This is a genomic window from Acinetobacter sp. CS-2, assembly GCF_016599715.1.
Lineage (GTDB): Bacteria > Pseudomonadota > Gammaproteobacteria > Pseudomonadales > Moraxellaceae > Acinetobacter.
In genome coordinates, this window is record NZ_CP067019.1 from 1,150,040 (window position 1) to 1,203,766 (window position 53,727).

The following is a 53,727-nucleotide window of genomic DNA, read 5'->3' on the forward strand; positions in this document are numbered from 1 at the left end:
CATGGGCGTATTTTTCACGCGCAGTGGCACGTGAAATTGGAAACAGAATATCGGGCTGATATTCTGTTGGATAATTGGTGTCTTTACCTAAGAGAGAATGTTCTACACTCATTATTCACGCATTCCTGAACCACGAGAAAGTAAATAGTAAGCTATGCCATAAAGCGCAACACAACATAAGGTAATGACGCTCAATGAAACTGAAACATTGACATCACTATGACCTAAAATGCCGAAACGGAAGGCATTGACCATATATACGATCGGGTTAATTAAAGAGAGATTTTGCCAAAATGGACTTAAAGCACTAATGGCATAGAATACACCACCTAAATAGGTGAGTGGAGTCAGTACAAAGGTTGGAATAATTGAAATATCGTCAAAAGATTTTGCATAAACCGCATTAATCAGCCCACCGAGTGAAAATAATAATGAGGTAATTAAAACAGTATATATAGTCACAAACCAGTTGGTGATATAGAGGTCAGTAAAGAACAGGCTCATTGCAGTCACAATAATGCCAACCAACACACCTCGACAGACGCCACCAATCACATAACCCCAAAGAATCATATGCAGTGGCACAGGACTCATGATCAATTCTTCAATGCTTTTTTGAAATTTTGCACTAAAGAAACTGGAAGATACGTTGGCATAGCTATTGGTAATCACCGCCATCATAATCAGGCCAGGTACAATAAATTGCATGTAGCTAAAGCCGCCCATTGTGCCAATTCGTGAACCGACCAGATTACCAAATATCACGAAATACAAACTCATGGTAATCGCAGGGGGTAACAGGGTTTGTGGCCAAATGCGCATAAAACGACGCACTTCTTTATGCACAAGGGTATACAGCGCAACACTGAGTTGATTAAAGTTCATTGCGCAGCTCCGTCAAGATTTTTTTCAACCATTTTCACAAACAGTTCTTCTAAGCGATTCGATTTATTACGCATACTGTGCACTTGAATGCCTTGTGCTTCCAGCAGTTGGAACAGTTCATTCAAGGTATGCGCCTTGTCCATGGTCACTTCTAAGGTCACTGGATCAATTAAATTAAAACGAACGCCGATAATTTCAAGATGCAGCGGTTGAATCGGTTCGACCAGATCAAAAATAAAGGATTCTTCACTGAGCTGATTCAAGAAAGATTTCATGCTGGTATCTTCTTTAATTACACCGCGGTCGATAATGGCGATGCGACGACACAGCATTTCAGCTTCTTCTAGATAATGCGTAGTCAGAATAATTGACGTACCTTTTTCATTCATTTCGGTGAGAAAATCCCACATTGAACGGCGTAATTCAATATCTACACCGGCAGTCGGTTCATCTAAAATGAGCAGCCGAGGTTGATGCATCATGGCACGGGCGATCATCAAACGGCGTTTCATTCCGCCAGAAAGCATGCGTGCCTGTATGCCACGTTTTTCCCATAAGCCTAATTTTTCTAAATATTCTTCAGCCCGGCTTTCTGCAATTTTTTTAGGAATACCGTAATAGCCGGCTTGAGTCACCAAAATATCAAAGGTTTTTTCAAACTGACCAAAGTTGAATTCTTGCGGTACGACACCTAGGCATTGTTTGGCTTCTGAAGGGTGGGTATCCAGATTATGGCCAAAAATTTCCACTGTACCGGAGGTTTTTTGGGTCAGTGAGCTAATGATGCTGATGGTGGTTGATTTACCCGCACCATTTGGACCAAGGAGGGCATAAAACTCACCTTCAGGTACCGTTAGGTTGATTCCTTTTAGTGCTTGAAAACCGTTACGATAGGTTTTGGATACGTCCCTCAAGGTCAATGCATCAGTCATGAAATTCTCACCTGGTGAATAGTATGAGTATTGTGAGTGATCTTGCTGAATAAACCAAGTAAATAAGCAGGAATTGTCTGTTGCAATAATGGAACATTGCTCAAAGTATAAGCACAAAAATTGATGACTTATATATAGTTGCTTTACCTTACGGTTTTTTTTGTTATGATGTGCATCGCGCGCTCATAGCTCAACTGGATAGAGTACAGGTCTCCGAAGCCTGTGGCGTGGGTTCGAGTCCCGCTGAGCGCACCAATTACTATATAAAAAGCTGTATAAACTTGTATAAAGTTGTTGTAAACATTAGACATTATAAAAAAAACCTGTATAAACTTGTATGAAGTTTTTAAAGTTGTAACGTGTTTATGCATTACAGGATGCGTTACAAACTATTTTGTACTCCATGGTGTAACGCAAAAACATGCCAAAACAAGTCGTAGCCCTTACAGACAGCAAGATTAAAGCATTCATAAAAGACATTAAAAATAGTCATCCGAACGGTTTGACTACCGATATTCGCTTAAGTGATGGTGCTGGATTAAATTTATTATTTAGAAAAAATGGCACGATCATGTGGCGTTTCGACTATACACGTCCGGTAACAAAAAAAAGAAACACCATGACCATTGGTAATTATCCACAAATGTCATTGGCTAGGGCTCGTGAGTACAGAGAGCAATTCAGAGCTTTAATTGCGGAAGGCAAAGATCCACAAAATGAACGCCAAGGTGCTCAAGAAAAAGAGCGTGCAAAACAAGAATCAACATTTAAGGCTGTTTCTGAGCTGTATAAAAGTAAACAACTTTTAGCACCAGCAACGATTAAAAGAAATGAGCGAATTTTCCAAAAGCTATATCGTGAAATTGGAAATATGCCTATTGCTGAAATAACACCAAGAGATTTAGCAAAAGCAATTGAGCGTGACGAAAATCAAGGTCATATTGAAACTGCTATGCGTATCCGTTCAAAAGCATCACAAGTATTTCGTTTTGCTGTAAAGATGGGTTTCTGTGAACGAGATATTGCTCACGATTTGTCTGGCACCATTACACAAAAAGAAAAACAGCACTATCCAGCATTAACAGATCCATTCGACTTTGCTGAGCTTTTATTTAATATTGATAATTATGAATCTCAAGTTCCATATTTAAAGTATGCAGTACAGCTGGCACCATTGGTGTTCGTACGAATCGGTGAATTAAGAAATGCGAAATGGTCTGATATTGATTTTGAAAATGCAGTTTGGTCATATACTCCACCAAAAACAGCATCAAAAACAGGGTTAGATCACATAGTTCCGTTATCAAAACAAGCTGTGGCCATACTTGAAGAAGTTTATAAATTTACAAATAATTCAGAGTTTGTATTCCCATCAAGATCAGATAAACATCGTCCAATATCAGATATGTCTATTAATATGGCTTTGCGCCGTATGGGATATTCTAAAGGTGATATGACTGGCCATGGATTCAGAGCGATTGCACGTACATTGCTTGATGAGGTTCTGGAATTCCCGCTGAATATTATTGAACAGCAGCTGGCGCACCAGGTGCGTGACATGCATGGCAGGGCATATAACCGTACCAAGCATTTAGATAAACGCCGTGTAATGATGCAACGATGGTCTGATTATTGTGATGAACTAAAATCACAATTGATTTCATCAAAACAATTACGATTTGAAGAAAATAAGCCCTCATGATGCGAGGGCTTGTTTTTTATTGAAATTGTAATAAATAGTGGATTTCCACCAATACTTATATCCACTATCACTTACCCAATCCGGTTCTGGAAATTGTTTTGTATTTACTAACTTCAAGATTGTGGATCTAGTTATTCCCAACATTTCGACAACTTCACTTGTTTTTAGCATGCGATCTTCTTCACCGTGTAATGATTCTTTTTGCATCTTAATAAAATCACTCATCTTCATACACTCCACATTTACGACAAACCCAATCGATTTCACCACTATTTGCATCACGCTCGTATTCCCAAGCATGAAAGCAGAATAGGCGTTTCAAAAAATTAAATATCAAGACACCTCCCTTAAACTCTGCAAAACCTCAAAAGGCAACTTCACATCAACACTGGCTTCATCATTTCGCATCCAAAAATCAACAGCGATATGATAAAGCGCAGATACCTGTTCAGCTGTAAGTGTTTTGACTGTGCCGGTTTTACTAATTACATGCGGAGCCAAGTCTTCAGCAAAGTCTTTTGCAATTTCTAGAATTTCATTCATTGTTTTAATCCTTGCTTAATGCGACTGCCTGCCTTAATTTCTTCATCAGTGGCATGGTCTTTAAGTTGAATAACAACAGGCCCATTTCTAAAATCAGGGGAAATTAACTTTCCGTCGAGCTGATTGCGCTCCCTGGGTGTTAAGTTGCGCCATTTCGCGATACACCAACTGCCTTTAAGAATCCCAATTGGCATATCCATGCACATTGATCCATAGCTATAACCATGATCTTGTAACCATTTTCTAGCAGCATTCACAGCACTAAAATCACCGGTTTGATTGAATTCGATTTCAGTCATTGGCTGGCTCCACGCTTACAACAACACCATCAAAATCAGGGTATTCTTCATGGAAATATCCCAAAGCCAATTCTTTTGCATGTTCTTCACTTGCAGCTGTTGATATGGTTACGTGATAAGAGCCAGTGGCACTAATTTCAATCTGATATTCAGTCATTGACTGGCTCCAAATCAGGGTATTTGATTAAATCCATCAAGTACGCATCAGTTTTACAAGTTGGACAACCATCGTGGATTTCACCTGTATCTTGATCAACAAGGTTCTGCTCAAGATCATAATCACTTTCAAATTCAAGTCCGCAGTTGGTGCAACGAATTGTATTTTCAGTCATTGGCTGGCTCCTGTGCTTCGATCATGGCTTCCAGTTTATTCGCAACATCTTGCCAAGCTAATTTTTCGCTATCAGGTCTTGCTTCTGAATACGTCATAAGATCGACTCTTGACACTGCTATAGCCAACTTTGCAATATCAAAGGTTTTAACCAAAACAAACCCCTCAGGCACCGCTTGGGCTTTGGCTGCTTGCTCGATAGCATTTGCAAAGTCATAAACATAAGCGTTTAAATCCATGTTTCCACTTGCTTGTTCTTTTAACTTGAAGCCATTTGCTAAGGCCAATTCTTTAATTTTTTGAATATCCATCACGCCACCTTTCTACTATCAAGCCATTCTTTAAACTCAGAACGAGTTAACACATTAGGGTTGCCAAGCAGTTGCTCTACACTGAGATGAGCAGGGCGCAGGCAATTGCGATACACATCATCCCGATAAACAACCCCATCACAACCTAAGTAATAAAAACGAGCCGTGGATAAGCTAACGTGTGAGAAAAATCCGCTTGATTTGACTTTCTTGGTACGCTTAACACGCTGTTTATTTGTTAATCCCATCACGCCACCTCAACTTTCAAAACGTACTTTTTACCGCCACTGGTAAACTCAACCGATTCACCTTTTCCAAGTAGGTAATGCCCAATGGCTTCCAAATTTTTAAGACTCAAGCCTGTTTTGGCTCTTGCTCTGCGGCGGTCACATTCAAGACAGATATTTGATTTCACAGATCGCTCGGAAGTACCACATGATCTGCATGGGGCAACCGGTTTATAGCTTTTTAAACCTTGCTTTTCAGCACGTGTACGCAAAATGTGGTTTTGGTGACTGTTAGGACGCTCAGCACTTTGCAAAACAGTATCTGCATTGCAGTAATTAAACTCAGCTTTATTGGTATTTACAGCCGGCTTAATCTGGCCACCATTCGCTACAAATTTTGCAACAGCTTCCTGGTAATCGGGTTTGATTTGAGTTCCAATCATCACGCCGCCACCTTCAATATTTTTGGTGCCTGAGCACGCAAAGACTCAATCAACGATTTACCCACTTTCAAATACTGTTTAAGAAAAATCGCATAGCGTTTCTGTGCTGCAGCATTCATCTTCCCGGTACCATCAATTTCCAGCGTTTCTTTATTGGGCATGCTGTAGCGTACGCATGGGACATGTCTAATAAACTTAGTCTGATAGCCGCCGTTTAAAAGCCACGTTTCAAATGGTCCTGCCAGTTGGAAGTGAATATGTTTGGTGCCTTCTGGCTCAATTGCCAGATACTTCATTTGAATTTCCATCACCAGCCACCTCGATTATTGAGCATGCCGTACATGTCCAATTTTTTGCGCAGGGTGCCGCGGTTTAATCCAAGGATTTCGGCAGCTTTGGTTTGATTGCCATGACACTTGATCATGGTTGCTTTGAGCAATGGCTTTTCAAATTGAGCCAAGGCTGTTTGATACGCCGTACCTTTATTGGCATCAAAGAATTCAGCAGGGAAAAGAGTTGTCATTGTTGATTCGCTCCTTTGTATTCAGCCTGGCGCGCCAAAGACTGTTCAGTTTGATATTGCACTTCACGTTCAGAGCTGCGCAGGTACATGTAAGACAAGGCCAGAACAGTGATTAGGATTAAAAGGAATGAGCAAACGTTTGCAAAAATGTTCACAGGCTTGCCGTACATTTCTTCGTACGTTGGCTCCTGGTGAAGGATTGCAGTCGTTTGACTTTTGTTAGTGTCAAACGCAGGTGTTTGACTGTGGGATGGGTGGTGGGTCATAATCGCCTCGTAAGCTTGCAAGTGTTTACATAAAGCCCTGATCCCGTCGGTCGAATGTCAGGGACTTTTTTGTTATCTGGTGAGATGTAATTTAGTATTTACTAAATATTTAGTCAATAGTTTTGCTAAATAAATTTAGTAAAATATTTAGTAAATGATAATATAGACAAAATAAAACCCACCGCTGGGGTGGGTTGGATGGAGTCTATTATGCTAACTCACGAAGAAAAACTTAACCTTGTATTGAGTCTAATTGCCACAGGATGTACTGATCCAGATGCAATTATTCATTGTATCAACAAAATTGATGGCGATTTATTCAAGAAGGATCATCCTCCAAAATCGCCTTAATATCCACACCAGACCAGCTCACAACTTTGTGGCACTGATTGTAGAGTTTTAGATAGTACTCTCGAGGGTTATTTTTCTTACCCTCATCTTTTCCTTTTAATTTCTCTACTTCCGCGATTCTAGACATTAAATCAAAAGCAACTCTCTCAACAGAATTATCTTTAATTTCAATAGGTCTGGTTACTGTAATACTATCACTCATTATTATCTCCACCCGATCTGTTCTAAAAGACTGCGTCGGGTTCGCAGCATAGTGGCACACTATTGCGTATTATTTATTTATGTTTTACACTGTTATACATGGACCGGGGATTCCCAGTCGGCAGAAGGCTCTAGCGTTATGTTAGGGCCTTTTGTTTATCTAGAGTTTGGAAAAACCTTCAATCCATAACCGTGATAGCCTGTCCCTGCGCCATTTCGCCCATTAGAACTATAGAATTTAGCTTTTAATACATCAAAAGCCCTGTTAGGCTGATCAGGCTTTAAAACATGGTTTCCAATTGGTCTAGCCACTAAATCTGCGATTTGAAGACCTGAAGAATTTACTTTCTTGGAAGCCATCTTTATTTCAAATGGAAGGCAAATTTTCCCATAATTATTACCATCACAAACTCTTCTGAATTCAAGCTCTAAGTCTTTATCTTCTTGCAATCCACGCTGTTCAAACACAATGAATGTTTTCTTATCTTGCTGGCCTTTTTCTACTAAAAACTTATAAATTCTTTCTAAGCCAAACTCTAGAGCAATAAAATATGGATTTTTAGGGGTTGCATATCGCTTGATCAAGGAGTCTTTCCGAACAACGCATGAAATGAGAATAAAATGTGTCTCTTGCATCAATTCAGTAAGGTCATTTAGCAGAGCTTCTTTTTGCTCTTTTGATGAGTAATTTTTAAAATCTCCTGTCCCCTTAAGAATGTCTCGTTCATGCATAACAATGATGTCATGCCCGAAATGCTTGAACTTAAGCTGTTCTAATTTCTTAATTACAGTTTCTGTGTAATATCTTTTATGAAAAATACAAAAAGCTAAAACGAAAACAGGATATTTAGAGTTATACCCATTAAGAGTGTGGTCACCACTCTCATCGACATACACAATGTAATCGCTAAAATCCATACACCCTCAGTTCAATAAAAAATTATTGATTGCTTGCAATCGGTTTGCTTTTAAATATCTTCTATAATCCAAAAATTAATAACCAGATCGGCTGTAGGTTGATCTGGTTCACAACTTTAATCTTGCTTATTCACTATTGGCTGCCCAAGCTTTCCTTCTTTACACAGCTGGACGATCTGCTCATTAGTCAACACTGGCACGAAGTGAAGATCACCAATCTCTTCAGCAAGGATTTTGACTTCTTCAGCATCTAATACCAGAGGTTGATTGGCAGCCGCCGCCTCATTAATTCGGTCGACGATTTGATTCATGATTTGTTTCGGGTGCATATCAATCCTTTAGGTAATCAAGGCTTAACTAAAGCCAACTCTAAGCGCCCAACAAAGTTGATTTCATTAAGCTGCTCATTATTAATAAATTCATCTGGGTATCGTTTTTTATCAGGGTTATCACTGGTCAATTTCACAGTATTCGAGCCATAGCTGACAAAAATACGTTTCATTCTTAATTCATGATTATGTGTAAATACATACACATTCCCATTTTTTAAAGCGTTTGGATCTTTATCTGAAATATCTACAAATAACGGACTTTCTGGGGCAACAGTAGGGTACATGCTGTATTCAGCAGAATAGATTATTCGCAAGTTTTCTGGTTTGGTTTGTATACCCATAATTTTTAAGATGTATGGATCTATGTCGAGATACTCACTCACATCTTCTAAAAAATTTTCTATGCCAGCGCCACATGAAGCCTTGATGTCTTTATAAATAGGAATTCTTACATTGGTTGGCTTTCTTTCACCACTTCTAAACTCGATGGGCGCTATATGGATTCCTCCAGTTTGACACGAATGTGGAGTTGATCCATCCGCTGAATAATCTTCATTGTCAAGCAATCCACTATCCCAGCCTATCTTTTTCTCAAGATTTCTTGCTGCACGCTCACCAAAACTCCCATGCCCATTAATGAGTTGTGAAATATGACTGGCATTTAAATCGTAATGCTCACAAAAAGCTACGTCCGATTTAAACCCTAATTTCTTGTTGGCAGCATCAATGGCTGTGCGCAAATTTCTGCGTCTTAAAGCGATTTTATCCATATTTAGTATTTCATATAGTTTTTAGTAAAAAGTAAATTCGTAATCACTAAAGATTTATTGACATGGTTGCTAATAAAAATTAGTATTTACTAAATATATTTATTAAGGAGATACGTATGTCTTCCTCAAATACCGAGCAATTAAAAAGTTACCTTTTAAGCCTGACGCCTGAAGGGCGAAAAAATTTCGCAAAAGAATGCCTAACAACAGTCGGCAACCTCCAGCAAATCATCTATGTAAATAAAAAGTGCGGGGCACCATTGGCTATTCGCATAGATAAAGCAAGCAAAGGTCAAGTTTCCTGCGACTCATTGTGTCCAGAAGCGGATTTTGATTATTTGCGCAATCAAACACTTACCGCATAGGTGAATTTATGAGTCTTGAAAAGAAATCTACACATGTCCGCTTATCTCCGGAAATCCATGAGCGAGCTAAAACACTCGCTGAAATTAAGGGTAAAGACCTTGCCCAATACCTGGCGTTTCTTCTTGAAAAAGAAATCGTCGGTGAGTGGCATGTACTTAATTTACAAGCAAAATCCTTTGAGCGCTTGGGATTAAAAGCTTTAGTGCGGGATATCTCTACTGAGGTGAGCTTCGGAGAGGGATTGGAAGGGATTAACGGAAATTTAGGCAAAGAAAAAGCCTGATCTTGGGGATCAGGCTTTCGTGTGCCGCAGCAAGCGGCGTAAGAGATGAGGGTATGGCCCCTCGCTATCGGCTTGCAGGAGCAGGTAGCAAACCACCATAAGCGGCTTGGATCAAAAGTCCCGGTCGTGAGCGTTATGGAAAAGGCATCGTAGAGATGTCAGGTAAGAATTAGGAAGGCGAACAACAGTGAACTGCCGTTCAAGTGTCGAAAGTACTCAAATGACATCAAAACCGGGGATGGAAGTTACCCCGCGATTAGTTTGGCCGTTACCTGCTTACGGGCCATTCGGTGTCCGGCGTAGAGGCAGCGCGATCCTAATTCAGGCTCTTACGTTGAACTGCGGGAACCTTCGGTGGCGATGTCAAGCGAAAGGCACAAGCTCAAAAGGCAAGGCTGATAATAGCAATGCGTCACCAAGGGGCGGAGCAACTCGTAGTAGTGTTGAAGTTACTGTAATGGTAATGGAGCGAAGGGGTTGCATTATCCAGGTCTACGGATTTGTCAACTGTGCAAGCAGGAGGAGCAAAACTTTATGACCAAACCATTTAACATTCCTAAAGCGTTAATCTGGGAGGCATTTAAAAAAGTCAAAGAGAATGGTGGCGCTCCAGGCGTTGATCATGAATCTATTGAGCAATTCGAAAAGCATTTAAAGAACAACCTATACAAACTATGGAATCGACTTTGTTCTGGCAGTTATTTTCCACCGCCAGTTAAGGCTGTTCCGATTCCAAAGAAGTCAGGTGGCGTGCGTATACTAGGTATTCCAACAGTTGCAGATCGAGTCGCGCAAACAGCAGTTAAGCTCTTATTAGAGCCGAAAATTGATCCATTATTTCATCCAAACTCATATGGATATCGTCCGGGGCGTTCTGCCCATGATGCAATTGCGATAGTGAGGAGACGAAGTTGGGATTATGACTGGGTTGTGGAATTTGATATCAAAGGTCTCTTTGATAACATCGACCATGATTTACTCATGCGTGCACTCAAGAAACACTGTGAAATTCCATGGATTCTTTTATATGTGCAACGTTGGTTAAAAGCACCAATGCAACACATAAATGGCCATCTTTTAGAAAGGAATCGCGGCACACCACAAGGTGGTGTTGTGAGTCCTTTATTGGCGAATTTATTTATGCATTATGCTTTTGATATGTGGATTACGAAACATCTTCAAAGTGTACGGTTCTGCCGTTATGCAGATGATGGCGTAATTCATTGTCGGAGTTTATCTCAAGCCAAACTTGTTTTACAAAAGATCGATGCACGATTTCGTGAATGTGGTCTCGAATTGCATCCAGACAAGACAAAGATTGTTTATTGCCAAGATATTAATCGTCGTAAAGCATATCCCGATGTTCAATTTACTTTTCTCGGGTACACGTTTAGGCCCCGTAAGGCTGTGGACAAGTATAAAAGAGTTTATGTAAATTTCTCTCCTGCAGTCAGTCGTGATGCACTTAAAGCAATGCGACAGACTATTCGGAAATGGCATCTACATCTGATGTGTAATCGCGAATTAAGTGATTTATCTGCAATATTCAATCCAATTCTTCAAGGTTGGCAGCAATACTATGGTCGATTCCATGGTTCAGCAATGTCAGCGATCTGGCAACACATGAATGCTTATCTTATACGCTGGATGAGGCGTAAGTATAAAAACTTGGCCCGTCATAAAAGACGGGCTAGATATGCCTTAGGGCGACTTGCGCGTGATTTTCCAAATGCCTTTGTGCACTGGAAAATGGGATGTTTACCATCGGTTGGATAATGGGAGCCGGATGAGCTGAGAGGTTCATGTCCGGTTCTGCGAGGGGCTAAGGGTGAAATTCCCTTGGTCTACTCACCCTAATTCAAAACACTTGCGGGGTTTCAAATATGAAAACAAATTTAGCACATAAGCAGGGGATAGACAACGAAATATCGTTACACCCATCCACTGTTAAAAAATTAGAGCGACAAGCTATGTCGAAGAAAGATGAGGGGTACTCGCCTTTACCTAATTTCATCTGTGATGATGGGTATTTAGCCGTACTAAACGGTGATGCAATTAAATGTATCGTGCTCTTGAATAGACACATTAAGGGATTTCACCTTGAGCAAAAAGCGATGGGTGAGGTTTTAATAATGAAGATCACCGGAATTAAGGATAAAAGAACCGTACGCAAATGCATGGCTGAATTGGCTAAATTCCAGCTAATCAGCATCACCAAATCAAGGGGCAAAAGTAGCACCTACACTTTAACTTTAGATGATCGAATTTCTATTGAAGATGTAGCATCAAATGTAACTACTTCTAATGCATGTACATTAAATGCAGTTACATCTCATGTCACCACACCAGTGACATCAAATGCTACTACACCAGTAGCATCAAATGTAACCACCACCAGTGACATCAAATGTCACTCTGTAAAAGAAATAGATTTAAAAGAAAATATTAAAGAAAACTTTAAAGAGAGTAACGCGCAAGAAAATTCAGTCGATGCAGTTTTAAATCTCTGGACACCAGATCTCCACTCTTTGAATTCTTGGTTGCAAAGATCAGGCGAAATGCCAATGACTCAAGAACTGGCAAACCAAGTTTTACTTGAAATCAATGCTCATTACGAACCACGTTTGAAATCAGGTCAACTTACTGACAGCCAGATGTATGCCAACTTTGTGAAGTGGGTGAAACGTGGTTACAAGCCTAAAGCTCAATCAAAAACAAATCTGAACGTCAACGATGCATGGGAAGGCATTCCTCAATTCCAAGGCCATGTTGAGCCAGTTGAAATACCGGAGGATTTTGTATGAACGCCATGATCTCAATGAAATTTCAACAGGTACAGGCTTACTGCGCTGAACACAAAATTCAAAAAGTTCAAGCCGGACCTAATCAAATCTGTCCTGAGTGTGCAAAGAACCTGGTGAACAAGAACAACCAGGAGCATCAGGAATCTGTAAACAAGATGGTCCGTGAGTTGCACTTTGCAGGTGCCATGATTCCAGAGCGTCACAAGGATTCAGGCTTTAGAAATTACAACACGAATTTTGCTGGACAATCGAATGCCCTGAACAACTGTGTTGAGTTCTCAAGAGTCATGATTGCTGGTCAAAAGCGCAATTTCATCATGTCTGGTAAGACAGGTACAGGTAAAACCCATTTGAGCTGTGCGATAGCCAGAACGCTTTTGAACAAGGGAATTTATGTTCGCTATATCACTTCGGAAGATATGGCTAATGATATTGCCAATGCATGGAAGAGAGAGGCAAATGACAGTGAATCAAACGCAATCTACCGGTTCACTGAGTATGACTTGCTGATCCTGGATGAATACGGCCTTCATGATCGTCATGAGAATCGCCTGCAACTGATCCACAAGGTTTTATATTCACGCTATGACGCGGGTAAACCGACCATGCTGATTTCAAATCTTACATTGGCTGAATTGCAGAAGGATTTAGGGGATCGTCTTTGGTCTCGTTTTCAACATGATGGATTAACACTGGTTGAGTGTAATTGGGTGGATCAGCGTTTAGGGAAAAGCGCAGGGGGTGGGGTGTGAGTTTTAAAGTTCCTGAAAAATTCAGAATAACTACTGGTCCATTGGGTAGCAATGAGAGTTTTGGAAACAATGGTGCTTTTTGGGTGAAGACCAAGAAATGCGTTTTCACTGTTATTGCTAGCGATCAGATGGGTTGGGAGCATGTCAGTGTTTCACTTCCAGTACGTTGCCCAACTTGGGAAGAGATGTGCTTCATCAAGTCACTATTTTGGGGTGAGACTGATTGTGTAATCCAGTACCACCCGCCTAAAAGTGACTACGTGAACAATCACCCATATTGCTTGCACATGTGGCGACCAACCGAGCAATCATTACCAATGCCACCAAGTTTTATGGTTGGTAAGGCAGGTGCAGCATGACCAGACTCCAATACTTATCACAATTCAGCAATGCGGTGCTTAGTCCTGAATTGAATACGTGTGCGATGCCACTCCCAAAGCATGGGTCAGCGTGGGCCACAGTTTTCGATCACAACCAGGGCGAAGTGAAATTAGATGAGATTGCATTTCGTAAAGCCTGGTGTGAACAGCAAATTGCTTTGATTGGTGAATTTGGTGCTGTGATGGGGTAATGAAACATGAATGAACGAGAAACTGAATACGGCAAGGCTGCGGTTTTGGATCGGGGCATTGATGTGTTGCTTGCAATCAAAAATACAAAGGTTGCTACTTCTGCGGAAATTCAAGCTCAAGCATTGCCAAATCTCTCGAAACGAGCAGTACAACGATATTTGAAAAGCTTAGTTGTAATGGGGTTGGTTTATACCGTTGGAAACAATAACAGCGAGTACCGGTATTACCTAAGTGGAAAGGCAAAACAATTATTTGGGATGGTTGCATGACAGACCTAAATTTAGAAGAAGAGTTATTGTTGGAACAGGGATGGGAAGCGAATGAAGATTGGTGAATTGAATGACCAAGATTAGATGTGGAAAGTGTATTGCATGCACAAAGTTTAACGGTAGTCACGGGAATGGGTATCAGCCTTGCCATAATCCTAAAATACCTGTACCACCACAAATTCCTGCACCTCCAATACGGATTATAGGTTGTGATGATAGATCGACAAATAGCTCGGATTCATATGATTGGTTATTTGGGTTGTTTTGTGTGTATATCGGTATAGCGATTGGTATTTGGTTAGTAAAGATTATTTAAATTTAAGGTGAGATTGGAGGTGTGTGGTGATTAATGAATACTTGGTTTTAGATGATGCTGAATGTGGGAAGTGTCGAACACATGATGATGTAGTTATTGATGAGGATGGGGATTTAATTTGTACAGATTGCCTATTTGAAAGGACTTGTGACGAAATGTTTTCTGATGAATATGATGGGGACGATGAATGAAAATCCTCATTGGCATAGATACAGGAGTAAACACCGGTTTCGCCGTTGCTATTGATAGTGGCAACGGTGGAGACCTGCAAAAAGTTGAATGTTTATCCATTACTCAAGCTATGGCCAATATTAATGACTTAGTAACTGAGCATGGAAAAGAAAACATAAAACTTTATATCGAAGATGCACGTTTACGAACTTGGTTTACAGGTGGGCGAGAAAAGGCGCAAGGGGTTGGATCTGTTAAGCGTGATGCTCAAATTTGGGAATCTTGGTGTAAAGAACAAGATTTGAATTACATCATGATCCATCCAAAAGCAAACGCAACTAAAACAAAAGCAGATGTATTTAAAAAAAGAACAGGCTGGTCAGGTCGCACCAACGAGCATGCTCGTGATGCAGCAATGTTGGTTTTTCGCCGTTTCTATAAACCATCCATTGAAAAGTCAGAATTATTTTAGAGGGCAGTATGCAGGACGATATTTCAGATTTGAAAGGTGATTTACACGCAATTGCTGAAGTATTGGGCAGACAAAAGGCATTGTATTTGGTGAGTAAGTGTCCGCGCTACAAGGTCGAAAAACGACAGGGTGCAGGACAGTTATTGTTATATGTACCAAAGCTGAAAAACTTTGATCTGAAACATAATCTGGTGCAAATGCTGGGTTATGAGGATGCGTATAAACTTAGCCAACATTTTGGCGGTGAGCTATTAACACTTTCCCAGTGCAAACAGATTATCCTGAAAAATCGCAATCTAGGCATTAAGGCCATGCTGCAGCAGGGGTTTAAAAAAGAGCAGATTGCAGAGTTCTTTGATTTAACGCCGCGTGCGGTTTGTATGGTTGCTTCTGGCACTAATTAACTATTAGGTGATATATTAATCAATAAGTAAAACTTTAGAACCAAAGAAAAGAGATAAATATGTCATTTATTAATGGGTTGTTTGCAATACTAACTTTAGTTTTGTTCATTTTGTTAATTATCGGGTTAATTAAACCAAGCGTTGTTAAAATGAAGACCAGAGGGAAAGCATTTTTAGTATTTTTTGTAGGCATGATTATTTCATCTTTAATTTTTGATGCAACCATGTCGGATGAAGAGAAGGCTCAAGCACAAGCAGCAGCCGTAAAAGATGCTGAGAAAGAAAAAGCAGTAGAGGTTCAAGAGGAAGTGAGTGAAGTCCTAACTCAAGCCGAAACTAAGCAAGAAGAGCTACCAGCAGAGCCAGTGGGGGAAAGCCTAACCAGACCGCAACTGAATGCAGTTAGATCAGCAGAGAATTATCTGAGCTTTACTGGATTCTCACGTGATGGACTTATACAGCAACTGTCATCCAGTGCTGGTGATGGTTATGATGTTGCTGATGCTACTGTTGCAGTTGATAGTTTGAATGTTGACTGGAATGAGCAGGCAGTCAGATCTGCAAAGCAATATCTTGAGCTCACAGGATTCTCTTGCAGTGGCCTTGTTGAGCAGCTCTCATCGAGTGCGGGTAGTAAGTACACTGTGGATCAGGCTAGATATGGAGCACAACAAGCTGGCGCTTGTTCATAACCTGATTAAAAATGATCCATGCATAAGTTAATATAACCAAAGCCCTTCAATGTGAGGGGCTTTTTTATTACCTGGTGAAAAACTACATAATGAATAAAAACATGGAATAAAGTGAAATTGTCAAAAATGAATCCAAGAGACTTGCAAAATAATGAACTTGCATGATTTGTACGCAGCTTTAATGAAGATTTTAGGGGATTTTCAGTATTTCATTGCTGGTGCAATAGGAGCCGCAATTGTGACTAGATACCATAAAGACCAACTCAAAAACCCTGCTGATTATGCTGTTTTTATTCTGTCTGGTGCGTTTATGGCGCATTACTTAACGCAGTTAGTTGTTCTCATTTCCGGCAAGTTCGGATGGGCTATTGATGTAGCTAGTGCTGGGGCAGTTGGATTTTTACTTGGTTCGTTCGGTGGTTTGATTTTTCAGGAAATTATTAGCTACATCAAGTCTGGCGCATGGAAGGAAATGTCCTTGCGTCAGTATTTTGTCGAACTGTTTAAGGCTTGGATAGGTAAGGGGAAATAGTAATGTCAGACTTTGAACAGCAAATTACCCGTTTATTACGTGCTGAGGAAGGCGAGGTCTTAACCGAGTACAAGGACCATCTCGGCTACTCAACCATCGGTGTGGGGCGCCTGATCGACAAGCGCAACGGCGGTGGAATCACGGCGGAAGAGTCAGCTTTCTTATTGAAGAACGATATTCAAAAGCGCATTACTGCACTAGAAGCAAAATTACCCTGGATTAAAACACTTGATGATGCACGCCGTGGCGTATTGCTATCAATGGCTTTTCAGATGGGTGTCGATGGTCTACTCGGTTTTAAGAACACATTAGCCATGATCCAGGCAGGAAAATACACAGAGGCCGCTAATGGCATGATGAATTCAAAATGGGCCAAGCAAACGCCGTCACGTGCTCAGCGCCATGCAGAACAGATGCGCACAGGCAAATGGGTCATTAAGGCAGGATTCTAATGAATATCAGATTAATTATCGGATTGTTGTGTGTTGCATTCATTTCTTATGTGTCCTGGTGCAGTTATGATTATGGCTATAAGAAAGCACGAACAGAACAAATCGATAGTTATGAGAGCATGATTCAGCAACTGAAGGCTGATGTAGGCAAGGCGCTCCAACGTGAGCGTATTGCTTATGCTAAACAAGAGCAAATTGAATCCAACTATCTTGCCAAACACAAGGAAATCGAGCACAATGCGAATAGCACTATTGATGAGTATCGCACTAACAATGTTAGGTTGCGTGAGTCACTCAAAGCCAAACAATGTCCCGATGTGTCCTCAGTTGCCAGCAGCACCAGCGGCAATCATGCAGAAACAACAGGCGGACTTCTCGACACAGATGTCGAGTTTCTTATTCGTCAAGCCGCAAGGGCAGACCAAGTCGCAGAGCAACTAGCAGCTGCGCAGCAACTCCTAGAGCAAGATCGGGAGGTGTGTAATGGTCAGACGTGATGTAACTCATTGTTTAAAAATAATAGTTTCTCAAGGTACTTCCCAGGGGGCACCCCAAGCGGGGGCAAAGACCTCGCGTGGTTCAACATCTGCGTCAATTTTCAAACCGGTTTAAACATCTATATCTCAACCATATTTGAGCTGGAACTTGTGCTTTTATGTCAGTCACACAAAAGGGTCGAATCGTAAACAGGACGGGGCTTTCAGAGGTTTTTGGAGTCGCGCTCAATACGATCGATTCTTGGGTTCGCCAAGGTTGTCCAGTTGTTCAAAAGGGTGGTGGAAAAGGGCAGGAATGGCAGTTCAATACAGCTCATGTTTCAAAATGGTTGCGTGATCGAGATGTGGAAGAAGCTACTGGCGGCATTCCAGATGACATTGAGATGCTGCGGATCCGTAAGCAGAAAGCAGAAACGGAATTAGCAGAGCTGGAACTGGCCACAAAAAAAGGTGAAGTGGCATTAATTGCGGAATTTGAACGGATTCAAGCCATGGCCTTTGCTGCGATTCGTGCCAATGTCATGAACGTTCCTCAACGTGCGGTTCTGCAGTTACTGGGTGAAACGGATGAACGAGTATTCAAGGAAAAATTGAAAACTGAATTAGTCCTGGCTTTGGAAACTTCAGCTGAATCTGACTTTGAGGATGATGAAGATGACTGATTTATCCACTTTCAGTAATTTTGGTTCTGTTCTGGATGCTGTTAGACGTTCAATGCAGCACCTGATCCCGCCACCAGACATCAAGCCAAGCGAATGGGCTGAAAAGAATATTAAAATTCCGGTGGGGAATGCCATACCTGGTCCAATCAATTTTGACAATGCACCGTACCAGCGTGGCATGATCGATGCCATTAAAGAATATGGTGTGCGCCGTATTACTTACATGACTGGTGCACAGCTGGGGAAAACCACCATTCAGCAATGTGCCACCGGTTATTTCATTGCGCATGAACCTAAATCACAAATCTTTGTCCAACCTACGCAGGGTGACGTTCAGACCTTTCTCGAAACCAAATTACGGCCGATGATCGAGGCGAATAAATCCATTTCAGAAAAAATGGCAAAGCCGCGTAGCCGCGATGGTGTGAATAACAGCCGCATGATTTCGTATGTCGGTGGATGGCTGATGTTCAGCTGGGCAGGTTCACCAAAAACCTTGCGTTCACGTTCAGCACCGATTACGCACGCGGACGAGATCGACGGGATGGAGGCTACAGCCGAGGGCGATCCGGTCGAGTTGCTTTCACAGCGTTCAGCCACGTTTGGCGACCAGTCGCTTAGAACTGAGTCCAGTACGCCTACGGTGAAAGGTGTCAGCCGTGTTGAAACGGCATTTTTAAATGGTGACCGTCGCCGTTATTACGTGCCATGTCCACATTGTAGTGAAGCCCAGTTTTTAAAATGGGAAAATGTCACCTGGGAAGGGCGTAAATCCAGCAATATTCAGGATGCGCGTGAAGATTTAGACCAGGAACATCATCCGGAAACCGCCGGTTATCGCTGTGAGTGTTGCGGTCAGGTCTGGACCGATGGCGAACGGATTGCCGCCATTCGTAATGCGGAAAAACTGGGACATGGTTGGAAGGCAGAAAAACCGTTCCATGGTCATATCAGTTTTCATGCACCGGAAATGCTGTCCACATTCCGTAAAATGCGCGATATCGTGCAGTCTTATCTGGACAAGCTGGCACTGGATGATTTGCAGGTATTCGTCAACGTATCACTGGGTGAAACCTACGAGGAAAAAGGTGATAAAGCCGATCCGGAAACCTTGCAAAACCGGGCTGAAGAGTACAAATCCACGGTGCCCAATGGTGGTGTGTATCTCACCTGCGGCATCGATATGCAGATGGACCGTTTAGAACTGGAAATTGTCGCTTGGGGAGCAGGTGAGGAAAGCTGGTCGATTGATTACCGTGTGCTATGGGGTGATCCACTGGGTGAAGAAGTCTGGGAAGATTTAGACGATATTCTGGAAAGTACCTATCTGCATGAATCCGGTGCTCAGCTATCGATTTCAGCATCGTGTCTGGATACCGGTGGTACAGCTGGCTATACACAACGGGCCTATGAATACGTGAAAAGCCGCCGCAACCGTAAACTGTTTGCTATTAAAGGCCGTGGTGGTTGGGGTATGCCAATTGTGCAAAGCCCACAGCGTAAACAGTCGGGTAAAGACAAACGTAAAATTGACCTGTTCATTGTCGGCACGGATGAAGCCAAACTGGTAGTGATGCGTCGTTTGGATCTGGACAAACAAGGGCCGGGCTATTGTCATTTCCCGATTGAACGGGAAACAGAATGGTATCGGCAATTAACGGCTGAAAAATTGGTGACGCGCTACATTAAAGGCCAGCCGATCCGCGAATGGCACAAGCCAGACCGGGCACGTAACGAGGGCTTGGACTGTCGTGTGTATGCGTTGGCCGCTTTGAAAATCATGCAGCCAAATTTAAAACGCATTGCGGAACGTGTGGCGATGGGTGGCGATCATATTCGTACTGTTCAATCTGATGAACCAGTGAAATCATCATCTACCATCATTCGCAAGAAAGCGAAAGTTGCTGAAAATAACGTGGATGCAGTGCAGCCGGCTACGATCATTAAAAAGCGTAAGGTGTTCGGGAACAAGAAATGAGTGCGAATCTTTATTGTTAAAAAAGCACCTTATTGGGGTCAGATCATTATGGTGCTTTTTCTTCATCTATTGCTAATACTCTTCTTATTTCAGATCTAAAGTCATCTCTCAGTGTACGGAATTCAGCATCTTTTTGAATACCCTCTTCACTAAGTTTGTTTGCGGTATCAATATCACCTTGGATAGCTTTTACCTCAGCCTGTTTGAATTTATCCAGCGTATAGCTAGAAAAACCGAATCCAATTATATGCAATATTTTCTCCTCGAGTTTCTTAGGTATAAATATTGCGTTCTCATAAAAAGCCGTTTTAAAGTCATCTAAGACTGTACTTGGATTAATTTGTTGTTGATCAAGCCTAGATGGGTTCCGTCTTTGATGAATAGAAGATTCATAATCTAATAATAATGAATAGAGCTTCTTTAAAGCGTCAACTTGTTCCTGGTAAACGCCTGAATATGCGATATGTAACCTGGAATTTTGATGACTTAATTGACTTTTTAACAATTCTACGTCTGTGTTTAGTTTTGCTTGTAAATTAAGCTCATCCTTACGGATATACTTATCTAATAATTTAGTTAAGAGAAGTGTTAATGCTGTAGAACTACCAATTACATGATAGTTTTCAGCAAGAAAGGTTAAGATGCTCATTAGCATTTTTTACTTCCTACGCGCATCTTGACTAGCAGGAATTGAATACCAATAACGGATTTTGTAACCGTCATTAAGTGTTTCCACGTTGATCAGATCATATTCAGGATTTTCATAAAATAAATCTGAAATACACTTCATGATGTAGTCTTGCTGTTCTCGTAGAGAAACTTCTTTAATGTTATCTACGCAATTCATATCATTAAAAAAAATTGAGCGGCCAGAGTTGGTTTCACTTTTTAATGATTTCTCAAGGATACTTACAATTTCACCATTCATGGTTCTATGGTTGAGTTTTGCTCTGCCTTCAATAATTGATTTCAAATCTTGGGGAAGTCTAATTTTTAGTTGAGCATCTTCAGTCATTTTTTTCTACCTAGTTAAAATTGGTAAATTTAAAATAACAGATAATAAAATAAACCACAATGGTTTATTTTTGGATCAAATATGATTTTTATTTAACCTTTATTCATGGTTTTTCCTGATACATTTACGTTCAAGGTACAGTCATGAAAAACTGAATAATGAAAAAAACCCGCTGATTATCGAAGATTGACGCTAGAAAAAGCGCATTTTCGGTAATCATTCTTCATGAGTTATGTACGATTCCCCACAAAAATTACGGCAGGTGTGACGTTTAAGCATAGCTTTAACTTAACCGCATATCCTGCAACGGGTGGCTGGTCACTGGTGGTTTATCTGCGTGGTGCCACGAGCATAAACATGCAATCCACTGCCGATGGCAACCAGCATCTCTTCAATATTTCCGCTGAAACCACAAAAACCTACCAGGCCGGGCATTACGGCTATTCATTACGTGCCATCAATATTTCCGGTGAAGTTGAAGAACTGGACAGTGGTGTGCTGGAAATTATTGCCGATTTATCTGCGATTAACACCAGTACAGACCTGCGCAGCCATGCACAGAAAACACTGGCCGCACTGGAAGCGGTGATCGAGGGGCGTGCGTCACTGGATCAGGAACGTTACCGCATCAATAACCGTGAACTGTACCGGACACCCTTAGAAACTTTACTGAAATTGCGCTCTTTATACCGTGCCGAAGTCGCACGTGAACAAGCCAAGGCCAAAGGCAAAAGCCTGTTTGGTCAAGTTGTCCGTGTGACGTTGGAGTAAGTGCGTATGTTTAGTTTTAAAAGCCAGATTCCTGATGTTCCGCATGTTACCCAGATTGAAAATGCGGCGATTGAGTCAGTAAACAAGGGTCGTCGTCTTTACCGTAATGCAGTACGCATGTTTAAGGCCGGTGTTAGTAATCGTTTAACTAGCAATTGGCCATCTACACCGATGACTGCCGATCTGATCATTGAGCGTTATCAGCGTACGCTTGTTGCTCGTAGCCGTGAACAATGCACAAACAATGATTATGGCAAGCAATACCTGCGTTTAACCCATCAGAATATTGTTGGTCCGCAAGGCGTGACACTTCAGGCACAGATCAGAACAGCAGCTGGTAAGTTGGACAATAAAGCCTGTGATGCTATTGAAATAGCCTGGGAGCAATGGAGCAAAAAACAGAACTGTGATATTCAAGGCAAGAAGTCATGGCGCTCCATTCAGCGTTCATGTGTGATTTCAGCAGCCAAGGATGGTGAATTTTTTGCCCGGATTATTCGTGGTGATGATGCAGGGCCATTGGGGTTTTCAATTCAGTTGATTGATGCCCAGCGTTGCCCAGTGAGTTATAGCGCAAATTTACGAGATGGCTATTTCATCCGACAGGGTATTAAGTTCAACAAATATGGCCGCCCAGTGTCTTATTTTTTTGATGCAGACACTGAAGAAGAAACCCAATATCGACACGGCAGTGGCAACTATATCGAAGTGCCAGCTGATCAGATCATTCATGGTTATTTGGAAGAAATTATCGGACAGAAACGTGGCTTGCCCTGGACTGCAACCAGCCTGTTCCGCATGCGTCAGTTGTCCGAGTTTGAAGATTCAGCACTTATTAATGCGCGTACATCAGCAAACAAGATGGGCTTTATCCAGTGGAAGGATGGGCATGGGCCTGAGTTTGATTCAGAGGAAGATGAAATTCTGATTGAATCACAGGCCGGTGAATTTCCTGTACTGCCACAAGGTGCTGAACTGAAAGAATGGTCACCCAACTATCCGACCGGTGAATTTCTGCCATTTCACAAAACCATGTTGCGCTCGATGGCCGCTGGTATGGGCGTGCTTTATAACAATCTGGCCTCTGATCTGGAAGGTGTGAACTTCAGTTCGATCCGTCAGGGTACATTGGATGAGCGTGAACACTGGAAAGAGTTACAGCAATGGCTGATCGAATCGCTAGTTGAGCCGGTTTATAACGCATGGCTTGAGTACGCATTACTTCGTGGTCAGATTTCAAAAGGAAATTTGCCACTTAAAGCAGTTGATATTGATCGTTACAGAGCAGTGTCATGGCAGCCGCGGCGCTGGCAATGGATTGATCCATCCAGTGATGTTGCTGCTGCTGAAAAATCCAAAAATAACATGCTGACTTCACCAGGTGCCATCATCCGTGAACAGGGCAAAGACCCACAAACCGTATGGGCTGAAATTGCTCGTGATACTCGCGCCATGATTGATGAACTGGTGGGTCAGGGCATTTCACAGGAAGTTGCAGAAGAAATGGTACTGGCCAGCATGGGCCGTAAACAAACAGGCGCTGTAGGTCGTCCAAAAGAGGGTATGTAATGCGTACAAATCGAGTGAATTTTGCAATGGCATTAGCGGGCATGAGCTTTACCCGTGAAGCCTCACAGGCACAGCTGCCAGAATTTAACAAGGAAGCCTTAACCCGCTCATTCATTTTTGAGCGTGCGTCCGTGGATGAGGATAAACGCACGGTTGAGCTGTCCTTTTCCAGTGAAGTAGAAGTGGAGCGCTGGTTTGGTTATGAGGTTTTGGACCATTCATCTGGCGCCATGCGGATGGATCGCATCATTGGCGGTTCGTTGCTGATCAATCATGACTGGGATGATCAGGTTGGGGTAGTGGAATCTGTTCGTGTAGATGCCGACAAGAAAGGACGCGCCGTGGTACGTTTTGGCCGTTCATCCCGTGCTGAAGAAATCTTCCAGGATGTCAAAGACGGTATCCGTAAGCAGGTATCGGTAGGTTACCGCGTACTTGGGGCGAAACTAAAAGAAACCCGTGAAGATGACGATGTGTATCTGATCACCGACTGGGAGCCTTACGAGATTTCACTGGTGTCTGTACCTGCTGACATCACTGTCGGTGTGGGGCGTTCCGGTGAAAAACTGAATAATGAAAAACCGCTGGTCAATGCTGAAAATGAAACTAAAGCAGCTACTCCAGCGAAACAGCAAAGAGCACTCAATATGAAGTTTGAATATTTTACCGATGCGAATGGCAACTACTGCCGCCAGCAAGTCAACGAAAATGGTGAGCGTTTCGGCCAGATCGAAATCGTGCGTGCAGCAGATGATACAGCGCAACGTGGTGCCGAAACTGAACGTAAACGTGTTGCTGAATTGATGCAACTGGGTGAGCGTTTCGGTGCTTCTGATCTGGTACGTCAGTACATTGATGATAACAAAACCCCTGCTGAATTGCAGACTGCCATTTTAGAGCGTCAGCACGGTAAACAAGGCAAACCCATTACTGAAAAACCAAAAGTACAAAATGCCAATATTGGCATGACTGGTGATGAAGTTCGCCGTTTCTCATTGATGCGTGCTGTGCGTGCCATGTTACCCGGTGCAACTCAGGCAGATATTGAAGCAGCAGCATTTGAGCGTGAATGCTCTGAAGCAGCAGCACAAGCCTATGGTCGTAGTGCACAAGGCATCATGGTTCCTGCGGACGTTTTAAGCCGTGCATTTGAAATCGGTGGAAATACATCTGGTGCAACTTTGGTGGGTACAGATCATCGTTCTGATCTGTTTATTGACCTGTTACGTAAGCGCACAACATTACTTCAACTGGGTTACATGATGAATGGCCTTGTGGGTGATGTGGATATTCCTAAACAAACTGGTGGTGCAACCGCTTACTGGGTGGGTGAAGGCGAAGCGTCAACCGGTTCACAACCATCAGTCGGTCAACGTAAATTGTCACCACATACTGTTGCTGCTTACACCGACATTACCCGTAAATTGCTGCAACAAGGCACTCCAGATGCTGAAAATCTAGTTTGGAATGACTTAAACAAAGCGATTGCATTGGAACTTGACCGTGCTGGTTATTACGGTACTGGTTTAAATAACCAACCTACTGGTTTGAAAAATATTTCGGGCATCAATGCAGTGAACTTTGCTGCAACCGATCCGACATTTGCTGAACTGGTGAGTATGGAAACTGCCGTGGCTGCCGACAATGCCGAAGTGGATCGCATGGCCTATGTTGTGAATGCAACCACACGTGGTGCATTGAAAACTACAGCAAAATTCGGTTCAGGCACAGAAGCAACTATCTGGGAACAAGGCAATACTGTCAATGGTTACCGTACTGAAGTAACCAACCAGATCGCTGCTGGTGATGTGTTCTTCGGTAATTTCGCTGATCTGATCATCGGTTTGTGGGGTGGTTTGGATATTACTGTTGATCCGTATGCACTGAGCACATCTGGTGGCTTGCGTATCGTTGCATTCCAGGACGTAGATTTTGCTCTGCGTAACAATGAATCTATTTGCTACGGTGTGAAACCTGCCATCTAATAGCTAAAGGACAAGCCACATCACGTGGCTTGTTTTAACTCATAATTTTGGTGATGAATATGTCAAAAGTAGTTATTGCACTGACTTCAGCGATTGTGATTAGTGGTGTGATCCGTAAAGCCGGTGAAGAAGTAGAAGTCACTCAGGAATTTGCACGAGAGTTGTTGCACCGTGGCCGTGGCACATTGGTCCAGGTGGATGCCGTTCAGGATGATGAACATGAGGAAACCATTGATTTATCCAAAATGAAAAAGGATGAACTGGTGGCCTTGGCGGCTGAATACCAGATCGAGAATCCGGCCTCTTTTACCAAAGAACAGCTGATTGAAAAGATTTCTGCTGCTGCACACGAGGCTGACTAATGCCTGCGCCAAGTTGGGAAAATCTGGATGTTTTTCTGCAGACGGATGCTGCTGGCGGTTTTGCGATTTCCGCCACGGTTGAGTTTGCCAATGGATCAGCAAGCCGGAACATTACCGGTATCTTTGATGAGCCGTATCTGAATGCCCAGCTTGGAGAATATGAGGTTGACGATGCTCAGCCTCGCTTTACCTGTAAAGAAATAGATGCCGTTGGAATCAAACGCCAAGATACTTTAATGCTGGGTGATGGTCGACGGTTTTTTATCATGTCTTATCCTCAGCCAGATGGCACCGGCATGTCGATGCTGAAACTTGAGGTACTAGATGATTCAACTTGATATTCGTGCCGAAGGGATTCAGGCCATTGTTGATGAACTGGAACCTACTGAAAAACAGGCACAAGCTGCTTTAAGGCGAACCCTTAGCCGCATGGCGAAATGGTTACAGACTCGTACTGCACGTGGTTTAAGTAAAGAACTGGAAATGCCGCAAAGGATTATCCGCCGCCGCCTCAAAAAAAGCTCGATTGTGAAAACCAGTGCAGGATTTTCTATCCGTTTGTTCTACGGTTTGAATGATGTGGCGCTGATCCATCTGGGTGCCAGACAGACCAAACGTGGTGTATCTGCCGGCAAGCGCCGTGTCGATGGTGCGTTTATCAGTAAAACCAAGCATCAAGTCTTCAAACGTGTCGGAAAGGCACGCCTACCTATCGAAAAACAGGCCGAAACCATCAAGGCCAAAGCAGACAGCTATCTGGAAGGTGCTGAATTTAATTCAGTCGATTTTCACGCGCAGTTTTTTAAGACATTGGAGCATGAATTGAAATGGCAAATGCGTTAGCCGGTGCTGATCTGGAGCTTTTGCACAGCACCCTTGTTGAAAAACTAAAAGCTCAATTCCCGCAGTTCAAAATTGTCGAGTTTTATCGTGAGGAAGAAGAACGCCGTGCGCCAAGCCAGCAGAATTTGCCTGCGTTAATTCTGGACCTGCCGGAACTGGAACTGGATCCTGAAGGCGATATGTGCACGGAACAGTTGCCACTGGTGGCACGTTTTGAAGCACGGGTGATTGATACCTTTAACCAGCCAAACGCCAAACTCAATATTAAAAAACTGGCCGTTCAATTGGCCTATTACATTTTTAAAAACAAACGCTTTCACGCCTTGAATAATTCGGCGGTAGGTCATGCCACGGTGGATGCCATTGTCGAAGATGATTTCTTTCCGGAACTGGACCGTTTTGAAGTCTGGCGGGTGGATTTCTCCATGCAGCTCGGCATTGGTGCAAATATCTGGGATGAAACCGGCGAAGTGACACCGGATAATCCCGTTTTTAGTTATGCGCCTGATACCGGTACTGTCAATGCGGATGATTATCAGCAGGTGATGCCATGAGTTATGAAGCATCACAAACAGACCGATTACTGGCAAATTTAATCCGCTATGGCCGGGTTCAATCCGTTGCTGGCGGTATGGCCACTGTTGATTTTGATGGTGAAGTCGTTTCAGGTCTGACCTGGACCAAACAGCGTGCCGGGGATGATCGGCAATACCATGCGCCCAGTGTCGGGGAACAAGTGGTAGTCCTTTCTCCCAGTGGAGAATTATCGCAAGGCGTGATTGTTGGTTCGATTTCTCAGGACCTTTTCCCGGATGCCGGCAGCGATGCCAATCCGAGAACCATCTATGCAGATGGCACGGTCATTGAGTACAACAAAACCAGCCATACGCTGACGATTGATGCCAGTGCATCATCTGGCGCGGTCCTGATCAAATGTAACGAGGCCAACATTGAAGCGGCTTCAAGCGTCACGATTGACGCGCCGAACACCACATGCACCGGTAATTTATCGGTGGCCAAATCACTGACCATGGGTGCTGGTGGCGGTACGGCAACCATTACCGGCAATGTGGCCATTAGTGGCGGAACATTAACCCATAACGGCAAAAACATTGGTGCGACACATCAGCATACTGGCGTGCAGACAGGCGGTGGCAATACCGGCGGGGTGCTGTAAATGATGAGTCGTGACACGGGAAAAACTGTAGAAGGACTGGAACATCTGAAACAGTCCATTATTGACATACTGACCACACCGATTGGCAGCCGAGTAATGCGCCGTGATTATGGCTCGCGGCTGTTTGAGCTGATCGACGCGCCAGTCAACCGGGAAACACTGGTGGACTATTATGCCGCTGTTGCTGAAGCGCTGGATCTTTGGGAACCTCGGATTCAACTGCAGCAAGTAGATATTACCAGCGCGGTGGTTGGGTCAATCACTTTGAGCATCACCGGTAAATATCTGATTGATGGTCAGGCTGTGAGACTGGATGGAATTGTAATTAACAAGTAAGGGTTATATGAGCTTAGCAGATTTCAGCACGATTGCAGCGCCAGAACTTATTGAAGAACTGAGTTTTGAAACGATCTTTGCGCAGCGAAAAGCTGCTTTTCTTGCTCTATACACCGATGCAGCTGCAAAAGCTGCAATGACCGAAACACTGGCTTACGAATCTGAACCTATCGTTAAGCTGCTTGAAGAAAGTGCTTATCGTGAGCTGTTATTCCGGCAGCAAAGAAATACAGACGTCAAATCACTGTTGGTGCTTTATTCAAGCGGAACGAATCTGGACAATCTGGTCGCTGACCGTGGATTAAAGCGTTTAACCATTACGCCGGCTACAGAAACCACGGCCGCCGTGATGGAAAGCGATGATGATCTGCGTTACCGCTATATTTTGGCAATGGATGGTTTAAGTGTTGCCGGTCCTACATCCGCGTATGAGTTTTATGCGCAATCTGCCGACGGTCGTGTTGGTGATGTGTCCGTGGTATCACCTCAGGTGGATCTCGCCAATATTGTGTTGGAGAACCTAACGCAGCAGCAATTAATCGACTTAATCAGAACGCTTTTCTATGTCGATATTTATGTGCTGCAAAATGATTCGATCAATGGTGAAGCATCAGCAGAGCTTATCGCTATTGTGCAGGCTGCTTTGGATGATGAAACGGTACGTCCATGCTGTGACAAAGCCGTTGTGCGAAGTGTGACAGCAGTGAATTACAGCATTTCCGCTACGATTTATGCAGAACAGACCGCTCAGGCCGCAAGTGTATTGGAACAAGCTCAGGCAAACTTGGCTGCTTATGTTGAGGATCAGAAGCGCATTGGTCGTTCAATCCGCCGTTCAGCCATTTTTAAAGCATTGCATGTGGATGGGATTGAACACGTTGAAATCACGACGCCAGCAGCAGACATTCTGATTGATCAGACGCAGGCTGGTTATTGCACTGGTGTAACTGTCACTGTAGCGGCGTACTAGATATGACCACCTTATTACCGCCCAATTCGACAGAGCTTGAGTACAAGCTGGAAATTGCAAAAAGTGCAGAGACCAATCTTGAGCGTCGTTTAAACAGCATGATCAATGTGGACAGTATTCCGGATGTATTCCTTGATTTCCTGGCTGTGCAATTGTCAGTGGATTACTGGCGGTTTGACTGGATGCCATCATTAAAACGTAGCCGCTTAAAACAGGCATTTGATCAGCATCGTAAAAAAGGCACGCCGTACGCCATCAAGAAAGCACTAGAACCCTTTGGTTATGCGGTGAAATTGGTGGAGTGGTGGCAGACCAATCCGGTGGGTATCCCTGGGACATTTTATTTAGAGCTGGATCTGGTCGGTAAAGAACTAACCAAAGAAACCTACAAAGAAGTAAACCGTTTGATTGATGAAACCAAGCCAGCCAGCCGCCGTATTTCATCCGTCAACATCACATCCAATCCTGTGCTGAATATGGGCAACATTATTGCCATGCAGGACTCCATTATCTTTGAATGTAATCCAGGACCATAAACATGGCATCTCAATTTTATAACGTCACAACCAACAATGGTGATGCAAAGATTGCAAATGCCATTGCAACAGCAACTAAGCTCAATATTACTCATGTGGTGTTTGGCGATGGTAACGGTAGCGTGCCGACACCAGATAAGAGCCGCACAGCACTGGTCAATCAAGTCTACAGCGTTGCACCATCCAACTATTACTTACATCCAATAATCGCCAATCGTCTGATTGTTGAAGCGATTATTCCAAGTGATGTTGGTGGCTTTTATATTCGTGAAGTCGGGTTGATTGCGGATACTGCTGTTTTGATCAGTGACGGATCTGTAGCACCGATTTTTAAAGAAGCGTCTACAGATGGCACTCGTGAATACAAGCTGAAGTTTGCGATCAATATTGTAGACAGCGGCATTGCAAATATTACGCTGGATAGCTCACTTGTCTATGTCACTCAAGATATGATTGTAGATAACCTGACTACAGCAGATGCAAGAAAGCCGTTGTCTGCAGCACAAGGTAAAGCTCTGCAAGATAATAAACTTGAAGCAAGTAAAGTCGGAATTGCCGGTGGTGCTGCTAGCCTCGGCGTAGATGGTTATGTACCAGATGATGAATTGAAAAAAGCTTCAACTACGCATACGGGTATTGTTCAATTGGTCAATGACTTGGTCACTGGTGGAACAGATAAAGTATTGACGGCTGAGCAAGGGAAAATTATCAACGATAAATTCAATGCCGTGCTTGGAACAACGGGTCATCAAAAATACCTATCTGGAAAAATTGAACAATGGGGCACTGTAACTTTCCCACCGATTGCATCACCAATCAGTTCAAACCAAACAGCTACATTTACTTTCCCATTTGCATTCCCTAACGGTGTTCTTCACGTGTTTGTTACCAATAATACGGGCAGTGGTATTGAAGGTAATGAGTGTACTGTTTCGGTAGAATCAAAAACTAATTCGAGTACTGTGCTTAGAGCATATCGTGTTGCTAGTAATAATGCGGCTGGAAATGAAGCATTTTCAGCATCAGTATTCGCAATCGGGTGGTAATAAAAAAATGATAAAATTCAGCGCATCAAAACAAGCATTTTATGATGATTCTCTTGAATATATCGATCTACCAGATGATTTGATTGATATAACCGAAGAACAACATTACAAATTACTCGACCAGATCAATCGTGGCTGTATTATCTTTCCTGACCTAACTGTATCACCACCACGACCGGATCAGTTTCACATCTGGAACGGCACAGCATGGATAGATCCGCGTACTGATGCCGAAAAACGCGCAGCATATCTGGCAACAGTTCCAGTTCTGACAAAGCGGCAATTCAATCTATATATGTACGAAAACGGCCACACTGCAGAGATTGACGCAATCTTTGCTGCAAACCCACGCGCCAAAATTGAGTTCGATAGTGTGCGGGATATTGAGCGTACGCACCCAACAACATTGTCGATGATCGCGGCATTAGGTTGGACGGATGATCAAGTTGATCAGATGTGGGAACAAGCATTAACACTATAAAGGACAGTATTCAAACTATTCAGTATGAAAAACTGAATAATGAAAAACCGCCATAAATCCTCAAAAATGAATCCAAAATCAGAGCAAGATTGTGGATTCACACATGGCAGACAAATTCCTCCACGGTATTGAGAACGTCACTGTCGATGATGGCACACGCCCGATCACGACAGTACGCAGCTCAACCATCGGTTTGATTGGTACAGCACCACTCGCAGACGAAACAGCATTCCCTTTAAACACGCCGGTACTCATTGCCGGTTCACGCCTTGAAGCCGCCAAACTCGGTACAACCGGTACATTACCAGACGCGATTGATTCAATCTTTGACCAGATCGGCGCCGTGGTAGTGGTGGTCCGTGTCGAGCAAGGTCTGACAGACACCGAAACACTGGCCAATATTTTGGGCGGTGTGGATGCTGTTACGGGTCAGTATGAAGGCGTACATGCATTCCTTGCAGCAGAAAACATGCTCGGTTTCGTACCGAAGATTCTACTTGCACCAGGCTTTACTCAAACCCGCACTTCAGGCGGCGTGCTGACTGTTGGCGTGACTGCTGGCGGTACAGGCTATACCGATGGCACTTACAACCTGACAGTGACTGGTGCAGGGACTGGTGCCGTGATTACCGCAACAGTTCTGGGTGGCATCGTCACCAGTACCGCAATTGTGAATCCGGGTAGTGGTTATGCAGTTGCACCGACCTTGGCACTTCCAGCCGGAGCGGGTGCAGGAACTGGTGCGACATTCAGCATCACTGTGGGCACCGTGGGTAACGCCGTAGTGGCGGAAATGATTGGCATTGCTGAACGTTTAAAATCTGTAATTATTGCCGATGGCCCGAATACCAATGATGCCGATGCAATCGCGTATTCTGGTGACTTCGGTTCCAAGCGTGTGTTCCTGGTTGATCCAAAAGCATTGAAAATTGATAGTACAGGCGCAATTGCGACATCTTGGGCAAGTGCGCATGTTGCCGGCCTGATTGCCAAGTCAGACAATGATCGTGGCTGGTGGTGGTCACCATCAAATCAGGAGATCAACGGCATTGTCGGTACAGCACGTGCGATTGATTTCCAGATGGGTGACGCGAACTGTCGCGCCAATTTGCTGAATGAAAAAAATGTCACCACCATCATCCGTCAAAACGGCTATCGTTTATGGGGTAACCGGACATTGTCCAGTGATCCTAAATGGCAATTCCTGTGTGTGGTGCGTACGGCAGACATGATCGACGAATCATTGAAAGCAGCGCATTTGTTGGCGGTGGATCGTGGCATCACCAAGAACTATGTGAATGATGTGGTCGAAGGTGTCAATGAATACCTACGTTACCTGAAAAACATCGGGGCGATTTTGGGTGGTCAATGTTGGGCAGATCCAGAGCTGAATTCGGCCTTGGTGATCAAATCAGGTAAAGTCTATTTTGACTTTGACTTCACGCCAGTTTATCCAGCAGAGCACATTATTTTCCGCTCGCATTTGGTGGATGACCACATCAAAGACATTTTTGCGTAAGAGGGCATAAAGCATGAGCGTAGCAAAGAATATTCGCAAGAATTTCAACCTGTTTGTAGATGGTCGTGGTTATGCCGGACAAACTGATGAGTTTAACTTTCCAGAACTCAGCCTGCAGACCGAAGAATACCGTGCTGGCGGTATGGATGCACCGATTGACCTGACCACCGGTTTGGAAAAGCTGGTGGCTGACTTTACTTTGAGCTCAGCCAGTAAAGATGTGATGTCGTTATTCAGCGTGCGTGAAGGTGCACAGGTGAAGTTTACCGTGCGTGAAGCCATGGAGGATTTTGACGGTACAGTGGGCAGTATCGTGCACAACCTGACAGGGAAAATTATCAAGATTGCCCAGGGTGGTGCCAAGGCTGGCGAAGTGCCAAAAGACAAATATGAGCTGTCTTTGACCTATTACAAAAAGACCATCAATGGCGCTGTGATCCATGAAATCGACGTGATCAACATGGTTTCGATCATCAATGGTAAAGACGTTCTTTCAGATATCCGTTCAGCATTGGGAATGTAAAAAATGACGCAACAACTACCAGAGTACATTACAGAAACGGCTGAAGGTGACTATCAGATTACCCTCAGTAAAGCGGTGGATATTGATGGTGCCAAGGTGTCGGTTTTAACCCTGCGTGAGCCGACGGTTCAGGACATGCTGGCAGCAGAACTACAGAGCAAGGGACAAGGCGCAGCGCAGCAGGAAATCAACCTGCTGGCAAACCTGTGCGACGTAGCACCAGAGCATATTAAAAGCATGACGTTGAAGAACTACAGCCGTATGCAGGAAGCCTTCAAACTTTTTACATCATAAGTGCAAAAGACATCCGTGCTTTTGTACTGGGCTTGGCTTCATATACTTCATGGCCACTGTCAGAAATTCAAGCGTTAAGAATTTCGCAGTTGCTGTGGTGGTGTGAGGACTTGCCAAAGGAATGAGAGAGTAGCCGTAATGGCTGCTTTTTCGTTTTGAAAAACTGAATAATGATAAATCACGCCGTCCTCAGCAGAATTAAGCCATGAATTAAACCCATGTGATTGAAATGGCAAACAAGCGTTTAAATGCGATTATTGAAATCGGTGGCACAGTCTCGGGCACATTGCGCTCGGCCATCGGTTCAACCACCAGCCAGCTGTCGAAAATCGGTAGTGAAATTACCAAAGTCAAAAACAACCAGCGCCAGCTGGGTGATGCAATTAAAACATTCGGCGGTATGGGCAAGGATGTTGATAATCTGCGAACAAAATATGCAGCCACCGTCACTGAATTAAAAAAACTCGAGTCAGCACAGTCACGTTTAAACAAAGTTGAAAGCGCACGTCTGCAAAACAGCAAAAAGTTTGCGGAACTGCAAAGCCAGATCGGGGCCGCCGTTGCCACTGCTGCGACGATGACCGCACCGGTCGTGATGGCCGCCAAATTTGAAACCGCCATGCTGGGTGTGGCCAAGCAGCTGGAAGGTGCCCGTGATCAAAATGGCAACCTGACCAAAACCTATTTCGATATGCAGAAACAGGTACAGCTGCTTGGGCGTGAACTGCCGATTGCCACCAATGAGATCGCCGCCATGGTATCGGCGGGTCTGCGTATGGGCATTGCCGGGGATGAGGTGGTCGGCTTTACCCGTAAAACAGCCGAGATGGCCACAGCCTTTGAATTGCCGGTAGAAGAACTGGCAGACAACATGGGTAAAATTGCCAATATGTACAAGATCCCGATTCCAGCAATCGGTGATCTGGCAGACTCGATCAACTATCTGGATGACAATGCCATCGCCAAAGGTGGCGACATCATCGATTTTATGCAGCGTGTCGGCGGTACGGCTGCAATGGTGAAAGTCAGCAGCAAGGAAACGGCTGCACTGGGTTCGACATTACTCACCCTGGGTGAAAAATCAGAAACTGCATCGACCGCAATTAACGCCGTATTCTCAAAATTGGGGGCAGCAAATACACAATCAAAACCGTTTAAAGAAATGGTTAAAGAATTGGGCATGTCCACCGGGGAGCTTGGTCGTGGCATGCAGACCAATGCCATCGGCACCATCTTTAAAGTGATGGATGAAATTAAAAAATTACCCAAGCTGGCCGCAGATGGTAAAACCTCGCAGATTGATGCGGTGGCGACCTTATTCGGCGCTGAACACTGGGATACGTTCTCTAAACTGTTAGAAAACCGTGGAGAACTGGAAAAACAGATTGCACTGGCAAACAGCACGGCAGCCAAGGGCAGTATGGGCCGTGAGTTTCAGGCACGTATGGCGACCACGGAAGCGCAATGGTCCACATTGAAAAACCGCGCCTCTGAATTAGCTGTGAATGTGGGCAGTGTGCTGCTGCCTGCTGTCAATGCGGTGATGGGTCAGATCGGTAGTGTAGTTTCGATTGTGGCGGACTGGTCGCAAGCCAATCCAGCCTTGACCAGAACTATTGTGACAGCTGCGGTGGCCTTGGGTACATTTAAAATCGGTTTGCTTGCTACACGTTTGGCTATGATTGCGATCAAGTCACCACTGTTGGCCAGTGTTGGCATGTTTGCACGCCTACAGGCTAGTCTTGCCATGTCGCGCTTATCCTTTACCCGTTTTGTGCCAGTCATCAAGCAAGTTGGATTTGCCTTGCTGCGCACACCTTGGGGCCTTGCAGCCGCTGCCGCCGTCGCTGCGGGTCTGATGATTTACAAATACTGGGACCACATCAAGGCGTTCTTTTCTGGATTCTGGACGGGACTACAGCAAGGCATTGCGCCGTTTAAACAGGCGGTGGTCGGCCTGGTTGCGACTGTCCCTTTGCTGGGCAAGGCATGGGATTTGGTGAGTTCAGCCGTATCTACAGTATTCACCTGGTTTACTCAACTATTGGCACCTGTGAATGCTAGTAAGGAGCAAATTGCAGGTGCGACCAATGCTGGTGTTTCATTCGGTAATTTGGTCGGCGGTGCAATCAATTTGGTACTTGCACCATTAAAACTAGTCGTGAATCTGTTCACCTGGATCATGAACAATGCTGGAAAAGTTATTGGCATGGTTCAAGCTGTCGCTAATTCCAATGTGGCACAAAAAATAGGTGGTGCTGTAACCGCTGCTAAAAATTTTGTGACCGGTGGAGGAGTATCTAAACCACCTACATCGATTGCACGTCCAGCACAAAAACCACCACAGGTCCGTGGTGCACAATCCTTTATGGGCAGTCAAAGCAGTTCATTTGCACCATCATTCACAATTAATGCTGCACCTGGGCAAAGCCCGGATCAGATTGCCGATGCTGTCATGCGCAAGCAAAAGCAGGCACAAGGGGTGCAACAACGTAGTTCTATGGTCGACTGGGGGTATGCTCAATAATGAAAGGTCAAATTTACGGCTCATTTTTAACCATGATGCGTCTTGGTTATTTCAAGTTTGCTATTTATACCGCAGCCTATCAGGAGCTTAACCGCAGCACCCAGTATCAGTGGGGTGAACAGCCAGTATTTGGTGGTTGGGATAACCTTCAGTTTTTGGGACCTGGGCAAGATACACAAACCTTAACTGGGGTGATATTTCCAGAATACAAAGGTGGAACTGGTCAGCTCAATGCATTGCGTGAAATGGCCAGTAAAGGTCGTCCACGATTGTTAATTTCTGGAACTGGAAAGATTCTGGATTATTGGGTGATTACCCAGATTGATGAAGGGCAATCCAAATTTGCTGCACTTGGTGTTCCACGCCGTCAGGAGTTCACCATCACGTTACGTAAATTTGGTGAGAAGTCAGGTAATCTAGGCCTAGTACAAGGCATCATGAATGCAACGGGGTACTCACTGTAATGGCAGCAACATATAGAACCAAAGAGGGTGATACGATTGATTATATTGCCTACCAGTATTATGGGCATACCAACAATCTAGTGGTAGAGAAAATACTGGAGGAGAATCCGCCGTTGGCAGAACAGCCAGCAGTATTGCCGCATGGCATCATGATTATATTGCCAGATGAGCAGGTCACAGCCGTCATCACCACTAATAAGGTGAAACTATGGGATTAAAGCCTTGTTTTAAAGTTATAGCAAATGGATCGGACATTAGTAATGTGATTGAAGAGCTGTTTGAATATATCTCGGTGACAGATCAGACTGGCATTGAATCTGATACCTGTGAAATCAGCCTGATTGATGATCCAGTCACACCGATTTCTATTCCACCACGTGGCGCAGAGATGGAAATATTAATGGGCTATGATGATGCACTTGTGCCAATGGGCAAGTACATCGTGGATGAAATCGAGCTGGAAGGACCACCGGAAAAGATGGTGATTCGTGGTCGTGCGGCTGCTCAAACTGCTTCAAAAAGCGGTCAGGTATCAATGCAGACACAGAAGAGTCGCACCTGGGCAAAAGACACCACAATTGAAGCCACTGTACGCAAGATCGCCAAAGAACATAACCTTGATTTTATGGTCAGTGATTCATTGAAAGCAGTGAAATTGCCGCAGACATCGCAGTCTGATGAATCTGATCTGTCTTTTCTATTCCGGCTTGCCAAACGTTACGATGCGATTTGCAAGCCAGCTGGTGCAAAACTGCTATTTGTGAAACGTGGTGAAATTCAACTGGATGTACTTTCTCTAACCCGTTATCAGCTGTCCAAGTGGAGCATGGTGCGAAGCTCACGTGATAGTACAGGCACAGTCATTGCTTATTGGCATGAGAAAGCCAAAGCGAAAAAGCATGAAGTGAAATTAGGTGATGGTGAACCGGTGCGCCGTTTACGTCATGCCTATGCGGATGCAGCCAGTGCAAAAGCAGGGGCTCAAGCAGCACTGGATAAATCAAAAAGGGATGAAGATAAACTGTCCATTACTTTGCCAGGTGATCCACACGTATCTGCCGAGTCGCCAGTGACCATTAGTGAAATACGTGATGGAATTAATGGGGATTGGATTGTGGATTCAGTGACACATAAAATCGATAAGTCTGTTGGGTTTAATACATCGTTTGAAGCGGTGAAAAATTTGAAGGATGAAGAGTAGTATCTATTCAGGGTAAGCATGTGTTTTAAGGGTGTGGCAATTTGCCATGCCCTTTTTGTTGTATTCAACGACATGGTTTTAATTATGGCGAATTCTACTTAATTAGAATTCCATTCCGAAATCCATGGCGTAGATTCTATCCCCAACTTAGGACATAGAGTTTACAGTGATGTGATTTTATTTTTTGCGTTACAGTTTGCGTTACAAGTAAAATATGGTTTTAATTAATTTATAAAATACAATATCTTAAGTTTCGGTTTAGATGCACGCTGAGCGCACCAAATCAATAGCTGAACATACAAAAATATAGTCTAAAAGCCTTTAAATACAAGGTTCTATAATAAAAACATAGCAAAACATAACAAAATAAATAAGGATATAGTTGCAAGTTATAAGGATATATATGAGGATATATTCGATTCTATCGACTTTTGTATCCTTATTCCGACTATGGCTAAGCACATAACACCTCTATCAGATTCAAAATGCACAAGCTCCAAGCCACAAGATAAAGATTATTCTTTATACGATGGACAGGGCTTAATTCTGTTTGTACGAAAAAGTGGCACTAAGGTATGGCGATATAAATATAAAAAAGCCAATGGCAAAGATGGGTTGATGACTTTGGGTAATTTCCCCGCATTAAGCCTAAAGTCAGCAAGAGATAAACGCCGTGAATATGAAAAACTACTGGCACAAGGTACAGACCCCATCGAATATGAAGAAATCCAAAAGTATAAAAAGGACAATTCATTTAGTTTTGAAGCCATAGCCCGCGACTGGCATAAGGAATACAGCAATACAGGCAGATGGATACCTGATACCGCAAACAAAGCATTAAGGAATTTAGAGGACTATGTATTCCCATTGATCGGGGATAAGTCTATTGATGAAGTGAAGCCTAAAGATTTAGTTATGGTTTTGCGCTCAATTGAGGAAAAAGGATTTACAGAGGTACTCAAGAAAACAAGACAGAGATTTAGTGCCATTTTTGCTTATGCAATCTCAAGAGGTTTATTAGAAGAAAATCCATCTTATTTCTTAAAGGACGTATTTGTTAAGACCAATAAGGCAAAACACTATCCGCAATTACCACTTGAGCGATTGCCTGAACTACTACAGAGATTAAACAATGATACTGGCTATCCATTAACAAGGTTATGCACGGCGTTTACCTTACATACCTTTGCGCGTTCAAGTGAGGTACGTTTTGCTCGTTGGACTGAGTTTGACCTTAAAAAGGGGATATGGGCTATACCACCAGAGCGGGAATTAATAGAAGGGCAGAAGTTTTCTAATCGTGGTGCCAAAATGAAAGAGGAACACTTAATACCTTTATCACCTCAAGTCATTTCTATTCTTAATGAGATTCATGTTTATAGCCACATGACTAAAAATGTCTTTCCTAAGAATGGCGACCCTCAAGGCTTTATCAGTGAAACAACAATCAATAATACCTTGCGCCGTTTAGGGTATGACACGGATAGCGAGATATGTGGGCATGGCTTTAGGGGTATGGCTTGTTCTGCATTGGTGCAAAGCACACTATTTCAAACAGAAGCAGTAGAGAAGCAAATGAGCCATCAAGAACGTGACCAAGTACGTTTAGCTTATACGCATCAAGCCGAATACTTAGAAGAACGGAAAGCTATGCTGAATTGGTGGAGTGACTACTTAGAGTCAAATCAGCACAGCTTTATAAGTCCTTATGACTTCACTCAGCAGCTTTTAAGCAATGATGTAATCAATTTTAAATATGCAAAATTGGCTAAGTGACAAGACTTGTCGCAGTAATGCCAATAGATACACAAATATAGTTTTATATCGTTTATATTCAGTTTGCTAAGTCTAGCCTGACGGGGTGAAAGTTGGATACCCAATCCAATTGGCTTAGCTGTTTAATTGGGATGCTGTGGGAGGCATTTATAGTGTTAATTAGTAAAGTAAAAGATTCAGTTGAAAATGAATATTTCTACGTGTGGCAGGTTGCAGAGCTTTTATATAGTCAGACTGAAGGTAACTGGGAAGATGTGGCTCAATTTTTAGGATACTATGATTTTGAAACCAAGTTGCCATTATATAAATGTGATTATTGTTACCGTATAACTGAGGCATCTGACAAGAAATCTATTCGAAAATTTATTGATTTACTTAATTCTTTTTTACCTTTTGATAGTGAGGAAAAATCTAAAAAGGTTGTTATTTCAGCTAAAGTTGCTGTTAGTATGGATTTATGGCGTAAACAGGATATTTATAATTTTCAGCCTATTATGGATTTAGGTATTATCGAGAAACCCCAAACAAATATAGTTCAAGAAAATTCCCTTGATAAGTTAAAAGCAGAGTTACAGGAAAAAGATGCAGAAATAGAATTATTAAGACAATCCCAATCAACTCAACAAAACAACCTGTTAAATCAGATATTAGATGACCAACACCCCTTTTATGCTTTAGACCTAGCTAGAGCAATACAGCTTTGGAAACATGCTTATATTGAATCAGCTAAAGAGGATAGTCATACAAATAAAGCTAATTTATGGATAGTTAAAAATACTAATTATGATGTTAATAAGTCATCGGGGAGTAGGTTAAGGGAGATAACTACACCATTAAAAGACTGGAATCCACAAAGAACTAAATAATATTTAAGTTGTTGATTTATATATGGCTCACCTAGACTAGGTGGGCTATTTTTTTGCCTGCCTGACCTTACAGCACCTATAGCCTAATTTGCTTTTATGGACTAACAATATTTAGCCATACAGGTGCATAAATGACTATTCAACCTATCCGCGTTCAATTCAAAACAACTTGCGAGCTACTCGATGTAAGCCGTGAATCGTTGCGTCACATTCAGCGTACAGATGCCGACTTCCCGAAAGCAATCAAGATCGGAACGAGCAAACAAGCGCCTGTCTATTTTGACTATGCAGAGCTTTTAGAGTGGCATAACAATAAAAAGCAAAGCTTCGTAGTATCGGAGGCTTAAGCATGACTAGTAACACCCAATTACAGCAAGTTTTAGCCCACTTGAAAAAATGTAAGACGATTAAACAGTTAGAGGCTATTAATCTTTTTAATTGCTTCCGATTAAGCGATGTCATTCTACGTTTACGTAAAGCAGGGTATGACATTGTTACTCACCGTGAACCCAATAATGCTAGTACTGGTACACATGCTCGTTATGAGTACAGAAGGGTAGAGTGGTGAAAGAGTTGTTTTTAGACCTTTTTAAAGGTGCATTAATGGGCATTTGTTTTGTTGTGTTTTGCTTAATTCTTGCAACAGCAAGCCGTTCCGCTTATGCTAATACTGTTCACCTACATGGTGAATTAGTCTTGGCAGACTATCAATTCTCAAACGGCGTACATTCCGCTCCATGCGGTTTTTTTGTGCGTAATATCTCTATGCGTTCGCATTTTATGGCGAAGCTGGGGAGGGACACATTTATGTGTGCAGGTATCCGTTTGAGCCTGTCTGCCAACCCTTTTCAGCTTTGCCACCCTTACTTGGCAGTATTTGGCAAAGCTCCTGTAAATTCAAACGGAGCGCATTAATCATGCCTAATCAAATTAATACTGAATTGTTTGTTAGTTCTGAATATCAATCAAAAGAAAGAATACAAACATGGATTGATGCAATAGCAGATAACAAACGCTATTGCTTTGATATTGCCGTTGGACTCGCAGATAGTGATATTGCCTATCCTCTAGGGAACTGGAATATTCCCTTTTACTCTATTGAGGAAGCTAACCAGTTTAAGAATGAGGCTCAATTAAAATACCCTGACTATAATTTTGATTTTATTACAGGGACTTTGCACATTGAGAAAGCAAGGGAGGACGTTTCTTGTGTATTTTGGGATAAATGGCAAAAGAAACATAATGAGCGTATTTCTTTATTAGATAATAAAAAGGCGGTGTCACTATGAATAACACCGCCCAAAACTTTCAGCAAGACTATGATAAGCCTGATGACATTCTAACGCATTGCACACAGCTTGTATCGTTTGATGATGCTTATTCATCACATCCATTGATAAAGCGTTTTGGCAGTCCTGAACAGCCGATTTATGTTGATGATAGTAGTAAAGACAAGCCGTTAATTCTGCCTATTTATAATGGGCAGCTTGAGCTTGTACAGTGTGCAGTCATGATAGATGGGGATATGGTAGAACTCACATCCAATGGAGAGGATGCAGATCGAGGACTGGCTAAAGGTTTTGCAAGGTATGGCGATTTTGACCATAGCAAGCCTGTCATTATTACTTACAGCCTAGAATCATTCTTTAAAGTTGCTCAGACTGGCTACGCCGTTGCATTGGTCATGTTACCCACACTATGCAGTAAACATCAAACAAAACGCAGTAAAAATCAAACAGAACTCAAGCCGTTCGATTTTGAGAAGATTCAATTTGTCATTAATCAGTTATCGCAGGCAGGTTATACAAAGTTATATCTACCTGTCGCCCTTAAACAGATGAACCTTGAGCCATTTAAAGCATTGGAACAAAACACGGCGGTTAGATTGCTTAACCAGTATTTAAAAGTCGGTGTGAGTGAGTTCTATTATCAGTTTATTAAAGATGAGGACACGGCAGAAATACAGGCATTTTTTGATGAAGCTATAGAGCAATTAAATCCGAATACATGGGGTGAATTAATCCCAATATCTAGCGAGGAAACAGTAGCGAATCTATACCCGATTCATGCTTTGCCACCACTGGCACAAGATGCAGTTAAGGCTATATCAGAGCATGTGCAATCACCCATAGCAATGACTGCCCAATGTGTAATTGGTGCAATGTCACATATTGCCCAGTCTAAAGTAAATGCACCGCACCCATTCGACCCTCAAGGTGAACCATGTAGCCTATATCTAATCACAGAGGGGCAAAGCGGAAGCCGTAAGAGTACAAGCCGAAACCTAGCAGATCAGGCAATCATTAAGCATGAGCATAAGCAGTATGAGCAATACCGCAGCGACCTTGAGCAATGGAAAAGTGGACAGGCAGGATTACCTAAAAAAGACCGTGAGGCATATTGTGCTGAGAATCCACCACCCAATGACCCAAGCACCATTTATAGCGATGTAACACTGGAATCTATTGCAGGCTTTTATATTGATGGCATTTTAAATAATGCGTCCATTGCCAGCGATGAAGCAGGTCAATTTTTTGGTGGTCATAGCATGAAAGCCGATACACGTAACCAAGCACTAGGAGGATATGCGAAGTTATTTGATAATGGCTTTGTGGAACGTACACGGTCAAAGTCCAATTTAAACGGAAGTGGGCGAGCTTATGACGTTAGATTGACATTCAACTTACAGGGACAACATGAGGTATTAGCAGATGCACTCAAAGACCCAGTGCTAAGGGGGCAAGGATTTTTGCCTAGATTCATCTTAACCATTCCTGAAAATTTAGCAGGCACACGCTTACAGGATGCAATCTATAGAAATAAGAAAGCTAACACCGACCACAGGCTTATTGCCTACTGGACGCGCTGCGAGTATCTGCTAGATGACTGCCCACAGGTAAAGCCTGAGCATGAGTTGCATAATGGTCGTTATGTTCTACCCATGAATGATGAAGCAAGGGAGATTGATGCTGCATTCTACAATATGTTTGAGGGCTTGCAGGCTAAAGGGAAGCGTTATGAGTACCTACAAGCGTTTGCCAGTCGTGCCAGTCAATTAGCACGGCGTTTAGCTACTGTATTTGCATATTTTGAGGGCTTGCAGTGGATTGATGGCAAAACATTAAAGGGAGCGTGTGAAGTTATTAAGCACTCATTAAATGAATGGGCAACGTATGCAGATATTGAGGTTAAAGCTGAAAGCGATGCGGAACGTCTAATTAAGTGGATTGCTAAAAAATGCAATGAAAAAAAGACTGACCGAGTGACGTATTCATATATTCAAACCTCATGCCCTAGACCAATGCAGGGCAATAAAAACCTTTTAGAGATGGTTTTGAATTTATTGATAGATTCAAACCATATCAAGATCGAATCTATGGGGCGGACAAGATACGTTGTAATTAACCCTTGTTTAGTAAAAACGTGACCAAGTGACTAAGTGAGCATGAAAGCCTTACAGTTAAAGGCTTTTCATTTAGTAGTCATTGTTTTACTAAGTGACTAAGTGAAACTTTAAGACCACTATTCTATTTAGTCATTTAGTCAGAGTGGTTTTAGGTGACTACTAAACATAGAGCCTTATATATCAATGGTTGTAGAGCTATTTAGTCATTTAGTCAGACTTTTAAAGAAAAATATATAAATTGAGAGTGAACCAATGGCAAACGTAAACAAAGTCACAGTGATGGGCGTATTAGGCCGTGACCCTGAAACAAAACAATTTCCCAACGGCGGAAGCATTACAACATTCAGTGTTGCAACTATTGATAATTGGAAAGACTAGACTACAAGCGAACGCAAACAGGCTACAGAGTGGCACAGAATCGCCACCAGTAACCGATTGACCAAGATTGCGAGGTGTAAGTACCTCAAGCAAGGCGGAAAGGTTTATATAGAGGATTCATTGCGTACCCGAAAGTGGAAAGACCAAAGCGGTAATGAAAAGGAAGTGACAGAGATTAGAGCCGATGTGCTGCAATTGCTTTAGTGAATAGCTTCCTTAGTTGGGGGCTTGTTCGCAATCCGATGCAATCTATATCTGTCCGTATCTGTGCATATTTTTGTATCTACTAATTGCAAATTATTCTTAAAAGAATAAAATGAGATTGTAAGGGTGTAATAACCCTTTATATTATCTAGCCCAAATTAATGGGCTTTTTTAGACTCTAAAGAAAAGTAGAGTGCTGTTTTATCCTGCTTATATGGAGAACGACTATGAAAATGCATTTTTCAAATGTAAGCCTTTCATCTATTCGTAAAGCCAATCAGAATATGATTGACGGCAAGAAAGCTGATACCTCAAGCCTCCCAGTAAGTGTTCAGCAAGATATTTTAAAACGCCGCTACTCTGCAAATGAGATTAACAGTGCCTATGCGCGCACTCTTAGCCGAGATTAAGCATTCATATGAGCAGACATCAAACTTTCACTAAATTGGTGACGGATGACAAAGATTTTGTCGGCATGGTCGCTTACACAATATATAAAAATGAAAAATTAGACTGGATTGCTCAATTTAAGACACAAAATTCAAATCGAGAGCCAACAGAGGATGAGTTAAAACAATTCAACTTAACCACTGATTCAGATCTGCGTATACAACAATATCGCCAAATGGCTGAAACAAGTGTTAATAACTTTGTTAGCGCAACAATAGTTGATGAGCTAACTCAGTACCAATTGGCTATTAGAGATGATGCTATTGTAAAGGCTGCTAAAAAAGGCTTTTGGCAAGGGATTGGGGAAAATGTTTTGGCAGGTATTATTGGTGCTGCCATAGTGACCCTTTTTCAACTTGGGATATGGTTGTATCAGGTAAAAGACAATCCTGAGTTTAAAAAACAAGCCACAGATCAAATACAACAAACAGCAAATTAATAAATAGCCTCCTTGACAGGGGGCTTTTTTAATGTCGATAAAATCAAACTAAATCGACATAACATAGATAACGTGTCGATTGGGTACACCTTATTCACCAGTCCAATAGCTAAACCTAGTCATAAGTTAGCTATAACTAGCTATCTGCAATCCCTGTTTTGTCACACTACATCCAACTAGAACGCCGTATTTTACAGATACGCCATATCCTGAATTTGCTTTGAGTAAAGCAGAAATACTTTATTTTTATTGGCATAAACTACCAAAAAAAACCACATAAAATAGGCCCATACTGGATATCTTTATTATAAATTAACCCTAAACCAAAATTTAAACATATAAAACAAATACTTATATTGGTTTTTTCTATTTTTTTATAGTTGTTTTAGGGTTGTTTTACCTGTTTCGCAAAACAACCCCATGAAGCTTTTTGTCAAGCATAATTTTTTAGTATGTTTGAACCGATAATGATTGGCAAAATATTACATTTTCAGCACATAAGATTAGTGATTTATCAATGTAAAAATAACGAATAAATTTGTGTATTGTGGAATTGAAAAAGCCCCCATGCTTATGATTAGGCATGGGGGCTTTTCTGCGAAGATAGAGTTTTAAAACTTGAGTAACCTTACCATAGTTTTTACATGGTTAAATCAATAAGGAAAAGTGCTTGGGCAATGATGGACTCTTGATATCGGAAACAAGCCACAGGAATCGGAAAGCATGGAATTAAAAAACCAAGTAAATTACAACCATGATTGGTAGGTGTGCAAATACATATTCAAAATTGTTACGCTACTACCGATCAAGTAGGCTTTGCACTGATAAACAAGGGGTTAGATAACCCGACTAAAAAAGGGGTACATTCAGGAATGAGGATACAAGAGAGGATACGCAGCGATATAGTGAAATAGTAAAGCCTTTGTTTGTATGGCTTGTAGAGCATTGTTCTATCCCCGCTGAGCGCACCATTTATCTGTTAAACTATTGTAATTATTATAATTTATAAATTAATTTTTCATTTTGTGTATTCATAATTATTTTCACTTGTTTGTAATTGAATATTTTATAACTCACTAAATTTTTATTCTTTTATATTCATATCTATCTAATTGCATTGTATTTATATAAAAATACTTTAATTCACCTACTTATATCCTTATCTCATTGAGTACTTTGTATTGGTCAAATACTTAAGACTCGGGGGAAACAGGATTCGAACTGGTGGAATCATTATGAATGGATGTAAGAAGATAAATCAGATAGATGCTTTGGCCAACGATGCTCTTTTTGAATTATGGTACAGAAACATGAAGAGAGCGTTATCCATGTGAAGAAGGGTGAGCCGCGGGATTAGGTTATTGATGAGTTAGATATAGAGTAGGAAAGTTGAATTGGGAAATTGTAAAATCATGATTTCAACCGGTACCGATATAATTTTATCGAATTTAAAATTCCAGAATTCTTAAAGAAAAAATCTTTTACTATATTATGGGAACTCCAGTAGTTCTATATCTGCTTTTATCAGTAATTCCAAATTTAATCGGTTGCCTAGTACCTGAGAGTTACTGTCTTGCTGGATCAGATAAATTGGTTGATGTTCTAACTATTTCCACATACGTGATACCAATTATTTTAATTATTGTTGTCTTCCATATCGGCGGTAAAAAACTTGCCTATTACTTGCTTGTAACATGTAAATGCTGTGACAAAACTATCCCAATGATCACTATGATCTAGCTCCTCCATTTTTATGCAGGCTTGCATCTTAGAAAGGCATCCGTCAACTTTCTGTGCATATATTTTGGCTCAGTAAAAACCTATGATGTGTAACCCTTAATATCCACGTGTTGCGCCATCCGGATTACGTGGATCAGAATAGCCATAGATGCCATCTGGCAGAATTTGGATGGTTTGGGTTCTGCCCATGGTAGATTTCTGCACAATTTTATGACCTTTTTGCTTTAATAATTCGAGGGTATCGGCACTGATGCCTTTTTCCACACGGATTTCGTCCGGTAACCACTGGTGATGAATTCGTGGTACCGCTGCCACTTCAGCTGGGTTCATCTGAAAATCGATGCTATTGATCAGGGTTTGTAGCACGGTACTGATAATTCGGGAACCTCCCGGGCTGCCAGTGACCAGCCAAGCTTTCTGATTTTTTAATACAATTGTGGGTGTCATTGAAGACAGTGGACGTTTATAGGGAGCAATGGCATTGGCATCTCCGCCAATTAAACCAAAAGCATTCTCTACACCGTGTTTGGCTGAAAAATCATCCATTTCATTGTTGAGTAAAATGCCGGTACCTGCTGCGACAATGCCACTGCCAAAGTTGAAATTCAGGGTATAGGTCACCGAAACGACATTGCCGTGTTGATCGACCACTGAATAATGTGTGGTTTGGTCACTTTCATAGGGGATCGGGTTGTTGGGCTGAATGGAGACCGAAGGACGGGCTGTGGTAGCTGAAATCTGCTGAGCTAGCATTTTCGCATATGGCTTTGAACTAAGACCTGCCACAGGCACATGTACAAAATCAGGGTCTCCCAGATATTTAGACCGGTCGGCATAGGCCAGTTTCATGCTTTCGGCCAGATAATGAAGGGTCTGGGCACTATTTGCTCCCCACTGTTGCAAGGGGAATTGTTCCAAAATATTCAGCATTTGTACCAGATGTACACCGCCGGAACTTGGCGGTGGCATGGTGACAATCTGATAGCCTTTATAATTGCCCCTGATGGGCTGACGTTCGATAACTTTATAGGCATGCAGATCACTTTTTTGCATGATGCCCTGATGCTGCTGAATTTCTGCAATAATTTTGTCGCCGATTTCCCCACGATAAAACATGCGACTACCCTGTTGGCTAATTACTCGCAAGGAATGCGCCAAATCCTGCTGAACTAAACGTTCACCATAGCGTAAGGGGCGATTCTCTTGAAAGAAAATAGCACGTGAACTGGGCCATTTACCTAATTTATCTTGAGCTGCATTCAGCATTTTGGCCAAAGAATGGCTGACCGGAATGCCGTTTTCTGCCAGTTGAATTGCAGGGGTGATTACCTCTGAGAGGGGCAAGCTTCCCCATTTTTTCAGGGCATATTCCAGACCTGCGACTGTGCCAGGAACCCCGATGGCATCATGTGAATACAGTGATTTGCCGGCAATAATATTGCCATTTTCATCCAGATACATATCCCGTGACGCACGACGTGGAGCCATTTCACGAAAATCCAGCGCAATATTTTTACCAGACTGGGCATCATGCACAATCAGAAAACCTCCACCGCCCAGATTACCGGCATGCGGTAAAACCACTGCCAAGGTAAATCCAACGGCAACGGCGGCATCAACCGCATTGCCACCGCGTTTCAGAATGTCCAGACCGACCTGACTGGCGATTTCATGTTCGGAGGCTACCATACCATTTTGTGCCCGAACCGGATGAAAAATGTCATTATCATAATCATAACTGCTAAGCGTTGCCTGATTGAGTGCCGTATTTGCATAAAGTTCAGTAGTAAGGCAACAAAGTGTGGCCAAGCTAAGTTTCAGGGCAAAACGGATCAACATAATATTTCTCAAGAAAACGAACAGTCGAAGCCACACAGCATTCAGCGCACTATCCGCGCGTCGTTTTGGGGCGTCTTAGTATATGCTGAAATTCATATCTGGTTGAGGGTTGATAGAAAAAGCAGGTTAGGACAATGCCGTAAAAGACCATGAAATCATCAGATCGCTCAGTGATGATTTTCTCACAAGCGAATTTTTTCAATCAGCATTCAGCAGTTCGGCCTGTTTTTTCAGCATAGTTTTTGAAGCACTACCGAATTTTTAATTTCATTTTTTCTGATTGTAAAATACGACCAGTAATACCGCGACTATGATCAGTATCACAACTATTACATATCTTTCCATAGGTTCACCTGTAACTAATCGGTGGTCTTAATTCCGAGCATTTAATCTCAAAGCTATTTTTATAGTAATCCGGAGCTGATTCTAAATCAGACAGTAATTTAGCTTTAGTGTATTCAGCTGGTGATAGCCTTAATAGCGATGGAATGTAATTGGATTTGTATGCTATAGGGTATCTTTGTTTAATTTCCGTCAGGGTAAAATCTAATTTTTTAGCGCTTTGAATCAGTTTGAGTTGCTGTAAGTTTTGTTCAGTATAATCCTTATAACCATTGCTTCTAATAAGTGGTTTAATTAATTGCAGTTTTTCATAAAACCGGATGGTATCCCGACTGAGATTGATGTGTTGTGCTAATTCTCCGACTAGCATCATAATCTCCACATCTTCTGTATAAAAACACTTGACCCTAGAGTGTAGTTCATACTTTATCTTAAGCATGAATCAATCAACAGAGTATCATTCTATGCAAGGCTTAAAACAAACAGCATGGGTGATTGGGGCAACAGGATTTATCGGTAAATTTTTAACGGCACAATTACTCAAAGAAAATTATCAAGTGTTTGCCATGTGCCGTAATCTCCGTCAGCAAGAAGCTCAATTACGGGACTGGTTAAATTCATCCGGTGCTGTAAAAAATTAGGTGGTGTTTTAAAAAGTATGCTGACATTAAATGAAGCCATTATTGATGTAAAAGAAGGTTAAGTCGAAGGCTTTAAAATGGTTTTCAAGCTTTTTGGAGAAATTACAACTTCTTCTAAAACCACGCCTTATTCGATGCCTTATTTTGCAATTATTACCTTCAATTCCTACAGTAAAAAACTTACCAATACTTTGCTTGCAGTTTTTAAAAGCAGTGATGAAACTGTCCCAATGATCACTTGCAATTCGGGTGTAGTGAATACCTAATTGTTTAAGCTTTGTCTTCAACCTTTGGACTGTAGCTAAATCTCTCTTACCCCAAACATAAGCAACAATCTCACCTGTTTCTCGATGGTAAGCGTAAATAAGCCATTGTTTATTATTTTTATTTCCAACAAAAGTCCAGAATTCATCTACTTCGAGAGATTCATAATGACTTTGTTTAGGCTGAATTTGATAGGCCGATTCAGTTAAAGTCCGTAAGACTTTACCGATACTAATGCGCTCAACTTCAGCGATATCTCGTATACCGCTGCCTCTGACCATTAACTGTAATATTTTACGAGTAATGCCAGAATTACATCCTAGATAGCTCAGAGCATGGTCACCAATAAACTGACGTTTGCAGTCTTTGCATTGGTAGTTCTGTTTCCCATCTACTTTGATGCCATTTTTCTTTATATTGTCACTGAGGCAGGTTGGACATTTGATTTCTAGAGTTATTTGCATTTCTCTATTTTATCAAAACTCAACCTGCTTTTTTTTAGCATACTTTTTGATACACCACCCAAATTTTAAATATGGATTTATTAATTTCTTGGTGGTGTTTCAAAAAGTATGCTGACATTAAATGAAGCCATTATTGATGTAAAAAAAGGTTAAGTCGAAAGCTTTAAAATGGTTTTCAATCTTTTTTGAAAAATTACAACTCCTTCTAAAACCGCGCCTAATTCGATGCCTTATTTTGCAATTATTACCTTCAATACCTACAGTAAAAAATTTACCAATACTTTGCTTGCAGTTTTTAAAAGCAGTTATGAAACTGTCCCAATGATCACTTGCAATTCGGGTGTAGTGAATACCTAATTGTTTAAGCTTTGTCTTCAATCGTTGAACTGTAGCTAAGTCTCTTTTACCCCAAACATAAGCAACAATCTCACCTGTTTCTCGATGGTAGGCGTAAATAAGCCATTGTTTATTATTTTTATTTCCCACAAAAGTCCAAAACTCATCAACTTCAAGAGACTCATAATGACTTTGTTTAGGCTGAATTTGGTAGGTCGATTCGGTTAAAGTACGTAAAACTTTACCGATACTGATTCGCTCAACTTCAGCGATATCTCGTATACCACTACCTCTGACCATCAACTGTAATATTTTTCGAGTAATGCCTGAATTACATCCTAGATAGCTCAGAGCATGGTCACCAATAAACTGACGTTTACAGTCTTTGCACTGATAGTTTTGTTTCCCATCTACTTTGATGCCATTTTTCTTTATACTGTCACTGAGGCAGGTTGGACATTTGATTTCTAGAGTTATTCGCATTTCTCTATTTTATCAAAATTCAACCTGCTTTGTTTCAGCATACTTTTTGAAACACCACCAAAAATTAATCTGTATTCAAGGTAATGTTACACAAACTGATTTAGGGATTTCGGAGCATGACTGGTAGCAATTAAAAACCGTCGATTATCTGTTTAATACTGCTGCTTTATTTACCTTTGGTGTCTGTCAACATGTTGGTAAATTCAATGATTAAAGCATCCAAGGATGACCAAACGACAGGTCAGGAGATCTTGATTGCCAACCAAGAGCAAATCCATTTTCAAAAACTTGTCGAAATTATTTCAGCGCAATTACACGTCAATAGTCCTCGACATTTTATTTCTATCCTGTTGTTAAAATGTCTACTGCAATGGAAGTGGTTGGCAAAAAAAATAGATTTATCAACAGAAATGTTAAATTTCTTAAGAACCGAAACACTGGATTTGAATACATTTAAACAGCTAGATCGGACTTGGAATACTCCAGCAACCGATCTGAAAAAAACCATTGAAAATAACGCAATATGGGTAAGCCAACACCAGGTTTAAGTAGAGTATCATCCACTATCTCACTGCAATGTGTAGACCTATATCCATGTTGCGGTCGGGTTATTGGATCGAAGTTTTATAATGTGTTCATTCTGGGCGTTTGGGAACAGCCATCCTGTTGATATTCAATATTAAAGCAATAGACAATCAACCTGATACGCCAGATGGATTTTCTATTTTCATGTCGGGAGTATAGAACGTGAACTTTGCCTGTATGCGAATAAAGACATTAAGCTCTTTTTAAAGCTTCTGTCGGTTGAAGGTGTTTAGCTGGATAACGGAAGCTGGCACCACGGTGATTCTCTGGAAGCAACGGCCCTTGGCCAAACAGTTTTTCACGTAATGTCCCTTCCGTATATTCAGTTTGATATACATCACGGCGCTGAAGTTCTGGGACTACAAACTCAACCACATCTTCAAAGGTTTGATGTGCCAGGATGTAGGCCAGATTGAAGCCGTCAATATCGGTATCTTGTACCCATTCTTGCAAACGGTCTGCCACTGTTGAGGCTGAACCGACAATTACCGGACCATTGCCACCGACACTGATAAATTTAGCAATCTCTTCAATTGTCCAAACTTTATCTGGGTCGGCTTTGACATAGGAATCCAGCATGGACTGAATGGCATTGGTATGGATATATTCTACTTGATCCTCTGCCTGGAATTGCGAGAAGTCTACACCTGACCAGCCTGAAGCCAGTGTTAATCCACCATGATAGCTGCCATATTGCTGGTATTCTTTAAATTTTAATTGTGCTTTTTCATCCGTTTCATCGACCACAATTGAAAGCATGGTATAGATCAGAATTGAATGAGGATCACGGCCTTCATCGGCCAGTTTACTGCGGATTCCCTCAACCAGTTTTTTTACTGCGGCTTTGGTCGGTGCAGAAATGAATACACATTCTGCATTTTGGCTGGCAAACTTCTGACCGCGGCTAGAGGCACCAGCTTGATAAAGCACGGGGGTGCGCTGTGGAGACGGTTCACAGATATGAATGCCGGGCACAGTAAAATATTCGCCCTGATGTTCAATGGGATGCACTTTCGTGTGATCAGCAAAGATGCCTTTTTCCTTGTCACGCAGCACCGCATCCTGTTCCCAAGAACCTTCCCAAAGTTTATACAGGACTTCCAGGTATTCATCGGCTATGTCATAGCGGTTGTCATGGCTGACTTGTGTTTTCAGTCCCAGGTTTTTGGAACCACTTTCTAAATAGGAAGTCACGATGTTCCAGCCGGCACGGCCTTTGGTTAAATGATCCAGTGTGCTCATGCGGCGTGCAAAGCGGTAAGGGTGCTCAAATGAGATGGAGGTCGTCACTCCAAAGCCTAGGTGTTTGGTTACAGCAGCCATCGCAGGAACGATTTGTAGAGGGTCATTCACTGGAACTTGAACCGCACCTGTGAGCGCATGTTCAGCTGACTGGTGATAGACATCATAAATACCCAGCACATCGGCAATAAAGATACCGTCAAATTTACCGCGTTCCAAAATTTGTGCTAAGTCTGTCCAGTATTCCAAGTCTTTGTATTCAGTCGAACGATCGAGCGGATGCCGCCATAATCCCGGGGATTGGTGGGCAATACAGTTCATTTCGAAGGCATTAAATCTAATTTTCTTGGTCATACTTATCTACAGTAATATTAAAATTTTTAATAATTTTAATAAA

General features: G+C 42.3%; 73 protein-coding genes, 1 tRNA gene and 2 pseudogenes (1 of these 76 running past the window's edge). 50 read left to right on the forward strand and 26 right to left on the reverse strand.

The features are described 5' to 3' along the window. The 3 genes in view from queF to JFY49_RS05555 are tightly spaced (each overlapping or abutting the next) and all read right to left on the reverse strand, a layout consistent with a single transcriptional unit that may run on beyond the window. Positions 1-112: the 5' portion of an NADPH-dependent 7-cyano-7-deazaguanine reductase QueF gene (queF, locus tag JFY49_RS05545; protein ID WP_166170156.1), read on the reverse strand. Its footprint begins 704 nt before the window's first position; only the first 112 of its 816 coding nucleotides appear in the window; it begins with the start codon at positions 110-112; its stop codon lies beyond the left edge, outside the window. Beyond that, positions 112-885 (reverse strand): ABC transporter permease, encoded by a 774-nt coding sequence (locus JFY49_RS05550; protein WP_131286496.1) that lies wholly within the window; start codon positions 883-885, stop codon positions 112-114. Before JFY49_RS05550 ends, queF begins: the two co-directional genes overlap by 1 nt. After that, a complete protein-coding gene (locus JFY49_RS05555) occupies positions 882-1,817 on the reverse strand; it encodes an ABC transporter ATP-binding protein (RefSeq protein WP_200224324.1) in 936 nt (311 codons plus the stop codon). Before JFY49_RS05555 ends, JFY49_RS05550 begins: the two co-directional genes overlap by 4 nt. Positions 1,818-1,996: 179 nt before the next feature. On the opposite strand from JFY49_RS05555, the gene JFY49_RS05560 reads away from it, so the two are divergent. Together JFY49_RS05560 and JFY49_RS05565 are read left to right on the forward strand one after the other, a co-directional pair. Next, positions 1,997-2,072, forward strand: a tRNA-Arg gene (locus tag JFY49_RS05560). Positions 2,073-2,238: 166 nt separating this feature from the next. Further along, positions 2,239-3,519, forward strand: coding sequence for a tyrosine-type recombinase/integrase (locus tag JFY49_RS05565; RefSeq protein ID WP_200224327.1), 1,281 nt, complete (start codon positions 2,239-2,241; stop codon positions 3,517-3,519). Here the strand turns inward: JFY49_RS05565 and JFY49_RS05570 are convergent. The 15 genes from JFY49_RS05570 to JFY49_RS05640 form a co-directional block, all read right to left on the reverse strand. Next, positions 3,514-3,744, reverse strand: a complete 231-nt coding sequence (locus JFY49_RS05570; protein WP_227609551.1) for a helix-turn-helix transcriptional regulator — start codon at positions 3,742-3,744, stop codon at positions 3,514-3,516. The two genes, JFY49_RS05565 and JFY49_RS05570, sit on opposite strands and share 6 nt — an antisense overlap. A gap of 108 nt (positions 3,745-3,852) precedes the next feature. Then, entirely contained in the window at positions 3,853-4,062 is a 210-nt protein-coding gene (locus JFY49_RS05575; protein WP_200224331.1) for a hypothetical protein, read from the reverse strand. Then, positions 4,059-4,361: a hypothetical protein gene (locus JFY49_RS05580; protein ID WP_200224333.1), complete on the reverse strand. Its 303-nt coding sequence runs from the start codon at positions 4,359-4,361 to the stop codon at positions 4,059-4,061. Before JFY49_RS05580 ends, JFY49_RS05575 begins: the two co-directional genes overlap by 4 nt. Next, positions 4,354-4,518, reverse strand: coding sequence for a hypothetical protein (locus JFY49_RS05585; RefSeq protein WP_171518801.1), 165 nt, complete (start codon positions 4,516-4,518; stop codon positions 4,354-4,356). The genes JFY49_RS05580 and JFY49_RS05585 overlap by 8 nt, the downstream gene beginning before the upstream one ends. Further along, positions 4,511-4,693: a hypothetical protein gene (locus tag JFY49_RS05590; protein WP_200224334.1), complete on the reverse strand. Its 183-nt coding sequence runs from the start codon at positions 4,691-4,693 to the stop codon at positions 4,511-4,513. Before JFY49_RS05590 ends, JFY49_RS05585 begins: the two co-directional genes overlap by 8 nt. Then, on the reverse strand, positions 4,686-5,003 hold the full coding sequence (locus tag JFY49_RS05595) for a hypothetical protein (protein WP_200224336.1): 318 nt from the start codon (positions 5,001-5,003) through the stop codon (positions 4,686-4,688). Before JFY49_RS05595 ends, JFY49_RS05590 begins: the two co-directional genes overlap by 8 nt. Continuing rightward, entirely contained in the window at positions 5,003-5,251 is a 249-nt protein-coding gene (locus JFY49_RS05600; RefSeq protein ID WP_200224338.1) for a hypothetical protein, read from the reverse strand. Before JFY49_RS05600 ends, JFY49_RS05595 begins: the two co-directional genes overlap by 1 nt. Beyond that, complete coding sequence (locus JFY49_RS05605; protein WP_200224339.1) at positions 5,251-5,673, reverse strand: hypothetical protein; 423 nt, start codon at positions 5,671-5,673, stop codon at positions 5,251-5,253. Before JFY49_RS05605 ends, JFY49_RS05600 begins: the two co-directional genes overlap by 1 nt. After that, the gene (locus JFY49_RS05610; RefSeq protein ID WP_200224342.1) at positions 5,673-5,981 is read right to left on the reverse strand and encodes a hypothetical protein; all 309 of its coding nucleotides are present in this window, start codon (positions 5,979-5,981) and stop codon (positions 5,673-5,675) included. Before JFY49_RS05610 ends, JFY49_RS05605 begins: the two co-directional genes overlap by 1 nt. Then, positions 5,981-6,196: a helix-turn-helix domain-containing protein gene (locus tag JFY49_RS05615; protein ID WP_200224345.1), complete on the reverse strand. Its 216-nt coding sequence runs from the start codon at positions 6,194-6,196 to the stop codon at positions 5,981-5,983. Before JFY49_RS05615 ends, JFY49_RS05610 begins: the two co-directional genes overlap by 1 nt. Further along, positions 6,193-6,366, reverse strand: a complete 174-nt coding sequence (locus JFY49_RS05620; RefSeq protein WP_200224348.1) for a hypothetical protein — start codon at positions 6,364-6,366, stop codon at positions 6,193-6,195. Before JFY49_RS05620 ends, JFY49_RS05615 begins: the two co-directional genes overlap by 4 nt. A 415-nt stretch (positions 6,367-6,781) precedes the next feature. Then, complete coding sequence (locus tag JFY49_RS05625; RefSeq protein ID WP_200224351.1) at positions 6,782-7,015, reverse strand: hypothetical protein; 234 nt, start codon at positions 7,013-7,015, stop codon at positions 6,782-6,784. Between the two features lie 155 nt (positions 7,016-7,170). After that, positions 7,171-7,932, reverse strand: coding sequence for a DUF3800 domain-containing protein (locus tag JFY49_RS05630; RefSeq protein ID WP_200224353.1), 762 nt, complete (start codon positions 7,930-7,932; stop codon positions 7,171-7,173). A 116-nt stretch (positions 7,933-8,048) separates the two neighbouring features. Next, positions 8,049-8,243, reverse strand: coding sequence for a hypothetical protein (locus tag JFY49_RS05635; RefSeq protein ID WP_413784592.1), 195 nt, complete (start codon positions 8,241-8,243; stop codon positions 8,049-8,051). 35 nt (positions 8,244-8,278) lie between these two features. Continuing rightward, positions 8,279-9,034 (reverse strand): helix-turn-helix transcriptional regulator, encoded by a 756-nt coding sequence (locus tag JFY49_RS05640; protein ID WP_200224356.1) that lies wholly within the window; start codon positions 9,032-9,034, stop codon positions 8,279-8,281. 116 nt (positions 9,035-9,150) lie between these two features. Between JFY49_RS05640 and JFY49_RS05645 the strand changes: the two genes are divergently transcribed. The 16 genes from JFY49_RS05645 to JFY49_RS05720 all read left to right on the forward strand — a co-directional run bounded on the left by JFY49_RS05645 (position 9,151) and on the right by JFY49_RS05720 (position 20,256). Further along, positions 9,151-9,399, forward strand: a complete 249-nt coding sequence (locus JFY49_RS05645) for a hypothetical protein (protein ID WP_200224359.1) — start codon at positions 9,151-9,153, stop codon at positions 9,397-9,399. Between the two features lie 8 nt (positions 9,400-9,407). After that, positions 9,408-9,683, forward strand: a complete 276-nt coding sequence (locus tag JFY49_RS05650; protein ID WP_200224361.1) for a hypothetical protein — start codon at positions 9,408-9,410, stop codon at positions 9,681-9,683. Between the two features lie 534 nt (positions 9,684-10,217). After that, a complete protein-coding gene (ltrA, locus tag JFY49_RS05655) occupies positions 10,218-11,459 on the forward strand; it encodes a group II intron reverse transcriptase/maturase (protein ID WP_004826931.1) in 1,242 nt (413 codons plus the stop codon). 107 nt (positions 11,460-11,566) lie between these two features. Beyond that, positions 11,567-12,487, forward strand: a complete 921-nt coding sequence (locus tag JFY49_RS05660; protein WP_227609553.1) for a replication protein — start codon at positions 11,567-11,569, stop codon at positions 12,485-12,487. After that, positions 12,484-13,239, forward strand: a complete 756-nt coding sequence (locus JFY49_RS05665; protein ID WP_200224364.1) for an ATP-binding protein — start codon at positions 12,484-12,486, stop codon at positions 13,237-13,239. Before JFY49_RS05660 ends, JFY49_RS05665 begins: the two co-directional genes overlap by 4 nt. Beyond that, positions 13,236-13,598: a hypothetical protein gene (locus tag JFY49_RS05670; RefSeq protein WP_200224366.1), complete on the forward strand. Its 363-nt coding sequence runs from the start codon at positions 13,236-13,238 to the stop codon at positions 13,596-13,598. The genes JFY49_RS05665 and JFY49_RS05670 overlap by 4 nt, the downstream gene beginning before the upstream one ends. Then, positions 13,595-13,810 (forward strand): hypothetical protein, encoded by a 216-nt coding sequence (locus tag JFY49_RS05675; protein WP_200224369.1) that lies wholly within the window; start codon positions 13,595-13,597, stop codon positions 13,808-13,810. The genes JFY49_RS05670 and JFY49_RS05675 overlap by 4 nt, the downstream gene beginning before the upstream one ends. 6 nt (positions 13,811-13,816) lie before the next feature. Beyond that, positions 13,817-14,080, forward strand: coding sequence for a hypothetical protein (locus JFY49_RS05680; RefSeq protein ID WP_200224371.1), 264 nt, complete (start codon positions 13,817-13,819; stop codon positions 14,078-14,080). A gap of 503 nt (positions 14,081-14,583) precedes the next feature. After that, positions 14,584-15,039 (forward strand): hypothetical protein, encoded by a 456-nt coding sequence (locus JFY49_RS05685; RefSeq protein ID WP_200224374.1) that lies wholly within the window; start codon positions 14,584-14,586, stop codon positions 15,037-15,039. 8 nt (positions 15,040-15,047) lie between these two features. Further along, entirely contained in the window at positions 15,048-15,443 is a 396-nt protein-coding gene (locus tag JFY49_RS05690; RefSeq protein ID WP_200224377.1) for a hypothetical protein, read from the forward strand. A 59-nt stretch (positions 15,444-15,502) separates the two neighbouring features. Further along, the gene (locus JFY49_RS17640) at positions 15,503-16,135 is read left to right on the forward strand and encodes an Ltp family lipoprotein (RefSeq protein ID WP_265092678.1); all 633 of its coding nucleotides are present in this window, start codon (positions 15,503-15,505) and stop codon (positions 16,133-16,135) included. A 151-nt stretch (positions 16,136-16,286) separates the two neighbouring features. After that, entirely contained in the window at positions 16,287-16,667 is a 381-nt protein-coding gene (locus JFY49_RS05700) for a hypothetical protein (RefSeq protein ID WP_200224379.1), read from the forward strand. Positions 16,668-16,669: 2 nt separating this feature from the next. Then, a complete protein-coding gene (locus JFY49_RS05705; RefSeq protein ID WP_200224382.1) occupies positions 16,670-17,119 on the forward strand; it encodes a glycoside hydrolase family protein in 450 nt (149 codons plus the stop codon). After that, on the forward strand, positions 17,119-17,616 hold the full coding sequence (locus tag JFY49_RS05710; protein ID WP_200224385.1) for a hypothetical protein: 498 nt from the start codon (positions 17,119-17,121) through the stop codon (positions 17,614-17,616). Before JFY49_RS05705 ends, JFY49_RS05710 begins: the two co-directional genes overlap by 1 nt. A gap of 158 nt (positions 17,617-17,774) precedes the next feature. Next, positions 17,775-18,278, forward strand: coding sequence for a terminase small subunit (locus JFY49_RS05715; RefSeq protein WP_200224386.1), 504 nt, complete (start codon positions 17,775-17,777; stop codon positions 18,276-18,278). After that, positions 18,271-20,256, forward strand: coding sequence for a phage terminase large subunit family protein (locus tag JFY49_RS05720; RefSeq protein WP_200224387.1), 1,986 nt, complete (start codon positions 18,271-18,273; stop codon positions 20,254-20,256). The genes JFY49_RS05715 and JFY49_RS05720 overlap by 8 nt, the downstream gene beginning before the upstream one ends. A 46-nt stretch (positions 20,257-20,302) precedes the next feature. Here JFY49_RS05720 and JFY49_RS05725 read toward each other — a convergent pair whose 3' ends face one another. Continuing rightward, complete coding sequence (locus tag JFY49_RS05725; RefSeq protein ID WP_200224388.1) at positions 20,303-20,911, reverse strand: hypothetical protein; 609 nt, start codon at positions 20,909-20,911, stop codon at positions 20,303-20,305. A gap of 3 nt (positions 20,912-20,914) precedes the next feature. Then, on the reverse strand, positions 20,915-21,271 hold the full coding sequence (locus JFY49_RS05730) for an Arc family DNA-binding protein (RefSeq protein WP_200224389.1): 357 nt from the start codon (positions 21,269-21,271) through the stop codon (positions 20,915-20,917). Positions 21,272-21,496: 225 nt separating this feature from the next. On the opposite strand from JFY49_RS05730, the gene JFY49_RS05735 reads away from it, so the two are divergent. From JFY49_RS05735 to JFY49_RS05880, 30 genes and pseudogenes are all read left to right on the forward strand, one after another. Beyond that, positions 21,497-22,042 (forward strand): hypothetical protein, encoded by a 546-nt coding sequence (locus JFY49_RS05735; protein ID WP_200224390.1) that lies wholly within the window; start codon positions 21,497-21,499, stop codon positions 22,040-22,042. A 6-nt stretch (positions 22,043-22,048) separates the two neighbouring features. Then, the gene (locus tag JFY49_RS05740) at positions 22,049-23,611 is read left to right on the forward strand and encodes a phage portal protein (RefSeq protein WP_200224391.1); all 1,563 of its coding nucleotides are present in this window, start codon (positions 22,049-22,051) and stop codon (positions 23,609-23,611) included. After that, the gene (locus JFY49_RS05745) at positions 23,611-25,596 is read left to right on the forward strand and encodes a phage major capsid protein (protein ID WP_200224393.1); all 1,986 of its coding nucleotides are present in this window, start codon (positions 23,611-23,613) and stop codon (positions 25,594-25,596) included. The genes JFY49_RS05740 and JFY49_RS05745 overlap by 1 nt, the downstream gene beginning before the upstream one ends. A 59-nt stretch (positions 25,597-25,655) precedes the next feature. Then, a complete protein-coding gene (locus JFY49_RS05750; RefSeq protein WP_200224395.1) occupies positions 25,656-25,958 on the forward strand; it encodes a Rho termination factor N-terminal domain-containing protein in 303 nt (100 codons plus the stop codon). After that, a complete protein-coding gene (locus tag JFY49_RS05755) occupies positions 25,958-26,296 on the forward strand; it encodes a hypothetical protein (RefSeq protein ID WP_200224398.1) in 339 nt (112 codons plus the stop codon). The genes JFY49_RS05750 and JFY49_RS05755 overlap by 1 nt, the downstream gene beginning before the upstream one ends. Continuing rightward, on the forward strand, positions 26,283-26,801 hold the full coding sequence (locus JFY49_RS05760) for a phage tail protein (RefSeq protein ID WP_200224400.1): 519 nt from the start codon (positions 26,283-26,285) through the stop codon (positions 26,799-26,801). The genes JFY49_RS05755 and JFY49_RS05760 overlap by 14 nt, the downstream gene beginning before the upstream one ends. Continuing rightward, entirely contained in the window at positions 26,786-27,355 is a 570-nt protein-coding gene (locus JFY49_RS05765; protein ID WP_200224402.1) for a hypothetical protein, read from the forward strand. Before JFY49_RS05760 ends, JFY49_RS05765 begins: the two co-directional genes overlap by 16 nt. Continuing rightward, positions 27,352-27,978: a phage baseplate assembly protein V gene (locus tag JFY49_RS05770; RefSeq protein ID WP_200224405.1), complete on the forward strand. Its 627-nt coding sequence runs from the start codon at positions 27,352-27,354 to the stop codon at positions 27,976-27,978. The genes JFY49_RS05765 and JFY49_RS05770 overlap by 4 nt, the downstream gene beginning before the upstream one ends. 3 nt (positions 27,979-27,981) lie before the next feature. After that, positions 27,982-28,314 carry a GPW/gp25 family protein gene (locus JFY49_RS05775; RefSeq protein WP_179989887.1) on the forward strand — a complete coding sequence of 111 codons (333 nt, stop codon included), beginning with the start codon at positions 27,982-27,984 and terminating at the stop codon, positions 28,312-28,314. 7 nt (positions 28,315-28,321) lie between these two features. Next, a complete protein-coding gene (locus tag JFY49_RS05780; RefSeq protein ID WP_200224410.1) occupies positions 28,322-29,284 on the forward strand; it encodes a baseplate J/gp47 family protein in 963 nt (320 codons plus the stop codon). Between the two features lie 2 nt (positions 29,285-29,286). Continuing rightward, complete coding sequence (locus JFY49_RS05785; protein ID WP_200224412.1) at positions 29,287-29,820, forward strand: phage tail protein I; 534 nt, start codon at positions 29,287-29,289, stop codon at positions 29,818-29,820. Between the two features lie 2 nt (positions 29,821-29,822). Next, positions 29,823-30,866: a phage tail protein gene (locus JFY49_RS05790; RefSeq protein ID WP_200224414.1), complete on the forward strand. Its 1,044-nt coding sequence runs from the start codon at positions 29,823-29,825 to the stop codon at positions 30,864-30,866. Further along, on the forward strand, positions 30,826-31,347 hold the full coding sequence (locus JFY49_RS05795; RefSeq protein ID WP_200224416.1) for a hypothetical protein: 522 nt from the start codon (positions 30,826-30,828) through the stop codon (positions 31,345-31,347). Before JFY49_RS05790 ends, JFY49_RS05795 begins: the two co-directional genes overlap by 41 nt. 103 nt (positions 31,348-31,450) lie before the next feature. Then, on the forward strand, positions 31,451-32,866 hold the full coding sequence (locus JFY49_RS05800) for a phage tail sheath subtilisin-like domain-containing protein (protein WP_200224418.1): 1,416 nt from the start codon (positions 31,451-31,453) through the stop codon (positions 32,864-32,866). Between the two features lie 13 nt (positions 32,867-32,879). After that, entirely contained in the window at positions 32,880-33,389 is a 510-nt protein-coding gene (locus JFY49_RS05805; protein WP_200224420.1) for a phage major tail tube protein, read from the forward strand. Positions 33,390-33,392: 3 nt separating this feature from the next. After that, positions 33,393-33,683 carry a phage tail assembly protein gene (locus JFY49_RS05810; RefSeq protein WP_200224422.1) on the forward strand — a complete coding sequence of 97 codons (291 nt, stop codon included), beginning with the start codon at positions 33,393-33,395 and terminating at the stop codon, positions 33,681-33,683. 229 nt (positions 33,684-33,912) lie between these two features. After that, positions 33,913-36,210, forward strand: a complete 2,298-nt coding sequence (locus JFY49_RS05815; protein ID WP_200224424.1) for a phage tail tape measure protein — start codon at positions 33,913-33,915, stop codon at positions 36,208-36,210. Then, complete coding sequence (locus JFY49_RS05820; RefSeq protein ID WP_200224427.1) at positions 36,210-36,674, forward strand: phage tail protein; 465 nt, start codon at positions 36,210-36,212, stop codon at positions 36,672-36,674. The genes JFY49_RS05815 and JFY49_RS05820 overlap by 1 nt, the downstream gene beginning before the upstream one ends. Beyond that, on the forward strand, positions 36,674-36,892 hold the full coding sequence (locus JFY49_RS05825) for a tail protein X (protein WP_200224429.1): 219 nt from the start codon (positions 36,674-36,676) through the stop codon (positions 36,890-36,892). The genes JFY49_RS05820 and JFY49_RS05825 overlap by 1 nt, the downstream gene beginning before the upstream one ends. Next, the gene (locus tag JFY49_RS05830) at positions 36,883-37,875 is read left to right on the forward strand and encodes a phage late control D family protein (RefSeq protein WP_200224431.1); all 993 of its coding nucleotides are present in this window, start codon (positions 36,883-36,885) and stop codon (positions 37,873-37,875) included. Before JFY49_RS05825 ends, JFY49_RS05830 begins: the two co-directional genes overlap by 10 nt. 450 nt (positions 37,876-38,325) lie before the next feature. Further along, on the forward strand, positions 38,326-39,651 hold the full coding sequence (locus tag JFY49_RS05835) for a tyrosine-type recombinase/integrase (protein WP_200224432.1): 1,326 nt from the start codon (positions 38,326-38,328) through the stop codon (positions 39,649-39,651). 152 nt (positions 39,652-39,803) lie between these two features. After that, complete coding sequence (locus JFY49_RS05840) at positions 39,804-40,517, forward strand: hypothetical protein (RefSeq protein WP_171542529.1); 714 nt, start codon at positions 39,804-39,806, stop codon at positions 40,515-40,517. A gap of 131 nt (positions 40,518-40,648) precedes the next feature. Beyond that, a complete protein-coding gene (locus tag JFY49_RS05845) occupies positions 40,649-40,864 on the forward strand; it encodes a helix-turn-helix transcriptional regulator (protein WP_171542528.1) in 216 nt (71 codons plus the stop codon). 2 nt (positions 40,865-40,866) lie between these two features. Then, positions 40,867-41,085, forward strand: a complete 219-nt coding sequence (locus tag JFY49_RS05850; protein ID WP_171542527.1) for a helix-turn-helix domain-containing protein — start codon at positions 40,867-40,869, stop codon at positions 41,083-41,085. Continuing rightward, on the forward strand, positions 41,082-41,432 hold the full coding sequence (locus JFY49_RS05855) for a hypothetical protein (protein ID WP_200224902.1): 351 nt from the start codon (positions 41,082-41,084) through the stop codon (positions 41,430-41,432). Before JFY49_RS05850 ends, JFY49_RS05855 begins: the two co-directional genes overlap by 4 nt. Positions 41,433-41,434: 2 nt before the next feature. Beyond that, entirely contained in the window at positions 41,435-41,806 is a 372-nt protein-coding gene (locus JFY49_RS05860) for a hypothetical protein (RefSeq protein ID WP_200224434.1), read from the forward strand. Next, complete coding sequence (locus JFY49_RS05865) at positions 41,803-43,944, forward strand: DUF3987 domain-containing protein (protein ID WP_200224436.1); 2,142 nt, start codon at positions 41,803-41,805, stop codon at positions 43,942-43,944. Before JFY49_RS05860 ends, JFY49_RS05865 begins: the two co-directional genes overlap by 4 nt. Before the next feature lie 231 nt (positions 43,945-44,175). Continuing rightward, positions 44,176-44,502: pseudogene (gene ssb / locus JFY49_RS05870) on the forward strand (single-stranded DNA-binding protein); the annotation flags it as partial. A gap of 230 nt (positions 44,503-44,732) precedes the next feature. Further along, complete coding sequence (locus JFY49_RS05875; protein ID WP_200224437.1) at positions 44,733-44,915, forward strand: hypothetical protein; 183 nt, start codon at positions 44,733-44,735, stop codon at positions 44,913-44,915. 8 nt (positions 44,916-44,923) lie between these two features. Continuing rightward, a complete protein-coding gene (locus JFY49_RS05880) occupies positions 44,924-45,394 on the forward strand; it encodes a hypothetical protein (protein WP_200224440.1) in 471 nt (156 codons plus the stop codon). Positions 45,395-47,035: 1,641 nt separating this feature from the next. Here JFY49_RS05880 and JFY49_RS05885 read toward each other — a convergent pair. The 3 genes and pseudogenes from JFY49_RS05885 to JFY49_RS05895 form a co-directional block, all read right to left on the reverse strand. Further along, positions 47,036-47,125, reverse strand: a pseudogene (locus JFY49_RS05885) (IS1 family transposase); the annotation flags it as partial. Between the two features lie 105 nt (positions 47,126-47,230). After that, positions 47,231-48,973: a gamma-glutamyltransferase gene (gene ggt / locus JFY49_RS05890; protein ID WP_200224441.1), complete on the reverse strand. Its 1,743-nt coding sequence runs from the start codon at positions 48,971-48,973 to the stop codon at positions 47,231-47,233. A 349-nt stretch (positions 48,974-49,322) separates the two neighbouring features. Next, on the reverse strand, positions 49,323-49,685 hold the full coding sequence (locus JFY49_RS05895) for a MerR family transcriptional regulator (protein ID WP_200224813.1): 363 nt from the start codon (positions 49,683-49,685) through the stop codon (positions 49,323-49,325). A 67-nt stretch (positions 49,686-49,752) separates the two neighbouring features. Between JFY49_RS05895 and JFY49_RS05900 the strand changes: the two genes are divergently transcribed. Beyond that, on the forward strand, positions 49,753-49,956 hold the full coding sequence (locus JFY49_RS05900; protein ID WP_413784594.1) for an NmrA family NAD(P)-binding protein: 204 nt from the start codon (positions 49,753-49,755) through the stop codon (positions 49,954-49,956). A 26-nt stretch (positions 49,957-49,982) separates the two neighbouring features. Here the strand turns inward: JFY49_RS05900 and JFY49_RS05905 are convergent, their stop codons facing one another. Continuing rightward, positions 49,983-50,684, reverse strand: coding sequence for an IS1 family transposase (locus JFY49_RS05905; protein WP_004693132.1), 702 nt, complete (start codon positions 50,682-50,684; stop codon positions 49,983-49,985). Between the two features lie 117 nt (positions 50,685-50,801). Further along, positions 50,802-51,503, reverse strand: coding sequence for an IS1-like element ISPa14 family transposase (locus JFY49_RS05910; protein ID WP_001223318.1), 702 nt, complete (start codon positions 51,501-51,503; stop codon positions 50,802-50,804). Positions 51,504-51,694: 191 nt separating this feature from the next. On the opposite strand from JFY49_RS05910, the gene JFY49_RS05915 reads away from it, so the two are divergent. Continuing rightward, positions 51,695-52,051 carry a hypothetical protein gene (locus tag JFY49_RS05915; RefSeq protein ID WP_200224442.1) on the forward strand — a complete coding sequence of 119 codons (357 nt, stop codon included), beginning with the start codon at positions 51,695-51,697 and terminating at the stop codon, positions 52,049-52,051. Between the two features lie 229 nt (positions 52,052-52,280). Here JFY49_RS05915 and JFY49_RS05920 read toward each other — a convergent pair whose 3' ends face one another. Further along, positions 52,281-53,684, reverse strand: coding sequence for an LLM class flavin-dependent oxidoreductase (locus JFY49_RS05920; protein ID WP_200224443.1), 1,404 nt, complete (start codon positions 53,682-53,684; stop codon positions 52,281-52,283). Positions 53,685-53,727 lie beyond the last annotated feature (43 nt).

Bases quoted from the DNA above. Each gene is read 5' to 3' on its own strand.
- JFY49_RS05550 (WP_131286496.1), bottom strand. From the start codon at position 885: ATGAACTTTAATCAACTCAGTGTTGCGCTGTATACCCTTGTGCATAAA.
- JFY49_RS05555 (WP_200224324.1), bottom strand. From the start codon at position 1,817: ATGACTGATGCATTGACCTTGAGGGACGTATCCAAAACCTATCGTAAC.
- JFY49_RS05565 (WP_200224327.1), top strand. From the start codon at position 2,239: ATGCCAAAACAAGTCGTAGCCCTTACAGACAGCAAGATTAAAGCATTC.
- JFY49_RS05570 (WP_227609551.1), bottom strand. From the start codon at position 3,744: ATGAGTGATTTTATTAAGATGCAAAAAGAATCATTACACGGTGAAGAA.
- JFY49_RS05575 (WP_200224331.1), bottom strand. From the start codon at position 4,062: ATGAATGAAATTCTAGAAATTGCAAAAGACTTTGCTGAAGACTTGGCT.
- JFY49_RS05580 (WP_200224333.1), bottom strand. From the start codon at position 4,361: ATGACTGAAATCGAATTCAATCAAACCGGTGATTTTAGTGCTGTGAAT.
- JFY49_RS05585 (WP_171518801.1), bottom strand. From the start codon at position 4,518: ATGACTGAATATCAGATTGAAATTAGTGCCACTGGCTCTTATCACGTA.
- JFY49_RS05590 (WP_200224334.1), bottom strand. From the start codon at position 4,693: ATGACTGAAAATACAATTCGTTGCACCAACTGCGGACTTGAATTTGAA.
- JFY49_RS05595 (WP_200224336.1), bottom strand. From the start codon at position 5,003: ATGGATATTCAAAAAATTAAAGAATTGGCCTTAGCAAATGGCTTCAAG.
- JFY49_RS05600 (WP_200224338.1), bottom strand. From the start codon at position 5,251: ATGGGATTAACAAATAAACAGCGTGTTAAGCGTACCAAGAAAGTCAAA.
- JFY49_RS05605 (WP_200224339.1), bottom strand. From the start codon at position 5,673: ATGATTGGAACTCAAATCAAACCCGATTACCAGGAAGCTGTTGCAAAA.
- JFY49_RS05610 (WP_200224342.1), bottom strand. From the start codon at position 5,981: ATGGAAATTCAAATGAAGTATCTGGCAATTGAGCCAGAAGGCACCAAA.
- JFY49_RS05615 (WP_200224345.1), bottom strand. From the start codon at position 6,196: ATGACAACTCTTTTCCCTGCTGAATTCTTTGATGCCAATAAAGGTACG.
- JFY49_RS05620 (WP_200224348.1), bottom strand. From the start codon at position 6,366: ATGTACGGCAAGCCTGTGAACATTTTTGCAAACGTTTGCTCATTCCTT.
- JFY49_RS05625 (WP_200224351.1), bottom strand. From the start codon at position 7,015: ATGAGTGATAGTATTACAGTAACCAGACCTATTGAAATTAAAGATAAT.
- JFY49_RS05630 (WP_200224353.1), bottom strand. From the start codon at position 7,932: ATGGATTTTAGCGATTACATTGTGTATGTCGATGAGAGTGGTGACCAC.
- JFY49_RS05635 (WP_413784592.1), bottom strand. From the start codon at position 8,243: ATGAATCAAATCGTCGACCGAATTAATGAGGCGGCGGCTGCCAATCAA.
- JFY49_RS05640 (WP_200224356.1), bottom strand. From the start codon at position 9,034: ATGGATAAAATCGCTTTAAGACGCAGAAATTTGCGCACAGCCATTGAT.
- JFY49_RS05645 (WP_200224359.1), top strand. From the start codon at position 9,151: ATGTCTTCCTCAAATACCGAGCAATTAAAAAGTTACCTTTTAAGCCTG.
- JFY49_RS05650 (WP_200224361.1), top strand. From the start codon at position 9,408: ATGAGTCTTGAAAAGAAATCTACACATGTCCGCTTATCTCCGGAAATC.
- ltrA (WP_004826931.1), top strand. From the start codon at position 10,218: ATGACCAAACCATTTAACATTCCTAAAGCGTTAATCTGGGAGGCATTT.
- JFY49_RS05660 (WP_227609553.1), top strand. From the start codon at position 11,567: ATGAAAACAAATTTAGCACATAAGCAGGGGATAGACAACGAAATATCG.
- JFY49_RS05665 (WP_200224364.1), top strand. From the start codon at position 12,484: ATGAACGCCATGATCTCAATGAAATTTCAACAGGTACAGGCTTACTGC.
- JFY49_RS05675 (WP_200224369.1), top strand. From the start codon at position 13,595: ATGACCAGACTCCAATACTTATCACAATTCAGCAATGCGGTGCTTAGT.
- JFY49_RS05680 (WP_200224371.1), top strand. From the start codon at position 13,817: ATGAATGAACGAGAAACTGAATACGGCAAGGCTGCGGTTTTGGATCGG.
- JFY49_RS05685 (WP_200224374.1), top strand. From the start codon at position 14,584: ATGAAAATCCTCATTGGCATAGATACAGGAGTAAACACCGGTTTCGCC.
- JFY49_RS05690 (WP_200224377.1), top strand. From the start codon at position 15,048: ATGCAGGACGATATTTCAGATTTGAAAGGTGATTTACACGCAATTGCT.
- JFY49_RS17640 (WP_265092678.1), top strand. From the start codon at position 15,503: ATGTCATTTATTAATGGGTTGTTTGCAATACTAACTTTAGTTTTGTTC.
- JFY49_RS05700 (WP_200224379.1), top strand. From the start codon at position 16,287: ATGAACTTGCATGATTTGTACGCAGCTTTAATGAAGATTTTAGGGGAT.
- JFY49_RS05705 (WP_200224382.1), top strand. From the start codon at position 16,670: ATGTCAGACTTTGAACAGCAAATTACCCGTTTATTACGTGCTGAGGAA.
- JFY49_RS05710 (WP_200224385.1), top strand. From the start codon at position 17,119: ATGAATATCAGATTAATTATCGGATTGTTGTGTGTTGCATTCATTTCT.
- JFY49_RS05715 (WP_200224386.1), top strand. From the start codon at position 17,775: ATGTCAGTCACACAAAAGGGTCGAATCGTAAACAGGACGGGGCTTTCA.
- JFY49_RS05720 (WP_200224387.1), top strand. From the start codon at position 18,271: ATGACTGATTTATCCACTTTCAGTAATTTTGGTTCTGTTCTGGATGCT.
- JFY49_RS05725 (WP_200224388.1), bottom strand. From the start codon at position 20,911: ATGCTAATGAGCATCTTAACCTTTCTTGCTGAAAACTATCATGTAATT.
- JFY49_RS05730 (WP_200224389.1), bottom strand. From the start codon at position 21,271: ATGACTGAAGATGCTCAACTAAAAATTAGACTTCCCCAAGATTTGAAA.
- JFY49_RS05735 (WP_200224390.1), top strand. From the start codon at position 21,497: ATGAGTTATGTACGATTCCCCACAAAAATTACGGCAGGTGTGACGTTT.
- JFY49_RS05740 (WP_200224391.1), top strand. From the start codon at position 22,049: ATGTTTAGTTTTAAAAGCCAGATTCCTGATGTTCCGCATGTTACCCAG.
- JFY49_RS05745 (WP_200224393.1), top strand. From the start codon at position 23,611: ATGCGTACAAATCGAGTGAATTTTGCAATGGCATTAGCGGGCATGAGC.
- JFY49_RS05750 (WP_200224395.1), top strand. From the start codon at position 25,656: ATGTCAAAAGTAGTTATTGCACTGACTTCAGCGATTGTGATTAGTGGT.
- JFY49_RS05755 (WP_200224398.1), top strand. From the start codon at position 25,958: ATGCCTGCGCCAAGTTGGGAAAATCTGGATGTTTTTCTGCAGACGGAT.
- JFY49_RS05760 (WP_200224400.1), top strand. From the start codon at position 26,283: ATGATTCAACTTGATATTCGTGCCGAAGGGATTCAGGCCATTGTTGAT.
- JFY49_RS05765 (WP_200224402.1), top strand. From the start codon at position 26,786: ATGGCAAATGCGTTAGCCGGTGCTGATCTGGAGCTTTTGCACAGCACC.
- JFY49_RS05770 (WP_200224405.1), top strand. From the start codon at position 27,352: ATGAGTTATGAAGCATCACAAACAGACCGATTACTGGCAAATTTAATC.
- JFY49_RS05775 (WP_179989887.1), top strand. From the start codon at position 27,982: ATGAGTCGTGACACGGGAAAAACTGTAGAAGGACTGGAACATCTGAAA.
- JFY49_RS05780 (WP_200224410.1), top strand. From the start codon at position 28,322: ATGAGCTTAGCAGATTTCAGCACGATTGCAGCGCCAGAACTTATTGAA.
- JFY49_RS05785 (WP_200224412.1), top strand. From the start codon at position 29,287: ATGACCACCTTATTACCGCCCAATTCGACAGAGCTTGAGTACAAGCTG.
- JFY49_RS05790 (WP_200224414.1), top strand. From the start codon at position 29,823: ATGGCATCTCAATTTTATAACGTCACAACCAACAATGGTGATGCAAAG.
- JFY49_RS05795 (WP_200224416.1), top strand. From the start codon at position 30,826: ATGAAGCATTTTCAGCATCAGTATTCGCAATCGGGTGGTAATAAAAAA.
- JFY49_RS05800 (WP_200224418.1), top strand. From the start codon at position 31,451: ATGGCAGACAAATTCCTCCACGGTATTGAGAACGTCACTGTCGATGAT.
- JFY49_RS05805 (WP_200224420.1), top strand. From the start codon at position 32,880: ATGAGCGTAGCAAAGAATATTCGCAAGAATTTCAACCTGTTTGTAGAT.
- JFY49_RS05810 (WP_200224422.1), top strand. From the start codon at position 33,393: ATGACGCAACAACTACCAGAGTACATTACAGAAACGGCTGAAGGTGAC.
- JFY49_RS05815 (WP_200224424.1), top strand. From the start codon at position 33,913: ATGGCAAACAAGCGTTTAAATGCGATTATTGAAATCGGTGGCACAGTC.
- JFY49_RS05820 (WP_200224427.1), top strand. From the start codon at position 36,210: ATGAAAGGTCAAATTTACGGCTCATTTTTAACCATGATGCGTCTTGGT.
- JFY49_RS05825 (WP_200224429.1), top strand. From the start codon at position 36,674: ATGGCAGCAACATATAGAACCAAAGAGGGTGATACGATTGATTATATT.
- JFY49_RS05830 (WP_200224431.1), top strand. From the start codon at position 36,883: ATGGGATTAAAGCCTTGTTTTAAAGTTATAGCAAATGGATCGGACATT.
- JFY49_RS05835 (WP_200224432.1), top strand. From the start codon at position 38,326: ATGGCTAAGCACATAACACCTCTATCAGATTCAAAATGCACAAGCTCC.
- JFY49_RS05845 (WP_171542528.1), top strand. From the start codon at position 40,649: ATGACTATTCAACCTATCCGCGTTCAATTCAAAACAACTTGCGAGCTA.
- JFY49_RS05850 (WP_171542527.1), top strand. From the start codon at position 40,867: ATGACTAGTAACACCCAATTACAGCAAGTTTTAGCCCACTTGAAAAAA.
- JFY49_RS05860 (WP_200224434.1), top strand. From the start codon at position 41,435: ATGCCTAATCAAATTAATACTGAATTGTTTGTTAGTTCTGAATATCAA.
- JFY49_RS05865 (WP_200224436.1), top strand. From the start codon at position 41,803: ATGAATAACACCGCCCAAAACTTTCAGCAAGACTATGATAAGCCTGAT.
- JFY49_RS05875 (WP_200224437.1), top strand. From the start codon at position 44,733: ATGAAAATGCATTTTTCAAATGTAAGCCTTTCATCTATTCGTAAAGCC.
- JFY49_RS05880 (WP_200224440.1), top strand. From the start codon at position 44,924: ATGAGCAGACATCAAACTTTCACTAAATTGGTGACGGATGACAAAGAT.
- ggt (WP_200224441.1), bottom strand. From the start codon at position 48,973: ATGTTGATCCGTTTTGCCCTGAAACTTAGCTTGGCCACACTTTGTTGC.
- JFY49_RS05895 (WP_200224813.1), bottom strand. From the start codon at position 49,685: ATGCTAGTCGGAGAATTAGCACAACACATCAATCTCAGTCGGGATACC.
- JFY49_RS05900 (WP_413784594.1), top strand. From the start codon at position 49,753: ATGAATCAATCAACAGAGTATCATTCTATGCAAGGCTTAAAACAAACA.
- JFY49_RS05905 (WP_004693132.1), bottom strand. From the start codon at position 50,684: ATGCAAATAACTCTAGAAATCAAATGTCCAACCTGCCTCAGTGACAAT.
- JFY49_RS05910 (WP_001223318.1), bottom strand. From the start codon at position 51,503: ATGCGAATAACTCTAGAAATCAAATGTCCAACCTGCCTCAGTGACAGT.
- JFY49_RS05915 (WP_200224442.1), top strand. From the start codon at position 51,695: ATGTTGGTAAATTCAATGATTAAAGCATCCAAGGATGACCAAACGACA.
- JFY49_RS05920 (WP_200224443.1), bottom strand. From the start codon at position 53,684: ATGACCAAGAAAATTAGATTTAATGCCTTCGAAATGAACTGTATTGCC.